41 protein-coding genes and 3 pseudogenes are annotated in these 45,754 nt (G+C 59.6%); 9 read left to right on the plus strand and 35 right to left on the minus strand.

Features of this window, described 5'->3' with window-relative positions; translation table 11 throughout:
• A pseudogene (locus tag IP81_RS21685) lies at window positions 1-192 on the plus strand (IS481 family transposase); the annotation flags it as partial.
• A gap of 251 nt (window positions 193-443) precedes the next feature.
• Here IP81_RS21685 and IP81_RS20485 read toward each other — a convergent pair.
• The 28 genes and pseudogenes from IP81_RS20485 to IP81_RS14650 all read right to left on the minus strand — a co-directional run.
• Window positions 444-626, minus strand: a pseudogene (locus IP81_RS20485) (IS630 family transposase); the annotation flags it as partial.
• Between the two features lie 20 nt (window positions 627-646).
• Complete coding sequence (locus tag IP81_RS14520) at window positions 647-1,048, minus strand: RidA family protein (RefSeq protein WP_054108736.1); 402 nt, start codon at window positions 1,046-1,048, stop codon at window positions 647-649.
• On the minus strand, window positions 1,048-2,181 hold the full coding sequence (locus IP81_RS14525; protein ID WP_054108737.1) for a DSD1 family PLP-dependent enzyme: 1,134 nt from the start codon (window positions 2,179-2,181) through the stop codon (window positions 1,048-1,050). Before IP81_RS14525 ends, IP81_RS14520 begins: the two co-directional genes overlap by 1 nt.
• Window positions 2,182-2,217: 36 nt before the next feature.
• On the minus strand, window positions 2,218-3,645 hold the full coding sequence (locus tag IP81_RS14530) for an aldehyde dehydrogenase family protein (RefSeq protein ID WP_082356187.1): 1,428 nt from the start codon (window positions 3,643-3,645) through the stop codon (window positions 2,218-2,220).
• Window positions 3,646-3,795: 150 nt separating this feature from the next.
• Entirely contained in the window at window positions 3,796-5,118 is a 1,323-nt protein-coding gene (locus IP81_RS14535; protein ID WP_054108738.1) for an FAD-binding oxidoreductase, read from the minus strand.
• A gap of 165 nt (window positions 5,119-5,283) precedes the next feature.
• Window positions 5,284-5,619 (minus strand): hypothetical protein, encoded by a 336-nt coding sequence (locus IP81_RS14540; protein WP_054108739.1) that lies wholly within the window; start codon window positions 5,617-5,619, stop codon window positions 5,284-5,286.
• Window positions 5,620-5,886: 267 nt separating this feature from the next.
• Window positions 5,887-7,035: a M20 aminoacylase family protein gene (locus tag IP81_RS14545; RefSeq protein WP_054108740.1), complete on the minus strand. Its 1,149-nt coding sequence runs from the start codon at window positions 7,033-7,035 to the stop codon at window positions 5,887-5,889.
• A gap of 15 nt (window positions 7,036-7,050) precedes the next feature.
• Window positions 7,051-7,548 carry an Lrp/AsnC family transcriptional regulator gene (locus IP81_RS14550; protein WP_054108741.1) on the minus strand — a complete coding sequence of 166 codons (498 nt, stop codon included), beginning with the start codon at window positions 7,546-7,548 and terminating at the stop codon, window positions 7,051-7,053.
• Window positions 7,549-7,565: 17 nt separating this feature from the next.
• Window positions 7,566-8,954 (minus strand): aspartate aminotransferase family protein, encoded by a 1,389-nt coding sequence (locus tag IP81_RS14555; RefSeq protein WP_197274648.1) that lies wholly within the window; start codon window positions 8,952-8,954, stop codon window positions 7,566-7,568.
• A gap of 185 nt (window positions 8,955-9,139) precedes the next feature.
• Window positions 9,140-10,345: a DUF1624 domain-containing protein gene (locus tag IP81_RS14560; protein ID WP_082356188.1), complete on the minus strand. Its 1,206-nt coding sequence runs from the start codon at window positions 10,343-10,345 to the stop codon at window positions 9,140-9,142.
• A 175-nt stretch (window positions 10,346-10,520) separates the two neighbouring features.
• Window positions 10,521-11,132 (minus strand): hypothetical protein, encoded by a 612-nt coding sequence (locus tag IP81_RS14565; RefSeq protein ID WP_054108743.1) that lies wholly within the window; start codon window positions 11,130-11,132, stop codon window positions 10,521-10,523.
• Between the two features lie 13 nt (window positions 11,133-11,145).
• A complete protein-coding gene (locus tag IP81_RS14570) occupies window positions 11,146-11,871 on the minus strand; it encodes a HupE/UreJ family protein (protein ID WP_054108744.1) in 726 nt (241 codons plus the stop codon).
• Window positions 11,872-11,878: 7 nt separating this feature from the next.
• Window positions 11,879-12,262, minus strand: a complete 384-nt coding sequence (locus tag IP81_RS14575; RefSeq protein ID WP_054108745.1) for a hypothetical protein — start codon at window positions 12,260-12,262, stop codon at window positions 11,879-11,881.
• A gap of 24 nt (window positions 12,263-12,286) precedes the next feature.
• Entirely contained in the window at window positions 12,287-13,039 is a 753-nt protein-coding gene (locus IP81_RS14580) for a DUF4198 domain-containing protein (RefSeq protein ID WP_054108746.1), read from the minus strand.
• A gap of 210 nt (window positions 13,040-13,249) precedes the next feature.
• A complete protein-coding gene (locus IP81_RS14585; RefSeq protein ID WP_054108747.1) occupies window positions 13,250-14,329 on the minus strand; it encodes a tartrate dehydrogenase in 1,080 nt (359 codons plus the stop codon).
• Window positions 14,330-14,372: 43 nt separating this feature from the next.
• On the minus strand, window positions 14,373-15,827 hold the full coding sequence (locus tag IP81_RS14590; RefSeq protein ID WP_054108748.1) for an NAD-dependent succinate-semialdehyde dehydrogenase: 1,455 nt from the start codon (window positions 15,825-15,827) through the stop codon (window positions 14,373-14,375).
• Window positions 15,828-15,830: 3 nt separating this feature from the next.
• Window positions 15,831-16,688, minus strand: a complete 858-nt coding sequence (locus tag IP81_RS14595; protein WP_054108749.1) for a GCN5 family acetyltransferase — start codon at window positions 16,686-16,688, stop codon at window positions 15,831-15,833.
• A 143-nt stretch (window positions 16,689-16,831) separates the two neighbouring features.
• Complete coding sequence (locus tag IP81_RS14600; RefSeq protein WP_054108750.1) at window positions 16,832-18,157, minus strand: FAD-binding oxidoreductase; 1,326 nt, start codon at window positions 18,155-18,157, stop codon at window positions 16,832-16,834.
• Window positions 18,158-18,266: 109 nt separating this feature from the next.
• Window positions 18,267-19,124 carry a GNAT family N-acetyltransferase gene (locus IP81_RS14605; protein ID WP_054108751.1) on the minus strand — a complete coding sequence of 286 codons (858 nt, stop codon included), beginning with the start codon at window positions 19,122-19,124 and terminating at the stop codon, window positions 18,267-18,269.
• A 220-nt stretch (window positions 19,125-19,344) separates the two neighbouring features.
• Complete coding sequence (locus tag IP81_RS14610) at window positions 19,345-20,055, minus strand: cupin domain-containing protein (protein ID WP_231626849.1); 711 nt, start codon at window positions 20,053-20,055, stop codon at window positions 19,345-19,347.
• A gap of 84 nt (window positions 20,056-20,139) precedes the next feature.
• Complete coding sequence (locus IP81_RS14615) at window positions 20,140-21,951, minus strand: ABC transporter ATP-binding protein (RefSeq protein ID WP_054108752.1); 1,812 nt, start codon at window positions 21,949-21,951, stop codon at window positions 20,140-20,142.
• Window positions 21,948-22,775, minus strand: coding sequence for an ABC transporter permease (locus tag IP81_RS14620; protein WP_054108753.1), 828 nt, complete (start codon window positions 22,773-22,775; stop codon window positions 21,948-21,950). Before IP81_RS14620 ends, IP81_RS14615 begins: the two co-directional genes overlap by 4 nt.
• Window positions 22,772-23,752 (minus strand): ABC transporter permease, encoded by a 981-nt coding sequence (locus tag IP81_RS14625; protein WP_054108754.1) that lies wholly within the window; start codon window positions 23,750-23,752, stop codon window positions 22,772-22,774. Before IP81_RS14625 ends, IP81_RS14620 begins: the two co-directional genes overlap by 4 nt.
• Window positions 23,749-25,293 carry an ABC transporter substrate-binding protein gene (locus tag IP81_RS14630; protein ID WP_369800752.1) on the minus strand — a complete coding sequence of 515 codons (1,545 nt, stop codon included), beginning with the start codon at window positions 25,291-25,293 and terminating at the stop codon, window positions 23,749-23,751. The genes IP81_RS14625 and IP81_RS14630 overlap by 4 nt, the downstream gene beginning before the upstream one ends.
• Window positions 25,294-25,472: 179 nt before the next feature.
• Entirely contained in the window at window positions 25,473-26,312 is an 840-nt protein-coding gene (locus tag IP81_RS14635; RefSeq protein ID WP_231626851.1) for a haloacid dehalogenase type II, read from the minus strand.
• Complete coding sequence (locus IP81_RS14640) at window positions 26,309-27,238, minus strand: glyoxylate/hydroxypyruvate reductase A (RefSeq protein WP_157573250.1); 930 nt, start codon at window positions 27,236-27,238, stop codon at window positions 26,309-26,311. Before IP81_RS14640 ends, IP81_RS14635 begins: the two co-directional genes overlap by 4 nt.
• Window positions 27,238-28,263 carry a PepSY domain-containing protein gene (locus tag IP81_RS14645; RefSeq protein WP_082356189.1) on the minus strand — a complete coding sequence of 342 codons (1,026 nt, stop codon included), beginning with the start codon at window positions 28,261-28,263 and terminating at the stop codon, window positions 27,238-27,240. The genes IP81_RS14640 and IP81_RS14645 overlap by 1 nt, the downstream gene beginning before the upstream one ends.
• Before the next feature lie 60 nt (window positions 28,264-28,323).
• The gene (locus IP81_RS14650; protein ID WP_054108758.1) at window positions 28,324-30,498 is read right to left on the minus strand and encodes a TonB-dependent siderophore receptor; all 2,175 of its coding nucleotides are present in this window, start codon (window positions 30,496-30,498) and stop codon (window positions 28,324-28,326) included.
• A 523-nt stretch (window positions 30,499-31,021) separates the two neighbouring features.
• Between IP81_RS14650 and IP81_RS14655 the strand changes: the two genes are divergently transcribed.
• From IP81_RS14655 to IP81_RS14665, 3 genes are read left to right on the plus strand one after another with little or no spacing between them, the layout of a single operon-like run.
• The gene (locus tag IP81_RS14655) at window positions 31,022-31,690 is read left to right on the plus strand and encodes a haloacid dehalogenase type II (protein ID WP_054108759.1); all 669 of its coding nucleotides are present in this window, start codon (window positions 31,022-31,024) and stop codon (window positions 31,688-31,690) included.
• Window positions 31,691-31,706: 16 nt separating this feature from the next.
• Window positions 31,707-32,780, plus strand: a complete 1,074-nt coding sequence (locus IP81_RS14660) for a phosphotransferase (RefSeq protein ID WP_082356190.1) — start codon at window positions 31,707-31,709, stop codon at window positions 32,778-32,780.
• Between the two features lie 54 nt (window positions 32,781-32,834).
• The gene (locus IP81_RS14665; protein ID WP_054108760.1) at window positions 32,835-34,175 is read left to right on the plus strand and encodes an aspartate aminotransferase family protein; all 1,341 of its coding nucleotides are present in this window, start codon (window positions 32,835-32,837) and stop codon (window positions 34,173-34,175) included.
• A gap of 542 nt (window positions 34,176-34,717) precedes the next feature.
• Here the strand turns inward: IP81_RS14665 and IP81_RS21320 are convergent.
• The 7 genes and pseudogenes from IP81_RS21320 to IP81_RS14700 all read right to left on the minus strand — a co-directional run.
• Window positions 34,718-35,002, minus strand: a pseudogene (locus tag IP81_RS21320) (hypothetical protein); the annotation flags it as partial.
• Window positions 35,003-35,059: 57 nt separating this feature from the next.
• On the minus strand, window positions 35,060-35,581 hold the full coding sequence (locus IP81_RS14675; RefSeq protein ID WP_197274649.1) for a nuclear transport factor 2 family protein: 522 nt from the start codon (window positions 35,579-35,581) through the stop codon (window positions 35,060-35,062).
• 46 nt (window positions 35,582-35,627) lie between these two features.
• Window positions 35,628-36,551: a CopD family protein gene (locus tag IP81_RS14680; RefSeq protein ID WP_054108763.1), complete on the minus strand. Its 924-nt coding sequence runs from the start codon at window positions 36,549-36,551 to the stop codon at window positions 35,628-35,630.
• 7 nt (window positions 36,552-36,558) lie between these two features.
• Window positions 36,559-36,948 carry a copper resistance protein CopC gene (locus IP81_RS14685; protein WP_054108764.1) on the minus strand — a complete coding sequence of 130 codons (390 nt, stop codon included), beginning with the start codon at window positions 36,946-36,948 and terminating at the stop codon, window positions 36,559-36,561.
• A gap of 17 nt (window positions 36,949-36,965) precedes the next feature.
• Window positions 36,966-37,793 (minus strand): copper resistance protein B, encoded by an 828-nt coding sequence (locus tag IP81_RS14690; RefSeq protein WP_054108775.1) that lies wholly within the window; start codon window positions 37,791-37,793, stop codon window positions 36,966-36,968.
• A 290-nt stretch (window positions 37,794-38,083) separates the two neighbouring features.
• Entirely contained in the window at window positions 38,084-39,961 is a 1,878-nt protein-coding gene (locus tag IP81_RS14695; RefSeq protein ID WP_054108765.1) for a copper resistance system multicopper oxidase, read from the minus strand.
• Window positions 39,962-40,826: 865 nt separating this feature from the next.
• Window positions 40,827-42,092, minus strand: coding sequence for a NupC/NupG family nucleoside CNT transporter (locus tag IP81_RS14700; RefSeq protein WP_054108766.1), 1,266 nt, complete (start codon window positions 42,090-42,092; stop codon window positions 40,827-40,829).
• Window positions 42,093-42,178: 86 nt separating this feature from the next.
• On the opposite strand from IP81_RS14700, the gene IP81_RS14705 reads away from it, so the two are divergent.
• The 5 genes from IP81_RS14705 to IP81_RS14725 all read left to right on the plus strand — a co-directional run.
• Window positions 42,179-42,826 carry a queuosine precursor transporter gene (locus IP81_RS14705; protein ID WP_054108767.1) on the plus strand — a complete coding sequence of 216 codons (648 nt, stop codon included), beginning with the start codon at window positions 42,179-42,181 and terminating at the stop codon, window positions 42,824-42,826.
• Window positions 42,827-42,972: 146 nt separating this feature from the next.
• Entirely contained in the window at window positions 42,973-43,869 is an 897-nt protein-coding gene (gene argB / locus IP81_RS14710; RefSeq protein WP_054108776.1) for an acetylglutamate kinase, read from the plus strand.
• Window positions 43,870-43,987: 118 nt separating this feature from the next.
• Entirely contained in the window at window positions 43,988-44,287 is a 300-nt protein-coding gene (locus tag IP81_RS14715; RefSeq protein WP_054108768.1) for a YggT family protein, read from the plus strand.
• 30 nt (window positions 44,288-44,317) lie between these two features.
• Window positions 44,318-45,211 carry a bifunctional methylenetetrahydrofolate dehydrogenase/methenyltetrahydrofolate cyclohydrolase FolD gene (gene folD, locus IP81_RS14720; RefSeq protein ID WP_054108769.1) on the plus strand — a complete coding sequence of 298 codons (894 nt, stop codon included), beginning with the start codon at window positions 44,318-44,320 and terminating at the stop codon, window positions 45,209-45,211.
• Window positions 45,212-45,522: 311 nt separating this feature from the next.
• Window positions 45,523-45,754, plus strand: a 232-nt coding sequence (locus tag IP81_RS14725) for a transposase (protein ID WP_197274650.1), incomplete at its 3' end; no start/stop codon positions are given.

The following is a 45,754-nucleotide window of genomic DNA, read 5'->3' on the forward strand; positions in this document are numbered from 1 at the left end:
GAGACCCACCACCAACTGCGCGAGTACCTCGCCAACTTTATCGCAGCCTACAACTTCGCCAAGCGGCTCAAGACCCTCAAAGCCCTCACGCCCTAAGAATACATCTGCAGATGCTGGACAAAAGAACCCCACCGGTTCACATCAAACACGCACCATCAATCTCCGCGACCAGACATGCAAGCGACCTGGTAGCATGCGAGGGTCAGTTCGAGACCATCCGTCAAAGCCTGTGCGACACGATCTCCAGGAAAACGTCCTCAGCCATCCGCAAACACTACGTGCTACTCGAAAGTCGGCATAATGGCGGTGGTTTTGAACATGCCTACGCCTGACACATCCACGGTGGAACGAGACCAAGCTGCATGATGAACTGCGTGACTGGTCACGGGCATACGTGACCTATCACGCGACTGAGGGGCAAGCACGGAAAAGTCGGTTTCCGATCATGCTGGATCGTGGCCGCGCGAGCTGAAGTAGTTGGCACATTCGTCGTGCCTGAAGATGTCGACGTGCATTCCGATGAAGTTCCACAGGCCAGCGACGGTTCGTTCACCTGCCTTGCGGAGAATGGCCTTGATCACGACGTCGCCGGGCCGAAGCTCCGGTATGAGCACGATGCGCTTATAATCAATTACGAACGCAACCATCAATCATTCGCAAGGACGGCAATCGCGTCAATTTCGATCAAATAGCCATAATGCAATTCCGGGACCGGGACTACGGTGCGTGCGGGCCGAACATCGGGCAGCATTTCGGCATAGACTGCGTTGAAGCGTGGCCAGTTCTCTACACCGACGATGTATGCGGTCACCCGGGCCAGTCGCTCGGGCGTAGCACCGGCAGCGGTCAGGATCGCCAGCATGTTGCCGATCGCTTGCCGGGCCTGCGCTTCAAATCCGTCATCAGGCAACGGCGCGCCGTCTGGCCGGATCGGCAACTGACCCGAGATGAACACTTGGCCGCCGGCGGTCATCGCTTGGGAATAATGCCCGGCCGGGCGCGGTGCGTCGTCGGTCAGAACGGGTGTCAGGGTAACATTGTTGGTCATTACCAGCCTCCAAACCGTGGCCAGGCGGCCTCAACCTCTGTGCTCAGGCTCCGCACGACATGATAAGCCGAATGCTGCGCCCCAGTGGAGCAGGCATGGTTCGGCAATATCCGCACTCGGTCGCCAATCGCGAGATCGGGCAGTGTGCCATTGCTACCAGGGCGAACGGTTATGATGCCGTGTTCCTGATTGGCATCACCAAGGATCAGGTCGGGATAGGGCGTGCCGTGGATGTCGCAAACCACCCCATAGCCTTGGCTCACCGCCTGCTTCGATGTGCCGCGATCCTGCGACATCGCCATCCAGCCCGCGTCAATCAGGATCCAGCCTTTTTCGTGCTGATGGCCGATTACCGTCGCCAGAACCGAAAGCGCGATATCGTCGATCTGGCAGATACCGACGCCTGCCATGACAAGGTCGAAAAACACGAACACACCTGCGCGCACTTCGGTGACGCCGGTAAGATCGGTCGCATTATGCGCGGTGGGAGTGGAGCCGATGCTGACGACCGGACACGGCAAACCTGCCCCCCGCAGAATGGTCGCCGCATCGACGACGCTGCGGCGTTCTTCCTCAGCGCATTGCTGCAGGGCTTCGGTCCCACGCGCGGTGTAGCTTCCGCCCGCATGGGTCAGCACACCGCGCAGTTCCCCGCCTTGCTGAAGCGCTTGCCCAATGGCGACAAGCTGCGCCGCATCGGTGGGCAGCACGCCGGCGCGGTGGCCGTCGCAGTCGATCTCGATCATGGCCGGAATAGCAGTGCCAGCTTCGCGTGAGGCAGCGGCGACTGCTTCGGCTTGTTCAACGGTATCGAGCAGGACCACAAGATCAACGCCTTGACTGCGCAGCGCGAGAACGTGCGGCAGTTTTGCCGGAGCAATGCCCACCGCATAAATCAGATCACGCACACCCGACACTGCAAACCGTTCGGCTTCCTTGAGCGTCGAAACGGTTGCTGGCCCTTGCGGTGAATCCATCACCCTGCGCGCGACTTCAACCGACTTGCCTGTCTTCAGGTGCGGACGCAGACCGACGCCCAGGTCAGCAAGCCGCCCTCGCAGCCGCGCAACGTTGCGCTCCATGCGATCGGCATCGAGCACAAGACACGGCGTATCAAGTTCGTCCAAAGTCATTAAGTGTCCCTTATCAAATCAGCTTGCCTCCAAGCCTCAGTAGCCAACGATGGCCTTGGTCTCGAGAAATTCTTCCAATCCATGGACGCCATATTCGCGCCCATTGCCGGATTGCTTGTAGCCGCCAAACGCGGCGTGTCCGCTCCATGCAGGATAATTGATATGGACCTGCCCCGAACGAATCCGCCCGGCCACACGGCGTGCGCGTTCCCGATCGGCTGACTGAAGGTGCGCGCCAAGGCCGTAAATCGTGCTGTTTGCGATGGCGATCGCGTCTTCCTCATCCCGGTAAGGCATGATCGCCAACACCGGGCCGAATATCTCTTCCTGCGCGATCCGCATGTCCGGCGTCACGCTGGAGAAGATCGTCGGCTGAGCAAATAATCCGTGATTGATACCCGGTGGCGGGCCTAACCCGCCGCAGATCAGCCGGGCGCCTTCGTCAATTCCTACGGCGATCATCTGCTGGACGCGCGCATATTGCGCGGCGTTGGCTATCGGTCCCATGACGGTCGCTTCAGAACGCGGATCGCCAAGCGTGATCGTCGCCGCCGCGGCAATCGCGAGGGCTTCCACTTCTGCCAGGCGATCAGCGGGCACGAGCATCCGGGTTGGCGCGCTGCATGATTGGCCCACGTTACGCATTCCTGCCAATATGCCCTTGGCCACGCCGCCTACAAAATCGGCGTCATCAAGAAACAGATTAGGCGACTTACCTCCAAGTTCTTGCACAACGCGCTTTACAGTAACGGCGGCCGCCTGCGCCACGAGAACACCGGCGCGGGTCGAGCCGGTGATCGAGATCATGTCGATGTCGCGATGGGCCGCAATGGCCGCACCGACCACCTCACCTGTACCGCCCACCATGTTGTAAACACCGGCAGGCACGCCAGCATCATGCATCACTTGCGCAAACAGCAGCGCGCTATAGGGCGAAAGCTCGCTGGGCTTCAGCACGATTGTGCATCCCGCTGCCAAGGCTGGGGCCACTTTCGCAGTGAGCTGATAAAGCGGCCAATTCCAAGGTGTTATCAGACCGCAAACGCCAATCGGTTCTTTCATGGTGGCGACGTCGCCATCGCGCTTGAAGAAAGCGTACTTCTGCAGCACTTCCATCTGCACACGGACATGGGCAATGGCGAACGGCACTTGCGATGCGCGCGCAAAACTGATGGCCACACCCATTTCGGTGACCATCGCCTGCGCGAAGAGTTCGGCACGCTCTTCCAGCAGTGCCGCAATCCGGCCGAGCAGGGCAACGCGCTCTTCGACAGAACTGGCTGAAAAGCTGGAAAATGCGCGCCTTGCTGCGGCCACAGCCATATCCACATCGGCAGCGGAACCTGCCGAAACATATCCGGTCACGTCCTCGGAGAAAGGATCGTAGACCGCAATCTGGGGCGCATTGCTGCGATCTTGCCACTGGCCATCGATATAAAATCGAGCGTTGTTATTCTCTGCCATTGCCAGCCTCTCAGCATTCCGACCATCAATTAAGCGCAAAGGACAAGGCAGATGCATCTGAATTTTACCTCGCAGGCGTTGATGCTGCCGTAGCCCCGGATCAGAAATCAGATTGTGCCATCACACCGCTCTTTCGACGCAAACCCGACATCAGATTGCAGCGATCTGCAGTTTGGAGCCATCGACCAGCCGCGACAGGCGAAACGGCGTCGGATCAACACATGGTGCATCGTTGCGGAGCAGTTGGGCCGCCAGATACCCGATGCCGGGCCCCATGCCGAACCCATGGCCCGAGCAGCCCGCAGCCAAAACCAGGCCTTCGACCTGATCCACTTTCGAGATGACCGGAACCGCATCGGGCGAGCAATCAACCAGCGAGCCCCACATGCTGGCAACCTCGACATTCGCCAATTGCGGAAACGCCGCCCGAACGTTTTCCAGTATCTTGCTGACCAGCCACTGCTGCGGTGCCGGATCAAGTATACGGTTCTGTTCGAAGATCCGGTCGTTGTTGGTCAACAGCGCGGGCAACGATTCCGGTCCGGACGCAAATGAGCGGCCAACCGCGAACCTGACGTTCTTGAGGCGGCGCGCGAACTGCGGCAGGAATTCCCGGGCATAGCGCAGTCCTTGCGGGGTAATGTCGATCGTGGCCTTGCCGCTGATCGCAAGCGTGTAGCTGCCGTCAAGGCGGCGGGTCATCGCAAAATCGGGCGAATAAAGACAGGAACCCAGATCGAAGGTGGGCTTAGTGCGGATGGCTGTCTGGCGCACTCCGGCTTGCGGGAAACTGATGCCGTGTGGGCGAAGGAAGCGCGAGGCCCAGGCGCCAGCGCCGCAGAGCACGGCATCTGCCTTTATCAGACCCTGTTCGGTATGCACGCCGACTATCCGGCCATTGGAAATGTCCAAGCTGCGCGCGGCGCATTCCTGATGGATCGTGGCACCAAGCGCCTGCGCGCCGGCCGCAAGAGCAGGTGCTGCAAGCGAAGGCTCGGCCTTGCCATCGCCAACCGAATGCACGCCGCCGATCCATGTCCGCCCTGCTTGGGGAATGTACTGAGCGATCTCAGCGCCGGTCAGCATCCGGGTCGGAACACCGGCTTCCCTGCCGACCGGGCTCCACGCTTCCCATTGGGCGAGAGCCTCCGGTTTGTCAGTCGCGTAGAACTGGCCGCAACGGCGAAAGCCGAGATCCCGCCCGATATCGGAGGCCAGGCTGTCCCATAAGTTCATCGCAACAGACGAGAGCGGCAATTCACGCAGATCGCGGTTCTGCTGGCGGCACCATCCCCAATTCCGGCTGGACTGCTCGCAACCGATATAGCCCTTTTCGACCAGGGCCACCGAAACGCCCTGCTTCGCCAGAAAATATGCTGCCGATGACCCTACTATGCCGCCGCCCACGATGACGACGTCGACAGCGCTTGGCAGACGTTCATTGCTTGCGATCCGCTCAACCTCAGGTGACATGAGAAACCTTGCTCCAAACAGCCACAGCCAAATCTGACCAGAACATGATGACACCAATCATTCGAAAGAATGTGTCGAAGCTAGCGCAGTTTTGGTTGATTCTGGCGTTACCAGCCAAACTGGGGAACCGTTGACGCCAATCTAATGGCAAATTGTGAGCCTGCCTCAGCTTGGTTCGAGAGCGATTATCCAGTCGATGAGCGAGCAGAGATCCTGCGCGATGGCTGCCGATATGGGACAGATCAGAGCATAGTCCGTTCCATCGGCATCAAAGCCGCACGATGCTTCAAGACGCGTTTCGTTTAACGCGATGGCTTTCGGCGAAAGCGCAACGCCCGGCCTTCCCAACGCTGGCTCGACCATCAGGAAGTGATGATCGATAAGCGCGAGGGTACGCGGACGAGGCGCATCCCGGCGCTGGTCGAGCCAGGCCGCCCACGCATGCGGGCGTATGCGCGAGCCAAGCGCGACATAATCACCAACTGCGAAGCGGGGCCGCATCGACGTAAGCCAGCGGATCGCCAGCGAAGGCGCACGACAGGACAATCGGTGCGCGACTGGATGCCCCCTGATCTCGCGCAGCGCATTTTCGATTTCCTGCAGGGCACGGCTGCTGGCACCCGCCAGCTTTGCCCGTGAGGAGTGATGCGGATGCCCCGCCCCGCTGGCACGATCAGCGCGAATCCCAAGGCGCTGGCAAGCTTTGCCACGCGCCGGCTAACCGGCACCCTAGCGTTTCAGGCCCTGATCCAGACGGTGTGCGCAGCGCTAACCCAGCCAGTGCCTCGCCAGCGCGACGTGCAGGCGGATGCCGGTTTCTATCACGCTGTCGTTGAAATCATACCGGGGGTTATGCAGCGGCGAGGGATGGTCCGGCGTCCCCTGCCCCAACCAGATGTAGGCGCCGGGGCGCTTTTGGAGCATGAACGAGAAGTCTTCCGATGTCGGTGCAGGTTCGGGCGCAAGTTCGGCGGTTGCGACTGTAGCGGCGACTTCCAGTGCGTCGGCGGCGGCCTGCGGATCGTTGATCGTGGCAGGATAATAGCGATCGTAGACAAGTGCCCCCTGCACTTCGAACGACGCTTCGATACCCTTGATCATCGCGCGGATGCGATCTTCTATACGGTCCTGCACGGCAGGATCGAACGTACGGACCGTACCGCCGACCATGACCTCTGCCGGGATCACATTGTGCGCGTGGCCGCCGTGAATCTCGGTCACCGACACAACTGCTGCGGCATAAGGCGGCACGTCACGGGCAACGATGGTGTTGAGTTGCTGCACCAGTGATGCGGCGGCAAGGATTGCGTCGGGGCTGTCCTGCGGGATAGCTGCGTGGCCGCCCTTGCCGGTGAGCGTGATGCGGAACTTGTCTGCCGCCCCCATGATCGCACCCGGGCGCGTGCTGATCGTACCCGCTGGAAGGCCCAGCCAGTTGTGCAAGGCATAGACCCGGTCGCAAGGGAAACGGTCGAACAACCCTTCCTCGATCATCACGCGCGCACCACCTTGCCCTTCTTCGGCGGGCTGGAAGATGAAGTTCACGGTCCCTGCAAAGTCCGGGTCGGCGGCCAGCACACGCGCGGCGCCCAGCAACATGGCGACATGGCCATCGTGGCCGCAGCCGTGGAATGTGCCGGGAGTCCTGCTGGCCCATGGTAGGTTGGTTGCTTCGTGGATCGGCAGCGCGTCCATGTCGGCACGCAGACCCACGCTGCCGACGCCTTCGCGCTTGCCCTTGAGAACGCCAACGAGGCCGGTGGTGCCGATGCCTTCATGCACGTCGATGCCAAGCTTGCGCAGTTCATCGGCGATACGCGCGGCGGTGCGGTGTTCACGGAAACCGAGTTCAGGGTGGGCGTGAATATCACGGCGCAGGGCAAAAAGCTCTGGCAGGATGTCGGCAATCTCGGTCATGTCTATTGCGAGGCCTTAACCCTTGGTTTGCCCGAATAGGTTCTGAATCGGGAAGTGATGCTTGATGAATGGCGATTTTATCACGACGTAGCTGAAGTACTTTTCAATGCCGTAATCACTTTCGAGCATGCTTTCGATGATCGACTGGTAATGTGAAACGCCGCGTGCAACGAACTTTAGGAGGTAGTCATAGCCGCCCGAGACGACGTGGCATTCGACGATTTCATCAATCTTGACGATGCGGCTTTCGAAGCGACTGAAATCGCCCTGCCGGTGTTCACTCAACGTCACTTCGGTGAAGACCGTGAGTATCTCACCCAGCTTGTTAAAGTTGATGTGCGCGCCGTAGCCGCTGATATACCCTGCCTTTTCAAGCCGCTTGACCCGCGTGAGGCACGGGCTCGGTGACAGGCCGACCGCGTCCGCAAGCTCTACGTTGGTAATCCGCCCCTCCTGCTGGAGTTTGGCGAGAATCTTCAGGTCAATCCTGTCGAGCTTGGGTCCGGGCAGCATGACTTCGACCTCCCCGTTCAGACAACCAGCTCACGAATGTCGGGCTGTTCGAGCAACTTGTCGAGCGAACTTTCGACGCGTTCGAAGATCATATCCATCTCATCAAGCGTACAACACAGTGCAGGCGCAAAGCCGAGCACTGCATTGGCAAAGCAGCGCACGATCACGCCGTTAGCGTAGGTCAGCTTGGCCAGGCGCCCGCCAATGTCGAGCGATGACTCGAAGATTGCCTTGCTCGCTTTGTCCGGCGTGAGTTCAATTGCGCCGAGCATCCCGCGATAGCGCACGTCGCCAACCAGCGGATGCTCCCGGATACGCTCCATGTGCTGCGCGAAGCGTTCGCCGGTCTTGACGCCGTTCTCCAGCAAACCGCCTTCGCGGTAAAGACGCAGGACTTCGAGTGCGACGGCGGCAGCGACGGGGTGGCCCGAATACGTCTGACCATGCCCGATGGGCAGCGCGGCAGGCGCGGCATCGGCGATGGTCTGATAGACGTGATCAGCCATGAACATTGCGCCCATCGGGATATACCCGGCGGTCAGTCCCTTTGCTGTCGTCATGAAATCAGGCGAAACGTCTTCGTCGAGGCAGGCAAACAATGGCCCGGTGCGACCAAAGCCGGTGATGACTTCGTCCACCAGCATCAGGATGCCGAGCCGAGTGCAGGCCTCGCGCAACGCCTTCAGCCAGCCGCGAGGAGGAACGATCACCCCGCCCGACCCTTGGATAGGCTCGCAACAAAAGGCAGCTACGTTGTCCGCGCCCAGTTCCGCAACCTTGGCTTCAAGTGCGGCGACTGTCGAGGCGATCACCGCCGCGTCGTCGTGACCCTGAGGATGGCGGTATTGGTAAGGGGACGCAATGTGATGCTGCCAAGGACGCGGCAGATCGAAATTGCGGTGGAAGTTGCCCAGCGCAGTCAGGCCCGCCCCAAGGCTGCTGGAGCCGTGGTAGCCCCATTCAAGCGCGATGAAGTGCTTCTTGTCGGGCTTTCCGCGCGCGTTCCAGTAATGGACGATGTAGCGGATGGCGCTGTCGACCGCGTCCGACCCACCCTGCGTGAAGAACACGTGGTCGAGGCCGTCGGGCGCAGCGGCGGTCAGTTCGCCGGCAAGGCGAATGGCCGGCTCGCTGGCGAAATGAAAATAGCCCGTCGCGTAAGGCAGTTTGCGCATTTGCTCGGCAGCGACTTCCGCGATGGAATCCTGCCCGTACCCCACGTTGACACACCACAGCCCGGCGAAGGCATCGAGCAAGCGGTTGCCATCTGCGTCGGTCAGCCACATGCCCTTGCCCGATTCGAGAACGAGGGCACCGTGCTGTTCATGCCCGCGGAACGAGGTGACCGAATGGATCAGGTGATCACGGTCGATATCGATCAGGGAACGGTTGGTTGGGCTGGTCATCTTGTATCCGTCCATTGGGTAACAATGGAGCGAGCGTAAGCCCGCTGCAAGAGCGGGTTTGCCCGAATCCAACGAGAAATGGGCCAATCGGGCCTTTTCGTTACAGAGGGCGCGGCATAAAATGCCGCGCCCTCCATTACTGCTATAGTCTGAGGAAGTCGCCCGCAGCAAAAACGGGCGAGCCTTCAGAAGTACCTCAACCAGGTCAGGTCCTTGCGGCGACGCTTGAGACGCGCGTACCAGACTGTAGGCAGGTAAAGCGGTACGATCATTGCTACGAACCAGAGCAGAATCCAGTTGTAGTTGTCGAACATGTAGGCATTGCCGTTGTTAGGGCCCCAGATCGCCAGCGCGCTGTGATAGAGGATGCGCAAGACAGTCAGGTGCAACAGATAGAAGAACATCGGCGCACCACCGAAGATTGCCAGCGCAGCGACAAGGCGCGAGGCGTTGATCCGCTCAAACAGCACGAGCAACAACGCTCCTCCGCCCAGGGTTGGCAACAGGAACAGCAGGGACGGCGGATACTTGGTCAGCGAGATGAAGCTGATGACGGTACGGACCGGATCGCCCTCGACCACGAACCACGGCTTGTCACCATAGACGTTCAGCAGGCGCAACGCGATGAATGCACCGATCATGCCGAAGCCGAGCAGAAGCAAATTCCGCTGCCGAACCTCTGGCAACACTTCTCCGCGGAACCATGCGCCAACGCCGAACCCGAGGGAAATCACTCCGATCCACGGCAGGATCGGATAAGTCGTCTTGGCGACGAGGCCGAACGGCAAAGCGAAGACATCGCGCTGGTGCAGCATGGCCCACAACGGAAACAGCGCATTTTCAGCAGTCAGGCGGATCGGATCAAGCAGATTGTGGAAACAGACAAGCACGAGGCCCAGCGTGATAAGCGCAGCGCGTGGCAGACGCATGAGCGCTGCCAAGATGATCATGCAGATACCGATGGCCCAAATGACCTGCAGCCATAACGTGGGCTGCGGCACGATCCCCCAATAGAGCGGAGAGAGATAGACGAGTTCGATCGCCATCAACAAGAAACCACGTTTCAGCAGGTAGGAAGTGGTCTCCTCGACTGTGTGGTTTACGCTGAACAGGTAAACGCCAAGACCGGTGAGCGCGACGAAGATCGGCGCGCAAAAGCTTACGGCAAAGCGCGCAAAACCGATTGCCGGAAGGATCGTGACGGCATTGATCGGGTCGGTCACTGGGTAATTGACGAACCACGTCTCACGCAGATGATCAAGCAGCATCAGCACCATCACAAAGCCGCGAAGAGCATCGATGTTCGCCAGTCTGACGCTTGCGACAGCTCCCGTCCTGGGAGGTGCGAGGCCGCCGATCGCTCCGGGTGGCGCTGTTATGCTGCTAGCCATGATACTGCCTGTTACCTCTTTGAGTTACAAGTCACGATGTTGAACGCAATTCAAGGCCAACGCATCTCAAGATCAAGGCCAAACTGATAGATTGTATCAAAGATCATCGCGCTGATGGCCGAATGTGCCGCCCGGCCTTATCTCCGGATTTTGCAGCCCAACAGCACGACGTTGTTCACCCCTGTGGCAGGAACAGGTCCTTGTAAAAGCCGGTCGTTCGAACCGTGACGGTCACGGGCGTCTCGCCCTTGTTGCGGAAATACCAGCCATGGGTGCCATCAAAGGGCGCGGTGAAGTTGCCTTTACCGCCTGTCATCACCTTCTCCTCCCAATAACTGGTGAATTCGCCCTCGGCAGCGTTGAGCTTCTCGCCGTGCATGTCGGCCTTGACCGGCCCGCCCTGGCTGGACCAATCGAAGACATAACTGTCACCGGCTTTCATGTGGGCCTTCACTTCCTGACCGCTGTGCGGGGCAAGCGTCAGCGTCATCTCGTCATTGCGCAAATCGCCGTTGCGCACGATCGTTGTTTTGTTGGGCATAGCCATGCTGGCTAATGCTGCGTTCTGCGAAGTAGCGGGCAGGGCAACTTCCGCCTTGCGCACGCCCATGCCGTCGATACCAGTCAACCTGCCAACCCCAGTGGGGTCGATGCCATATTCTGCCGGCAGGACGCACAGGACGACGATGGCCGCAGCCGCAAGGAGCGCGCCGCCGGTCGCTTTGCCAAGCGTTCCGGGCGAAACTTGAATCCAGCCTGCCGGATTGGCAACGTTGGTCTGGGTCATGGTGCTTACCTTGTCAGGCTTGAGTAAAATAGCCGGCGAGCTGATAGCTAACGAGGACGAAGCCTGCGCACATCAGCGCAGCGTTGGCGGTGATGGCGCTGCGCCGGAAACTGCTGGTCGAGCGCCACAGGTTCATCGCGATGAGGATCGCGCCAAGGGCTGTAAACTGACCCAATTCCACGCCGATATTGAAGCTGATCAGGTTGGGCAACAGCCCGTCCTGCGACAGCGTCAGATCCTGCAGCTTGGTAGCAAGGCCGAAACCATGGAAAAATCCGAAGATCAGCACCGCCGCCTTGGGGTTGGGAGCGCGACCGAACAGCGTGCGAAATCCGTCGAGATTGTCGAACGCCTTGTAAACCACCGAAAGTCCGATGATCGCATCGACGATGTACGGATTTGCGCGGACATCGAGCAGGACGCCCAGCAGCAAAGTGGTGCTGTGGCCGATGGCAAACAGCGTCACGTAAGTGCCGACGTCTTTCAACCGGTAAAGAAAGAAGATGACCCCGACCAGGAACAGCAAGTGATCATATCCCGTGACCATGTGTTTGGCGCCAAGATACATGTAGGGGCCGATTGCCATCCCCGATGCGCCTTCGATAAAGGCGCGGTCGTCCTCACCTACCCCATGGGCATGAATAACCGACTTGAGTGCAATCAGGATGAACAGTGCGAGAGCCCACCTAGCCCATCGCAGCACTCCTTTCGGAAGCAGGGGGGCTGAGGCGTGGGCCATCAGTGGATCACTTCATCATGAAGGAAGTAAGGGTCTTCGCGCCGGTGCCCTTGTTGGACAAGGCAACCACCACCTTCGCGCCGGCTGGAACTTTCAGACCGGGTGCTGTCATCTTGTTGCCAGCCATCGCGACCAGAGGAGTTTCCTTCTTTGCGCCGCCGGCAGTCACGATCAGCTTGCCGGTGAAGCCGATAGCTGCAAGCGGCTCGTCTTCCTCGGTGATGTAGATATCGACGTTCTTGCGCGCGCGAACAAGTTCGATCACAGTCTCGCCCGTCATAGTTACGAGACCGCCATGCAGTGGCTTCATCGATCCATGTGCGCTGGCGGCAAGCGGCAGCGCTACGATTGACATGCCAACAATTGCGGCAGTGATGCGTTTCATATTCATTTCAGCTTCTCCGGTCCGGGTCACTTATTCCGGCAAGTGAGGCAACACGAACGTGAGCGAAGAACGGTATTCCATCTGCTTGTACTTCGCGGGATTGTCGGACTTGCCGACGTAGATGCCAACAAGGACGTTCAAGCCCTGATTGCGGACCGGCAAAGTGACATAACCATCGGTGTCGGTCTTAAGCGGCTTCTGGTCCGGGTCGTTGACGTAATCCTGCAGGATATCGACACCAGCCATCGGCTTGCCTTCATAAAAGGCACGAATCTTGATCGGCGCGCCCATCGCCACCGGCAAGGCATCGCCGACCGGCAGAAGCTGCAACTTGTGGCTTGGGATCAGCGGAATGGGCTTGCTTGGCATCTGATTGATGTGGACCGCATACTTGAAGTTATGCTCGCTGACAGTGGCATCCTTGATCTCGTCCGCACCCTTGTTGTGCCAGGTGCCCGCAGCGTCCTTGGACCATATTCCGTAGTCCATGGTCGCTGCGACAACCGCCAGAGGCTCGTCGCTGTCGACCACGGGGATTGCGCCAGCCACGCGCAACGTCGCCGTTACCGGAAGGCTATCTGCATCTAAGCCCGTGACCGACGTGATAAGCGGCACCCGCTTTACCGCATCCAGATCGTCCGCACCTACGCCGTAAACAAGCGCCAGTTGCTTGGCACGCTGGGCGAACCAGATTGCGTGGGCTTCAGCGGTCGACGCGGCAAATGCAGTCGCGACGGTCACCGCCGCGATTGATGCGGAAATATAAGGGAAAATCCTGCGCATGGCTGCGGCCTCCGGATTGATCGGCCGGAGCGTTCCGGCATCACAAGACTATGACTCGTGAGCGGCATTTTCGCTCGAATGACCGGCTTTACCGATATGATCATCCGGATAGCACTGAATTCACGGCAGAACCGGTTACGATGCCAGTCTGCGCGGAACCCGCTGGGATCGCGAGAGCCACCCGCCCTTGCCTCGATCCTCCGCTATCGATCAGCCCAATGCCTCGGTGATGGCCTTGCCGCAGGCCTCGGTGCTAGCGGCGCCCTTTAGGTCGCGGGTGCGAGCACTCGGGGTCGCAAGTACCTGCTCGACCGCGCGCATGATCGCCGCCGCCGCTTCTTTTTCGCCAAGATGTTCGAGCATCATCGCTGCCGACCAGATCTGGCCGACAGGATTGGCGATGTTTTGTCCGGCAATATCGGGTGCAGACCCATGGACCGGTTCGAACAGTGAAGGATGCGTGCCCTCGGGGTTGATGTTAGCCGATGGGGCAACGCCGATCGTACCTGTGCAAGCCGGGCCAAGATCCGACAGAATATCGCCGAACAGGTTGGAACCCACAACGACATCGAAGCGATCCGGATTGAGCACAAATTGCGCGGTCAGGATGTCGATGTGGTACTTGTCATGACGGACATCGGGGTATTGCGCGCCCATGGCTTCCACGCGCTGGTCCCAATATGGCATGGTGATGGCTATGCCATTTGACTTGGTCGCGCTAGTGAGGTGCCTGCGTGGGCGCTTTTGGGCCAGATCGAAGGCATAGCGCAGCACGCGATCCACACCGATGCGGGTCATCACCGTTTCCTGAATGACGATTTCGCGCTCGGTGCCGGGGAACATGATCCCGCCCACAGCAGAATATTCGCCCTCGGTGTTTTCGCGCACCACCCAGAAGTCGATATCACCAGGCTCGCGCCCCGCCAGCGGGCATGGCACCCCGGGCATCAGTCGGACCGGGCGCAGGTTAACGTACTGGTCATACTCGCGGCGGAACTGTAGGAGCGAGCCCCACAACGAGATGTGATCGGGCACGATATCGGGCCAGCCCACCGCGCCGAAGAAGATCGCATCGGGGTGGCCAATCTCTTCTTTCCAGTTGTCCGGCATCATCTTGCCATGCCGCGCATAGTAATCGCAGTTGGCAAAATCATGCCACTTCTGCTCGATCTCGAAGCCGTACAGTGCGGCAGCTTTTTCCAGCACGCGCATACCTTCGGGCATGACTTCCTTGCCGATGCCATCACCGGGGATAACCGCGACGGTATGCTTGCGGGTATTGCTGCTCATATGGTCCCCCCAGAGGAAGCTTGGAAAGTTCAAAACGTCAGATTCATAGCTTAAGGCCACCGATGTGGAACGTCTTGGTTTCAAGGTATTCCTCAATGCCGAGCGTGCCGCCTTCTCGCCCCAGGCCAGACTGCTTGATCCCGCCGAACGGAGCCACATCCATCGCGATGCTGCCGGTGTTGAGCGCGACCATGCCGGCTTCGAGTGCTTCGGCCACGCGGAAGGCGCGATCGAGGCCGGAGGTGTAAAAATAGCTGGCAAGCCCGTAATCGGTGTCATTGGCCAGCGTGATCGCCTCGTCCTCGGTTTCAAACCGGAAAAGCGGGGCAATGGGTCCGAAGGTCTCTTCCACGGCAAGCCGCATATCCGCATTGGCCTCGCCGATGACGAGCGGACGCGCAAAATTGCCACCCTCGCGGCCAGTGCCGGAGAACAGCACCTTGCCGCCCTTGGACAGCGCGTCCTCGACATGCGCCGATACCTTGTCGATCGCGGCGCGATTGATGAGAGGCCCGGTGGTCGTCCCCGAATCCATGCCATCCCCGACATTCAATGCCGAGACTGCTGCGCCGAGACGGGAGGCAAATTCGTCATAGATTGGCGCGTGAACAAGAATGCGATTGGCACACACACAGGTCTGTCCGGCGTTGCGGAACTTGCTGGCCATCGTCGCCTTGACCGCAAGGTCGAGGTCCGCGTCGTCGAACACGATCAGCGGCGCATTGCCGCCCAATTCGAGCGACAACCGCTTGATCGTGTCCGCGCTCTGCCGCATCAGCAGCGCGCCGACGCGGGTCGAGCCGGTGAACGAGAGCTTGCGTATCAACGGGCTGCTGGTGATGGCTGCACCGATCTCGGTCGGCATGCCAGTCAGCAGATTGATCGTGCCTTTGGGAAACCCTGCGCGAACGGCCAGTTCGATCAACGCAAGCGCGGTGAACGGCGTCAGGTCAGAAGGCTTGATAACAACCGGGCAACCCGCAGCAAGCGCAGGCGCGCACTTGCGAGTGATCATCGCTGCGGGAAAATTCCATGGCGTGATCGCTGCGGCTACGCCGACCGGCTCGGTCATCACGATGATCCGCCGGTCACGTTCGGGCGAGGGAATGTTTCGGCCGCCGACACGGCGCGCTTCTTCGGCAAACCACTTGATGAAGCTAGCTGCATAGCGGATCTCACCTTGCGCTTCGGGAAAGGGCTTACCTTGTTCGGCGGTCATGATCCGGGCGAGATCGTCTACATTGGCGTGCACCAGCGCATGCCATGTGTCCAACAGCGCGGCCCGCTCGCCCGCTGTCCGGCGGCGCCAATCGGGCCATGATTTGTGCGCAGCAGCAATTGCCGCTTCGGTTTCGGCAGTGCCGCATTCTGGCACGGTGCCGATGATTTCACCGGTAGCAGGATTGGTAACGTCGAGGCCAGGAAGCCCGCTTACGATCCATTCGCCGTCAACGAAGGCAGCTTGCCGCAACAGGGTAGGGTCATTGAGCGTGATCATGTTTCAACCTAAAGCTTGTGCGGCAAGACCAAAGAGGGCGACATGATCGCCGGGAATGGGTGCTTGGCCACGCACCATCCGTGTGACGCGGTCCACTTCCGGCAGGCCGACCTCATTCAACCAAGGGCCAAGCCCGGTGGCTTCGGGCACGTCGATGCGGCAGAAACTGCCTGCCTGCGTGCCGAGCCAGTGCGCGATCAGGGCCTTTGCGCCCGTGGCATCCGGTGCCACGACCGGACCAATCACCCAACCACGCCCGAACCGCCGCATGACAGCAAAGCCGGTTTGCTGGTGCTCATGACACAAAACAACCGTGCTGCCCTCAGCGGTCAGGGCTTCAAGCAGGACCTTGCGATCCATGCCGGTAGCCGAAGAATAGAGCGCATCGAGCGCTTGGGCATCCGCAGCGCCCATCGGCCGCACGCGCTCGCCCTGCCGTAGTTCGACAAGCGGTTGAACCGGGGCGAGTGCATGATGCTGGCACACCGTGCCAATTTCAACGAAACCGAACTCGGCATAGAGTGATCGGCTTTCATCAGGGGCATTGAGCATGATGGTTACCCCATCCAGCCGCTCGATCGTCGCACCGGCTAACCGGCGGCGAATGCCCAGATCCTTGTGCGCAACCGCCACTATGCCGATACCAAGCGTCGCGAACGCCTCACCGAAGCGCCAGAACATCATCGTACCGGCAATCTTGCCATCAAACTCGGCCACCAGCCCGCTCCCGATCGACAGGAACATGTGCAGATCCGCCTCGCGGTGGGGCCATAGCTGTTCAAAGCAAAGGTCCGCGACAGCGTGGATGTCGTCAGCCGTCATGTCTCGCAGCACGATCTGCGTTGCGTCCTGAAGGTGCATCCGTTGTTCCCGCGCTCGAGGCGTTGTTTAGCGGGCAACGCCCGCCCTAATCATTTCCGTATTACGCGGCAATCTTCAAAACAAGGTGCCGGTTTTTCAAACCTTTTAGAACAATATCGCGAAAACTCGCTATGACTTGAGGCTCAGAATTCCGAAACGTCGATCTCAGCACCACTGTCAAAGCGCGAAAGACGATAGGGACGCGGATCGACGATCGGCTCATGTCCCGACGCGATATCGGCAACAAGATGAGCAGCGCCGGGGCCGATGCCGAAACCATGACCGCTGAAGCCTGCCGCAAGGATCAGGCCCGGAACGGCAGGTATCTCGCCAATCACGGGCACCCCATCTGGCGTACTGTCTACAAAGCCGGCCCAACTGCCAACCACCGGCGCCGTCGCAATATCAGGGATCAACCTCGAGACGAGTTTCACGGTAAGACGTATGGTCTTGGTGTCGGCGACGGGATCGAGGATACGGCGCGCCTCCATCGGCGTTGGCCGGTCAAGCCGCCAGTTCGACAACGACTCATGCCCGGCACGCAAGCCCTGTAGCCCGCCGGGCGACACTTTGCTCCAGCGCTGCTTGAACATCGGGATGAACTGCTTTTGAAAGCGCAAGAACTGTAGGGTAGGGTCGATCTTGGCCCGACCGCTGTACGCCAAGGTATGGCACCCGTCTCCACGCCGCGTGATCGCTAGGGAATCGCCGTAAAACGCGTCTGGCAGGCTCAGCCTCCCGGTGCCGACAGCCAGAATCGATTGGCGAACTGTGGCCTGCGGAAACCGCACCCCCAACTGGCGCATGAACGATGAGGCCCAAGCACCGCCTGCGTGGATCACGAGCTTTGTGCGGATCGTTCCGCGCTCTGTTACCACCCCGCTCACCGCGCCGCCGGTCGTCTCAATCCCGCGGGCTGCGCAAGACTGGTGGACGGTGCTGCCCAGCGCCATCAAAGCGCGCGCCACGGCTGGCACCGCAAGTCCCGGATCGGCAATGCCGTCCATCTGGGAATGGACCCCGCCCTTCCACACCTTGCCGGTAAACTTCCCGTGATCGGTGGCTTCCTGGCTATTGAGCATACGCGTTTTCACGCCGATCGATCGGGCATATTCGCCCCAGCGCGCCCAGGTATCGATTTCGGACTGATCATTGCTGACGTAGAACAGGCCACAACGGCGGAAGCCAGTTTCTTCGCCACTTTCAAGCCCGAATTGCTCCCACAGGTCCAGCGCCTTGGTCGCCAGCGGCAACTCGCGCTCGTCGCGGTTTTGCTGACGGCACCAACCCCAATTTCGGCTCGATTGCTCGCCGCCGACCACGCCCTTTTCAAGCAGAGCTACCTTCAGCCCACGCTGGGCCAGATAATAGGCAGTGAAGCTTCCAATGATCCCGCCACCAATGATGACAGCATCGGCTTCCACCGGCAGGTCAGGCGTGGAATTGATGAATCTCAGAGGCGCGGGCATGGTGAATGTCTCCGGTGGAAGCTGACGTCATGCGGAGCCAAGGGTGCCTTGATCCCAGACCGGGCAGCAAAGCCCCGCGTCCGACGAGTTCGAGTAAGTGGCCCTTCCATCAGCCGAGCGACTGGTTGGACAAGGCGAACAGGACAGCGCCCGGCAGCGGCTCCGGAGGCTTGCCCAGCGACATCGAGATCACCTGGTCCGTCTGAGGGAGACCAATTTCGGCGAGCCACGGCGAGAGCCCGCTTTCGCCAGTAACGTCGATCCGGACAAAACCGCCCTCATAGGCGGACGCAAGCGTAGCAATGATCGCACGCGCGTCTGCCTGATCACGCGCAATGACTGGACCGATCACCACTCCACGCCCCCACCGGCGCACGCAGCCATAGCCGGTAACGTCTCCGTCACGCTCGACCACGACCGTGTCGGCCACGCCGAACAGGGCGTTCAACAAATTCTTTCGGTCCATGCCCGAAGCGCGCTGGTCAAGGTTGTGCAAGGCGTGCGCATCGTCCGGGCAAACTGGGCGCACACGCACTGTCCGATCGATGGCTGGAACTTTGGCGAGCACGGCCTGATGTTGCGACATCACGCCGTAGGGCTCAAAACCAAGGCGGGTATAAAGCGGCCTTCCTTCCTGCGTCGAGTTGAGGATCATGCGCCGTCCGGCGGCAGCGGCCAGCATCGCCGCCATAAGCCGGCCGCCGATGCCCTGCCTTTGCGCATCGGTTGAAACGATGATCATTCCTGCCGAGGCAAAGTCTTTGCCATAGGGCCACCACAGCGCCGTTCCGACGAGCTTGTCGCCTGCTTCCACCCCAAAGCCGTGCCCCAGATCGAGCGCAAACTTCCAGTCTTCGGCGCGATAGGGCCAGTTGATGACTTGCGATAGTGCGAGCGCCTGTTCGAGATGAGCAGATGTCAGCGAGATCACGCCCTCGCTGGCAGCTTGCGCCTGTGAAACGGACATTGCCCCTTTACTCCTCACATCCATTACCAAGCTATCGTCGAATGTAGCAAGCCGAGGGCTTGTGACGCGCTAGTTCGCCAGCCATGGCCCCATCATAGAAGTTTATGCGGAGTTCGGATGGCAATTTCTTCCGAATGCCCGCCAGACACATGGCAGTCGTGCGGCACTTGTCTCTCGATGCGATAGATTCTGCCGGACCAGTATGGCCGCAAAATATCCGTCAGGTAAGGGGCCGCTGCGTAGCGAAAACCTTCTTGACGTATTCCTCGCTGAGCCACTCGCAGCCATCGCCACGAATGAACATGCACACGTCTCCGGTCGAGAAGGTGACGCTGTCCTTCTGGTCGCTGAAGGTAACCTTGCCGGCCATCAGCAGCATCAGTTCGACTTGCCGGTAGGGGATCTGGCGCCGGTGATAGGGCGTGGAATCCCACGTTCCACAGCAGAATTCCTTATTGGCTGAAACGTAATCGGAAAAGCCACGGCACGTCGGCACTTCGCCAAGCAGGTTTTCCAGCGCTGGCGGATTCGAAGGATTGAGCTGCGCGTTCTTGTCAATCATCAGCGGCACCGTGGTGTTGCCCGGCCGATGTGTCGGGGCTGCATAGACAACTGCCAGCATATCATCCGAAGCGCGCCAGATGAAGGTCGTGCCAAACGGGATCGAGGCGCTGTCATCAGGGCCGAGTACAAGCACGCCATGATCGCTTTCGATCTCGAGCTTGCCTGCAAGGACCAGAACGAACTCGTCGGTCGGCAGGGATGCAACCCGCCCCTCTCCACGCAGGGCGAACGAGGCCACTTCTGCCGCTTCGTCAGCGAATGCCGGACACGCCCGACCGGCAAACCAATCGCCAGCCGCTGCCGTATCGGCCGCATAAGCACGCATATCGACGACGGCCGAAACCTTCTGCTGCAGAGCCACGCTCACAGTGCCAACTGCGTTTCGGTAGTGGGGAGTGCATTATGTAGTGTCATTGAAAGCCCTTCGTCGTGGAATCGTCGCCAATTGGATCTAGCTACCAGTAAGTTCGGACTCGGTCCTGTGACAAAGCACCGTATTGCCCGCCGTCATCGCGCGATGTGGTGGCGGTGTGACATCGCACCTGCCTGCAACCGCGACCGGGCAGCGCGGCACAAAGCGGCACAAAGCGGCACTTTCGTGCATATGCGCGAACCGGGCGCTGGCCTGCGGTCCCACGCTGGAGAGCCAGTCCGTCCTGAGTTCAGGCACAGAAGAAATAAGCAGGTCGGTATAAGGGTGAAATGGCGGTGCGGCATAACTGTCCCGCAGCCCACTTTCCACCCGCGTACCTTTGTAAAGCACCACGATCTCATCGCAGAGCGCCTTCACTGTCGCGATGTCGTGGCTGATAAACAGGTAAGCCACGCCAAGATCGCGGCGCAGTTCGGCCAAAAGTTCAAGAATGGCCTCACGCACTACGGTGTCGAGCGCCGAGGTTACTTCATCGCAGAGGATCACATCCGGATTGGCGGCAAGCGCCCTTGCCAGATTCACGCGCTGTTTCTGTCCGCCCGACAGCTCGTCGCATCTGCGATCTGCAATCCCTGCAGGAAGGCGGATCAGGTCGAGCAATTCTGCGATCCGCTGCCTGGCCTGGTGGCTGCTCGACCCGTGATAGAAGCGCAATACCCGACCCAGAATTTCGCCGACGCTGTGTGCCGGGTTGAGCGCAATATCCGCATTCTGGAACACGATCTGGATGCGGCGCAGTTGCTCGCGCGTGCGTCGGTTCAGCGAGGCCGCGAGTGGCTCTCCGTCCAGCGACACGGTCCCTGCAGTTGGCGCAAGCAGGCCCGCCACCACGCGCGCAACGGTCGACTTGCCCGATCCCGATTCGCCGATCACCCCGACAGCCGCACCCCTGCCGATATGCAGGCTCACGTCGGTCAGGACAGGATGCGCCGCACAGCCATTACGATCTATTGCGCCATAGCCTGCATGAATGCCCTCGATCGAAAGCAACGGCGCGGCGCCCACAGCAGTCGGCGCAACAGTCGGAACGGCAGCCTTGATCACAGGCTGCGCTGCCGCCAGCAATGTCTGGGTGTAATCGTCCGACGGTGTTTCGAGCACGGCCTTCACGGAATTCTGTTCACGAACCTTGCCGCGATTGAGGACAAGGATCTGGTCCGCCATCTGCGCAACGACAGCCAGATCGTGCGACACATAGACGCCCGTTGCGCCCTGCTCGCGCACAACCTTGCGAAATGCCTGCAGCACCTCAACTTGCGTGGTCACGTCTAGTGCGGTGGTCGGCTCATCGAAGATTACAAGGTCGGGTCGGGTGATCAATGCCATCGCCGCCATCAGGCGCTGCAACTGTCCGCCCGAAAGTTCGTGCGGGTAACGGCTACCGATCGTTTCAGGGTTGGGCAACGCCAACGCTTCGAACAACGCCATGGAGTGTTTGCGCGCTTCTGCCGCCGATGCGGTACCATGGATCAGCGCTGGTTCGATCACCTGTTCGATGACTCTGCGCGATGGATTGAACGCCGCCGCTGCGCTTTGCGCCACATAAGTGATGCGGTTGCCGCGCTGGGCCGCAAGGGTTGCTTGCCCCGCCCCGCCAAACGAGGCCTTGCCCACCGTGATTGCGCCGCTGATCTTCGCGCCACTGCGGGCATAGCCCAACAGCGACAGCGCGATCGTGGTCTTGCCCGATCCGGATTCACCGATCAGCGCCATGACTTCGCCACGCTGGATCGTGAACGAAACGTCGTCAACGATACGCAAGGGTGAGCCATCGGGCGCGCGGACGGTGACGCTAAGATTGCGGACAGCAACATGCGGTGCCGGGTTCATCGCGCCTTCCCCTGCGTTGCTGCATCGATCAGCAGGTTCACGCCCACCGTCAGACTGGCGATCGCTACAGCCGGTGCAATGATCGCCAACGCGCCTTCGGCAAGCCCGGACGTGTTCTCGCGGACCAATGAACCCAGATCGGCGTCCGGCGGCTGGAGACCAAGGCCAAGAAAGCTCAGGCCCGACAGCAGCAGCACGATGAACACGAAACGCAGACCGATATCAGCACACAACGGCCGTATCATGTTCGGCAAAACTTCAACTAACGCAAGATGCAGCCGCCCCTCACCCCGCGCGCGCGCCACTTCCACGTAATCGAGCCGCGCCAAGCCGACAGCTAGCGAACGCGCGATACGGAAGTTACCGGGCACGTAAGTGATCGCGATGATAACGGTGAGCAGTATCAGCGAAGAGCCGAACGCTGCGACAAGCACCAGTGCAAATATCTTGCTCGGGATCGAGATCAGCGTGTCCATCGCACGCGACAGCAGTTCGTCGACCCAATGCGGTCCGACTGCCGCCATCAACGCAAACCCGGTGCCAATGCTCGCAGCAATGGCGACAGCGACTGCCGAAAGTCCGACGGTGAAGCGCGCGCCCGAAAGCAGGCGACTGAGCACGTCGCGACCGAGGTAGTCGCTCCCCAGCCAAAACTCGCTGCTGGATTCTGAAAAGACTTCCTGATTGGAGAAGGACCCGGGTGGATACGGGGCAATGAATGGCCCAATGGCAGCGATAACGATCCAGAAAATCACGAGCACGAGGCCGATTTTTCCCGATAACGGCAGCCGTGCAACGGCGCGGAAGAGGCGGGTACTGCTCATCCCTGCCGCAGTCTCGGATTGGCCAGGATCGCTACGGTATCGGCGATCAGCACCAGAAACAGGTACGTCGCGCAAAACAGCATAGCGCAGGCCTGCAACAGAGGCATGTCGCGCGAGGTGACGGCATTGACCATAAGGCTGGCAAGCCCGGGATAGCTGAAGATCGTCTCCACGATGATCGCGCCTCCAAACAGGTAGGACAGGCTGAGCGCCATGGCATTCACAATCGGGCCGACCGCATTGGGCAGAACATGGCGGAAGATCAGCCTGGGCTGCGACACGCCCTTAAGAACAGCCATCTCGACATAGGGCCGATCAAGTTCGGCGATGATTGCGGCCCGGATCATCCGGCCGAGTTGTGCGATAACGCCAACGCCCAGCACCATGACCGGCATCGCGTATGCGCGCAGAAATTCGACGAGGGTAGGGTCTTGTGGGACGATCGTAATCGAAGGCAGCCAGAGCAGCTTTACCGAGAAAACCAGCACCGCAATCGTGGCGACGAGGAACTCTGGCAAGGCAACCATTGCCAAAGTCATGATGTTCAGCGCCCGGTCAGCTGCATGCCCCCGTGTCACAGCCGACCAAATCCCGACAAGAAACGCAATCGGGACTGCAAAAAGTGTGGTCAGTCCAGCGAGAACCAGAGTGTTCGGCAGCCGCTCCGATATTATGTCGGCTACGGGCATGTTCGCTACGAGAGATTTGCCGGGGTCACCAATTACAATGCCGCGCAGCCACCCGAAGTAGCGCACCAGCGCGGGGCGATCGAGGCCCATTTCGCTCCGCAGTGCTGCGATCTGTTCAGGCGTAGCGCCTTGACCCAGGAGTTCCTGTGCGGCGTCACCGGGCAAAAGGCCACTGATCGTAAAGATGACGGCTGATACGAGCCCGAGCGTGACAAATGCCAGCCCGATCCTTTTTGCAACGAGTTGCAACGGACCGCGCCAGCGTGAAGCGGGAGAGGCAGCACTCATGCGTCCCACCAGACGTGTTCGCCAAAGGTGTAGCCCATGAAGCCCCCGAGCGGGATTGGAAAAAGTCCGCGCAGACGGCGATCATACCCGTCGAGCAAGCTGATGAACACCGGTACGCCAACCCCGCCCTGGTTGTGAACCAGCCATTGCATGTCGCCGTAGATCGCTTTGCGGCGAGCAGGATCGGTGGCTTGGCGCGCTTCGATCAGCATTTTGTCGAATTGCGGATTGTTCCATCCTGATTCATTCGACGTGGCCTTGGATTCAAAGAACAGGCTGAACATCATGTCCGCAGTGGGCCGCGGGTTGACGTTGCCGAAAGTCAGCGGATGCTTCATCCAGTGGGTCGACCAGTAGCCGTCGCTTGGCACGCGATTGACCGCAAATTTGAGCCCGATCTGCGCCGCATGCTCCTGCAGGACCGACCCCATATCGACGGAACCGTTTGCCGCCGGAGAGACATAGACCGGCAATCGCGTGCCCAGCAACCCGGCGCGCCTGAGAAGGAACTTGGCGCGATCGGGATCGAAATGGCGCTGGGGAATGTCGGGATTGAAATGAGGGTCGAGCGGAGAGATCGGCTGATCGTTGCCGATAGTAGCAAAGCCGCGAAACAGAGCGCGCTTGATCAGTTCGCGGTCCATCAGATACTTCATCGCCAACACGAAATCCGGGTTTCCGGTCACTGGATGGTCGCGGCGCATAACGAAGTCGGTGAACAGGCCCGACTTGGTTTCCATAATCGCGTGCCCGGACGAAGCACGAACCCGCTTTACAGACCCTGGACTGACCGCGTTGACCATCTGGACGTCGCCCGAAAGCAGCGCGTTGACGCGGGACAGTTCGTCGGGGATGGCGATGACCTCGATCTCGTCGAGGTAGGGCTTACCCGGCTTCCAGTAATTTGGATTGCGCCGAACGACGGTGCGAATACCCGGCGAGAACGAGCGCAGGATATATGGCCCCGTACCATTCGCGACGCTGAAATCACGGCGTCCATTTTCAACGATCAGGAATTGCGGAGATGCAAGAATGACCGGAAGATCGGGGTTTGGCCCGGTCAGCTTCAGCTCAAGTTCCAATTTGCCGGTGGCACGCGCGGTCTTGAACTGTTCGGCAATCGCCTTGACTTTCGATCCCACGGCAGGATCGAGATGGCGCATCAGCGAATAGACCACATCGTCAGCGCCCAGAGTCTTGCCGTTGTGGAAGTGGACGCCGGAACGCAACTTGATTGTCCAGAGGATATTGTCCCGGGTTTCCATCGACACCGCAAGGCCCGGCTGGCCTCGCACTTTGGAATCGTACTGGGTCAATCCGCTGTAAAGCAGATAGTGCCGCAGATAATCGGTCGACAGATTACCCTTTGCCGGGTCAAGCGTATCGGCGGTGGACGAAGCCACGCTTGCCACGCGGATGCGTCCACCAATGCGGGGCTGGCCGATCAGCCTGTTAGCAGGCGCCAGCGCCAGGCCCGATGCCAACCCGCCCAGCAAACCACGGCGTGACAGGGCGGAGGAAACTACGTCGACCATTGCCATATCCCCTTTCCTTGCGTGCTATTCCCTGCGGTATTTGACCGGCATTGAACGAATTGTAACATCACTTTCCGCGCTACTGTGCCGATTGCTGGTGCAGGGCGGCACGGCACGGCATCGCCTTACCGCTACTCGGCATTTTCTGCGGCGGCCAGGAACAAACCGATCCCGCCGCACCACGATCAGAGCCCGACCACTGACGGCAGCGCGCCGATGTGCGGAATTTCCACGTCGCGGTAGTTCCCGTTCGATGGTTCATGCCCGCGACCGACGAAAACCCGGCAGCCAAAGCCAAGGTCTGTCGCAGTGTTCTGATCGTAACGGAAACTTGATGACACGTGCATGCCCACCTCCGGCCCCATGCCGAGCTGATCGAACATGTATTCAAATGCTTGCATGCGTGGCTTATATGCTTGCGCGCTTTCGGCAGTGTATACGCGGTGGAAGGTCGCCCCCAATAAGCCAACATTCGACATAATCTGGCTATTCATCGCGTTCGAAAGGATCACCAGAGGGATTTTGTCGCAGATTTTCGACAGGCCGCCGGGCACATCCTCATGCGGACCCCATGTCGGCACGGCTTGATAAACCGCGTTTGCTTCGTCCTCACGGAACTCTACGCCCCATTTTTTCGAGCAACGCTCAAGCGAATTGGCGATGACATCCCGGTAAGGCTGCCACGGTCCCATCACTTCATCGAAGCGGTATGCGGTCCAATCCTTGCAGAAATTCGGCAAGTTTTCGGCGTTAAGACGGTCGGCATAGAATTCCGTCGCCATCTCGGTCATGCGAAAACGGGTCAGCGTGCCGTAGCAATCGAAGCTGATGAACTTGGGGGTGAAGACGGCGGTGCTCATGAGGCGCATTGATCCCTGTCTGTCACTTCCGGCGGGCCGGATAGCTTCTGGCAACAGGCTTAAGATGACCGCTTTTACAGCAAAACTTGCAACCGTTCGCCTACGTCCAACCCTGTCCAAAGCACTTTTTTTGCGCGCATACCGGCACGAAATGCCGCGCCTCAATAGCCCTTGATCCGGTCAACTTCACCCAACAGCGGTTCGCCTGTCAGCACGCGCAGAACGTTGTCCGCCAGGACCTCGCCCGCTGAGCCGTGGCGAGTCTCAGCCGCGACATGGGGCGTCAGGAAGATCGCGGGGTGACTGTAGAATTGATGGCCTTCTGGTAGCGGCTCGGGATCAGTCACATCAAGCATGGCGGCACGCAATTGCCCCGAATCAAGCGCGCAAATCAAGTCGCCTGCAATCAGATGACCGCCGCGCCCAGCGTTCACGATAGCACTCCCGGGCGGCATCTTGTCAAATGTCTTGCGACAAAGGATGCCGCGCGTCTCCAGCGTCAGCGGAAGCAAACATACGAAAATGTCGGCCTGCGTCAGGAATTCGTCAAAGCCTGCCAATCCTGCAAAGCAGGTGATACCATCGATATGATGTTCGCTCCGGCTCCAGCCCGATAGGGCAAAGCCCAGCGGCTTCAAAATTTCGAGCGCCGCCTTGCCCAGCTCGCCAAGCCCCATGATGCCCACGCGCGTTTCAAATGCCAGACGTGTATGCCGATACGTCCAGCATCCAGCACGCTGCTCCGCGATGAAAAACGGCAGGTCACGGTGCAGCGCCAGACAAGCCATGGCCACATATTCTGCCATGCCGGTAATGATACCCTGCTCGACCATCCGCACCACGCGTACTTGCGGAGGGAGCGCCGCCAGCGGCAACTGGTCGATTCCCGCGCCAACGCTGAACAGCACCTCCAGATTGGGGAACTGTGCGACAAAGTCCGCAGGCGCATTCCACGCGGCAAGATACCGCACTTGCGCCGGATCGACCGGATCATGCCCCCAGCGCAAGAATGGCAGTTGTGGCACGCGAGCCTCGAATATCCCTTTCCATACGAGGCCTCGCGCCTCCAACCCGTGATACAGCATGGTCATTATCGCAGTGTCCTTTGACGCCACCACATCAACGGGCCGGACACGCCCAGCCCGATCAGCACGAGCGCTTCGACAAGCAGCACAAGTTGGCCGAGCAGGCCGAACTCATCGCCCGAGTGATAAGGCAAGACAGTCATCCATAAGGCCGAATTGTCCTGTGCCGATTTCGCTGTAATGAGTCGCGACGCTGTCAGATCGACCTTCACTACGTGCACGGCCAGCGAATTGCGCTCTGGTGCAAGCAGGTTCACGTCCATGCGCGCATCGGCAGAAAAGCGAAGGTCCCGGACTTTAGCGCCGGGAAACTGAGCTTGTGCCAACACCAGACCTGCAGCGACGTTTGCCGCGATCGGACGAACCGGCTCCACCTCAGAAACCGGTTTCGGCAGTGCTGATACGAGCGCGGGGAGAAGATCGGCACCTGCCAACAAAACGCCCGTCAGCGCGCTGCAAGCAAGCAGCAGCGCAGTTACGACGCCGAAACTGCGGTGCCAGTGCCGCAGCCTGATCCGCGATGGCATGCGAGAATTGACGACGAGCGATTTGCCCCAGCGCCCCTTGCCCGGCCACCAGAAAGCAAGGCCCGTTCCCGCCATCAGCAACAGCACGAGGCCGTTCAGCGCGACGATGACAAGACCTGTCGTCCCAGCCATGAGCCGGTAATGGAGTTGTAGCGCTGCCTCGATCGGAAAGCTCGCCAAGCCGCCCTCACGCACGATCCGTGCGGATACGGGATCAATCATGGCGAAGCTGCGCATGCGATCGGCATCGACGAACTGAGCAAGTGCCATCCGTCCGTGCTGGGCAGGCGGTTGCAGGCGCTCTACGCGCTTGCCGGTTGCTGCGGCCGCCGCGTAAAGTCGGTCTATTCCAAGCGCCGGCCCGTTCGAGGTAGTGACCTCCAGCAGACGGCCAAGCGGCTCACGAAACAGCAGAACGCTGCCGGTCAGCGTCTGGAGCACCAGAAGCGGTGCAAATAGCAGCGCCATCCATCTGTGCCATTTCAGAAAGCTTTGGCGTCGCATTGTGCCTCGTCAGATAAGTTGGGCTGCCGGAGCGGTGACCCCGACAGCCCAATTCCGTTATCAGAACGAGAACGTTGCCCGCACGTTGAAAGCGCGCGGCGGGCCAGGTGCGACCCACAGCCGCGCGTACGACGCGGTATAGAACTGCTTGTCGAACAGATTGGTCACGTCAGCAGTGACCTTGATGTTATCAGCCGGCTCATAGCTCGCCATCAGGCGAGTAATGACATAGCCGGGCAGTTCGAACGTCGAGCCGGTTTCGCCAAGACGCTTGCCTACGTAGTTGATACCTCCGCCCAGCGTGAAACGCCGGTCGCCTATCATGAATCCCTTGCTGGCAATCAGGTTGGCTGCATGTTCGGGGATGTTGATCAAGCGATCACCGGGATTGATGGTCAGGCCAAAGTCTCTGTCCCCTGCCCGCGTTGTCCAGTTTGCATCCAGATAGGCATAAGTGGCGATGACCATGATGTCGCCGGGCAGATTGGCGTTGAAATCCAGTTCGATCCCGCGTGACCGTGCAGCACCACCGGCAATAGAGAACCCTGCATTGGCCGGATTCGGATCGGCGGTCAGGATGTTGTTCTTGGTCATCGTAAATGCTGCGATCGAACCGCTGATCGGACCACCGGGCTCGCCCAACCGCAGGCCCACCTCGTAGGATTTGCTCAATTCTGCCGGGAAAGGATTGCTGGCAGCATCCACGCCGCTGTTCGGCCGGTAGCCTTCGCCGTAACCACCAAAGATCGAAAGATCGTCGTTGATTTCATAAAGAATCCCACCGGTTGGGCTGAACTGCTTCTGGTTGACAAGGATGGTACGGTTGTTGGCACGGTTCAACACGGTCTGCTTGAAGTTGTCATAGCGGCCACCAAGGCGCAGTTTCAGCCGGTCGGTCAGGTCGATCTGATCCTGAAAGTAAATGCCCCACGCCTTTTGCGTTTCAAAGGTGTTGGTCAGCGGTGTTGCCCCCAGCGCCAATGTCTGGCCGTAGACCGGGTTGAAGATATTGACAGCATAATTTGCTGCCGTGATCGGCGTGCCTGCCGTATAGTTTACCGGGCGGCCGCGAAGCTGCAGAAGATCAATCCGGAATCGGTCCCAATCGGCCCCCACCAGCACATGGTGGGCAATTCCACCGGTGTTGAACTTACCCGAAATTTCGCCACGGACCACAAGGTTGTCGGTGCTGTAGTCACGCGAACGGCGCTGACGAGCAAGGAAGTTGCCCGTTGAGGTCAGAGTCTGGCGGCGGTTGGAGCCGATTGGATCCAACTCTGGCTCACTTGAAATGCCTTTGAATTCCGTTTCGCGATAGCTGACACCAGCAAGGAAAAACCAGCTGCCGCCAAGCTTCTGCTGAAGCTGTACTTGATGGCCAAGCACGTTGACGTTCATGCGCCCATCGCCGGGTTCGCCAAAGAAGGTTGACCGGTCAACAACGCCAAGCCGCCCGTTTACCGCAATTGTGCCGCGATCAAACGGAACGCGATTATCCATGAACTCGAGTTCATAGGAAATACTGGTGTCCGTGGACGGCGTGAACACGATAGAGGGGTTAGCCGTGTAAAGTGTCTGGCTCACGGTGTCGCGGAAACTGTCTCCATCCTGCGCTGCTCCGTTCAAACGGATCGCCACGGTATCGCTTAATGAAAGGTTATAGTCGGCTTCTACGCGGAACGTGTTCCAGCTGCCGCCTTGCACCGCAAAGCTGCCGAAAGTCTCACCGACCTTGGCCTTCTTCGTGATGATGCTGATCGTGCCACCCGGTTCACCCCGGCCAAACACGGCGCCATTGGGGCCTTTGAGGATTTCGATCTTTTCGATGTTGGACGCATCGCGCGGGCCGCCATAACCGCGACCGGCATTGAAACCGTTGACCAGCACGCCGCCGGCAAAGTTCTCGTCCCCGGCAAAGCCGCGAATGGCAAAACCATCGAACAAGCCGCCAAAGTTGTTCTGCCGCGATACACCACTGGAAAGATCAAGCGCAGTATCGAGCCGAGTAATGTTAAGGTTTTGCAAGGTCTTGGCGTCGATGACTTGCACGCTCTGCGGAATTGCCGAAAGCGGCACATCGCCACGATACTGCTGCCGCTGGCCGATAACGACGAGCGATTCTGCAGGCTCAGCCTGATCTTCGGCAGGCGCTGACTGCGCCCGTGCCGACATCGGCATCGCTCCCATCGCTACGCCAACTGCCAGTGCGACCTTAACTGCGGAAATAGATTTCATCGGAACTTCACCCCTCATTAGTGATGCGCACTCTCTCACCCCGCTTGCCACACGTGTGTTTGGCTGGCTGACTGAGCGTTTCCATTTTTCCTGCGAATTATTGTTATTCGCCGAGAGTATGCTCTTGCAAACGAATCTTGCGTCGAAGCGGCGAGCGTGGACGGATGATTATTGTGAAATTGTCGTGACAGCGTCCTTTTTGTGCCGTTCGACGTAAAAGCCCCCTCTCAGAACCGGCGACGATCTACCCAGCACCTCGCTCCGCCGATCAGCAGCGAACACCCGGCCATATCTGCTTTCCCAACACACACGCACATGATTCTAAGGAATTTGGGCTTTGCGCATTTCTAAGGAGCTCCAGCAGAATGTAAGCGTCGCACCGCTTCTTCCTGTATAGAGCAGTGCATGATTACGCAGCCCCTACCAGAATTCAGTACATCCTGCTGAAAGCCCGCCGCATTCCGCAAACCCTCTTCAAGCCCCGCACTATACAGACGGATATCAAAATTGGAGAGCTGTGCGTATGAGCAACTTTCGTCCAAAGTACGTGACATTTGATTGTCATGGCACGCTAATCAATTTCAAGATGGCCGATGCGGCAAAGGATCTCTTTGCGCATCTTATGACCGATCTACAGATGGCTGAATTCATCAAGCACTTTCAGGCCTATCGCCTTGACGAAGTGCTGCAAGACTGGAAGCCCTACGCCGAAGTGGTGCACAACGCGCTCGAGCGCACGTGCAAGCGCAACAATGTCGCTTTCAGGCCTGAGCAGGCCGAAGACATCTACAACCGTGTGCCGACATGGGGTCCGCACTCAGACGTGCCCGAAGGACTCGCCAAGCTGGCAAAGCACATTCCCCTGGTCATTCTTACCAATTCGATGGTTGCGCAGATCCCTGCCAACGTCGCAAAGCTTGGCGCGCCGTTCCACGCCGTGCTGACGGCAGAAGAAGCCGGCGCATACAAGCCGCACCTCAAGGCGTTCGAATACATGCTCGATACATTGGGTTGCGGCCCGGACGACATCACGCACGTCTCGTCATCGTTCCGGCACGATCTCATGTCGGCCTACGACATCGGCATCAAGAGCAAGGTCTGGGTAAACCGGGGCCATGAGCCCGCCAACCCGTTTTATGAATACACCGAAATTCCCGATATAACCCGGCTGCCCGGTGTGTTTGGACTCTGACGACAGGATCTTCGAGATGCAGGCGTACGCAAGTCTTCCATCGGAGATGGAGGCGGATGGACGGGCGTATTACCAGACCTCTGCCGATCGTCTGGCGATTTTGCCGGACGCATCCGAACCCGCGCTGTCGGCGTTGCTGCTACAGCAACATTATGGCCAGCCCGGCACACTGACCGCCCTGTCGTCCGAAGTCGAACAGACGTTCGATGCGCAGCTGGACGACGGTCGGCGTTTCATCCTCAAAACATCGTCGAGACCAGAGGCGCTGGAAAGCTTCCGCTTCCAGTCTGCCGTGCTGGACGGACTGACAGGCGTCGATGCCGTCCTGACACCCGACGCGATCCCTACCGTATCAGGCGGGTTGATGTTCGAACAGGATGGCGTCGTTGGCTACCTCCAGACTCGCATGAAGGGCGTCCCGCTCCATCAGGTACCGTGCACCCCTGCGCTGATGCGGGACATCGGCGCGGCGCTTGCGCGTATCAGCCTTGCCATGATGCGCATCGCCCCCCCGGCAGCGCGGCGCCCGATGCTATGGAACGTGGCGTGCTGGCCCTGGCTGGTCGAACTGGAACGCTATCTTTCCCAAGGCGACACAGCGCGGTTCGCACACGCCGCCATGGACGATTACGTGCGCCGCATCGCACCGCAGGCTGCAGACCTCAGCTGGCAGATCACCCACAACGATCCCAGCCCATTCAATATGATCGACACAGGAGCCGGCATCGGGTTCATCGATTTCGGCGACGGCGGCTGGAACCCCCGCATCCAAGACCTTGCCATCGCGGCAGGGCATTTCGTGCTGGATCCGGACTCGCCGCTGGGTGGCGCCGAATATGTCATTGCCGGCTATGCCTCGGTTGCACCACTGTCCGATCTTGAAGCATCGCTTTTGCTTGGGCTCATCCGCGCGCGCCAGAGCGCGCTCGTTCTGATCAACAACTGGCGCGCTCACCTCTTTCCCGACGCCGCACCGTACATCATGAAGAACGTGGCCCGCGCCGAACAGGGACTGGCAATTCTGGCAATGCTCGACCATCCGGCAGGCGAAGCGGCGGTTCGAGCGGCAGCTGGCCTCTATCCCTCCTGAGCACCTGAATATCTTCCGCCTTAGACAACAACTGCAGCAGACAGGCAGCACTTCATGCCCATAGATCTCATGCCCAATCGCTTCCGTCCAGGTGAGGTTGAACTTCCCAAGCGCGAAGCCGATCTGATTGCGCGACGCGACGCGGTTCTTGGGGCCTCCTACCGGCTGCAGTATCGCAAGCCCGTCCACTTCGTTCGCGGGCAAGGCATGTGGCTTTATGATCCCGATGACCGGCCTTATCTGGATTTCTACAACAACGTACCGTCGCTCGGCCACTGTCATCCCGAAGTCAACGCGGCCATGATGGAGCAGGCCGCCCGGATCAGCGCCAACACGCGCTATCTTGAGCCCCGGCTGGTCGAATATGCCGAAAAGCTGATTGGTACGTTTCCCGCCGAACTCGACCGCGTGGTTTTCACATGCACCGGCAGTGAATCCAACGACCTTGCCTTGCGCATCGCCCGTCTGGTGAGTGGCGGCGAAGGTGTGATTGTCACCTCCTATGCCTATCACGGAACAAGTGCAGCAGCCGCCGCAGTCTCGCCCAATCTGGGCGCTGCGGTGAACCTCAGCCCGAATGTGCGCATCGTCGAACTTCCTGGACCTGCCGGCATTCCTGACGATCAGGCAGCAGACTTCTTCGAGGCGCAGGTCCGCCTTGCCATCATCGACCTGCAAAGTCGCGGCATCGGCGTTGCCGCGCTGCTATTCGACAGCATATTCTCAAGCGACGGCGTGTGGATTGATCCTCCGGGCTTCATTGCCGGAGCGGTGGAAGCCGTACGCGAAGCTGGCGGCCTGATCATCTCGGACGAGGTCCAGCCCGGTTTCGGCCGCACCGGTGCGCATATGTGGGGTTTCGAATGTCACGGCATTGTTCCTGATCTGGTTACTCTGGGCAAGCCAATGGGCAATGGCTTTCCGATCGGAGCCGTCATTGGCCGCCAGCGTCCGATGGAGCAGTTCGGCCAGACTGCGCGCTATTCCAACACCTTTGCCGGAAACACGGTCGGCATTGCCACCGCCGACGCCGTGCTGACGATCCTGCAGCGTGACCGCATACTCGACAGCGTAGTGACAGTCAGCGACCACCTCAAGCGCGGGCTTGAGCGCGTTGCCGCGCAAGTTCCCGGTATCCGGGGCATCCGCAACGCCGGATTGTTCTTCGGTGTCGACATCGGCCTGGAACACAGTCTGCCAACTGAACGTCGGGCGATGGCGCTCGATCTAGTGAACGCAATGCGCGACGATGGCGTGCTGATCAGCACGACGGCTGCCAACGAAGACGCGCTCAAAATTCGGCCGCCGCTGGTCTGCCAAGACGAACATGTCGACAAGTTCCTGACAGTATTCCGGACCGCTCTGGGTAAGATAGCATCCGGATACAGCAGTTAGCAGGATTGAGCCTTGGCAGCGCTGCCAACACAGCGTCACTGACCGGTCGAGGTGCCGCAATCACCTTCTCATCGGGCATGGCACAGCTTTTCGCCTCGGCCAGCAAATGGAACTCGTAAGGTTTGCCCTCCGCATTGGGGAACAGTGACCAGTCCTTCATCCTCACGTGATAAATCGGCTGCATTGCTCGAACGGCTGACAAGCAGCCTTGCGCTCACCATAATGCGCGCACTTAAGCCGAGACTCAATCACGTCGAGAGAACGGTTTTTCGCCCTGCGGCAACTGAGCGAGATCGCCAAAGGGTCTAGCACTACGATAAGCCCGCAACCCAGGCAGGTTACGCGCAGGCCTTATACCCGCCGTTACTGCTGCCGATGTGAACAATTGACGTTGATCGAGTGCTACCGGGAGTAGAACGCCGCATCATAGGGCGAAGCGGACATTCCCAATCGACGTGTCAAACGGCAGGTCCTGTCAGAAGCCGACATCCAGAGTTTGTCCGCCTAGCATCGCAGCGCGGCAAAAAGTGGGCCGGGAATTGAACGGCAAGTGCAGGCGGCGAAACATAACGCCCGACGATATCGTGAAGCTTCGCGGCGAAGGCCGGATCGTTCGACAACTTGAAGTTGCGCCAGCAATGCGGAATATGACCATGCGCCTCGTCCACGTTGGCTTTGCGCGGCACCTTACCCGTCGAAGACATGATGGCAGAGGCCCCAAGACCGTCGCTGCTGAGCAAAACGATACGAGCACACCAAACATGCTTTTGCGGGCTCAAAGGCGCCGCCACAATGCCGCGCGCGATTTCGAGACTTCCCGGCAGCAACGCGGACCATCAGTTTACCTGCGATCGGTGCGGAACTCCTCCCTTGCTTCGCGATCTCTACCGGTTGATTTCCGCGGATGACCAGTGGATGTGGACAATCCGCCATTGTCCCTCAACGCGCCTCAGCAACATCGTCTCGACCGAGCGGCTGTTGATCGCGCGGTTGCGGTAAGTACCGGTAACGATTTCAACGCTCATCACCCAAGCGGCATCCCCGTCCTCACCGTGTGATCGGCTGATAAGTGAACGGGGCACTGCGGCACTGAAGGCCGCATCGGCCTCAAGATGATGTTCAGCATACTCGGCGCGGCTGCTTTCGACGCCCCCTGACTCAAAGATCATCACATCCTCGGTGAGAAGCGCGAGCGCGGCTTGTGTGTCGCCACTGGCGAGCGCCGCGTGGAACGCGATTACGGTGCCGACCGGTGTCGTTGTGTCAATGTGCGCGGGATGTCCGGATTGCTCGGATTGCGCTGTTGTTTGAGTCATGTCGCGCGAGCTGGGATGCGCCGCCGTGAGAAACATCCCCATGGCAGCGAAGCCGATCAGTCGAGCCGCGCGCGCACTTGCTTGGCTCAAACACTTATCCATCAGGATCGTATATCTCCCCCAAAACTCGCTATCGCTAGACAATCATGGGCGACATCATGCCCAGCACCGCGACCAGAACTATGACGCTGATTGCCAACGCAAACTCACCAGCCAAACTGCGGCGCACCGTCAAAAGCGTTATTGCGGTGTCAGCTATTGCATCATTCTCGGCCAATGCATGGCGTCGACTGACTTGGGCATTATGTGCGCCAAAGGCCAGCATACAGCCAACCAAAATCACTTTTGCAGCAAGCAGGAAGCCATAAGAGGTCGGCAGAACCGGAATACTGTTTTCCAGGCCAAAGATCAGCTGCGCATTGATCAAGCCGGTAAATCCGACGACGGCGACAAGACCCACGCCCAGCGGAGCGAAACGGTGCATAGCAGCGAGCAGAAGCGGAGGCGGGACGTTGCCCGACAGGCGATGAACAGAGACGGTCAGATGCAAGAACCATCCGATCGCGCCGAGCCACAGACCCGCTGCTATCAGATGGGCGCCATTATTGACCCGGTGGAGAATGCCGAGCGCACCCTCGGTTGCTGCAGCATGACCGCTCCATCCGAGCGTAATTAGCGCTCCGGCGAAACAAGCAGTAGCGATCGGGAAACCTATGGCGGTCGGGTGTCGAACGAGCAGCGCACACAATCCGATGACAAGTAAAGCTGCTCGCACGAGGAAAGCTTTGCCAATATCGGTGCCAACGATCATTGCTTCAGCCATCGGCCAATCAAGCGCCGTCAATGGCACACCCATCATTGCCGCGATTGAGGTCAGCATCAACGTGAGTGAAAACACGGGTGCCGCAAACGCTGCCATGACCAGCATGTGACCGTCCCGACCGTGGAGCAACCAGCTCTGGCCACGCAACCCGACCAGGCGAAATGCCGTCGAGCCGAACAACCCGAGCAGCAACGCATAATGCGTAAACCGCAGGACCTGTTCGGTTAGCACATCCATTTCCGTATCAGCCTATGATGAAGCTGACTTTACCAGTCATACGATGGCCATCAGCCCCCGCGGCCTGCCAGCGCACCTCATAGGTTCCTTTAGCCAGCGGCTTTTTCAGGTTGAGCGACATGGTCTTGTTGCCGTTAGACCAGGCAGTGGTGAAGTTTCGGATGGCCATTTCGCCGTGATTTGCCATGCCCGGCATCGCGGTCATGACGATGCTTGCCGCCGCGGTCGGCGGCAGCAGTGCTTCATTGAACGTAAGCGTGACCACGCGCGCGCTGCCAACAGTCGTTCCCTGCGCCGGTGTCGAAGCGACGACCTTTGTGTGGGCAAGCGCGGCGGCCGGGAGAACGATGGGCGCTGACACCATAGCGAGGGCCGCAAAAACGGATGAAAATTTCATGTGAATGTCCTTTCAATTCAAAACCAGAAACGGATGCCTGCAACAAGGCTGGTGACGGAAGGGTCTTGACCGCCCGCGCGAGCGAAATCGGCACCATTGCCAATCCGCCATGACTGTTCAATGCCGATATAAGGCGCAAATTCGCGGATGATCTCATAGCGTAGCCGGACGCCAACCTCGATCTGGTCGATACCTGCACCGATACCGAGAAGCGGCACGTCTTGCGCAGCGAGGTTTACTTCTGCGCGCGGCTGAAGGATCAGGCGCTGGGTTATGCGTTGGTCCACTTCGCCTTCGATCCGTGCGGTGACATCGCCCCGGTGCGAGACGAACAGCGCGGCATCAACCTCGAACATGTAAGGGGCAAGGCCCTGCACGCCGACCACTGCATGGGTGGTATCCGGCCCGCCTATGTCCTGGCGCACCCCGACCTGGAAATCCCAAAATGGTGCAAACGCCTTGGCGTAGAGTGCCTGTACCTCTGCATCGTCGGGCGCCGAGCCGAATTCACCTTCGCCCTCACTCTTGAACCAAAGTCGCTCGGTGGGACCCCCGTAATAGCCCTGAATATCCCATAGATAAGCGTCTGGCCCCTCACGTATTTGTGCCTCAATCCGGTCCCCCTGAAACCAGAACACCGGAAAGTCGCCATGGGTGCGCTGGAGATCCTGGCGTGAGGTGCGCATCGCTTCAGCTCCCCAGATCGCATCCGCAGCACGCGGTGGGCCGCTTCCGGCCTCGGGCGGAGGCGGCGTTTCCATATCCGGCCCGGGAGACGTTGGTGCAGCTTCGCCCAGCCCTTCGTGATTCATTCCGCTATGATCCATGTCATCCTTCGGTGCCATGGTTTTCGCCGGCTCCGCAGGCATGTCATGACCCGCATGCGGATCAACGGGCGTGGGTGTCGGCATATCCGCCATTTCATGCCCGGCATGCGGGTCAGCCGGCGCTGTCGCTGGTGGCGACGTGGGCATCCTGTGACCGGCGTGCGGATCCGAGGCACTTGATGCTGGCGCAGCTGGCAGCTTTGGGTCCGGGGTCGGCATTGTCATCGCGTGCCCCTGATTTTGGGCATGCACCGGCACTGCGATCAGGGCCGTACCGATCAGCACAGCCGATAGAACTGGGCGCATGCTCACGCTCCAATCTCCGGTCCAACCACAGTGACAGTCTGCATCATGCCGCCGTGCATGTGATACATAAGATGGCAGTGAAATGCCCAGTCGCCCGCTTCATTCGCAGTCAAATCGAACTGTGCGCTCGCGCCGGGCTGGACAATCACGACATTCTTGCGAGGCTGATATGCAGCGCTCTCGCCGTTGACCAGCTCGAAGAACATGCCGTGGAGGTGGATAGGGTGCGCCATCATAGTGTTGTTGACCAGCTTCACGCGCACGCGCTCGTTCCACGCAAAGCGGATCGGCACGTCGCTGACAGCGGAATACATGCGTCCGTCGAAAGACCACATGTAGCGTTCCATATTGCCGGTGAGATGCAGCTCCAGCAGCCGTGAAGGCTCGCGCGTGTCGCGGTTGCGCTCGTGCGCGGTAAGCATCCGGTAATTGAGCACGCGGTGCGGCACATCGCGCAAGCCGAGGCCGGGATCGCCCATTTTATCGACCGGTGCCATCGACACCATATCAATTCCGGGACCGACCGCGACATCAGGTGGCAGGAGCGCAGTGTCGCGCATCTTCATGCCGTCCATGCTCATCTCGCCCGCTGCCATGCCCGCCACTGCGCTTCCCGAGGCCTCGGCAGGTGCAGGCGGAGCACCATGGCCCATCTGCGCGTGATCCTTAGCGCCCATTTCTGCTCCTGCCGCGTCCCCGACAAAAGCGCCGGAATGGTCCATCGCGCTGTGGTCCATGCCGCCGGATCCGTGATCCATCCCCATATCGCCCATCGTAAGCAGCGGCGGATCGCGCAGCGCAGGAACGCTTGCCCGTTCGCCGGGACTGGTGGTCAGCATCGCCAGCGCCATTCCCGAGCGGTCCATCGATTCGCCGACGATCGCATAGGCCGCGGCATCGCCCGGCTCGACGATAACATCATAGATCTCGGCCGTGCCGATCTGGAACTCGTCAACTTCAACAGGCCGCACATTCTGTCCGTCCGCCGCGATGATTGTCATCGGCAGCCCGGGAATGCGAACGTTGAAGAAGCTCTGCGCCGAGCCATTAATGATGCGCAGCCGGACGCGTTCACCCGGCTTGAACAGATATTCCAAGCCCTCTGTCGGTCCGCGCCCGTTGGCAAGAAACGTGTATGTCTTCCCGCCAATATCCATGATATCAGTCGGCATCATCCGCATCTGTGCCCACATCCGGCGTTCTTCTGCAGTCATTGGGTAGTCATCGGTCCAAGTGTTTTGCTGGCGGTTGAAATAGCCTTCGCCGGTGCGCAGCCGCTGCATGATGAAATGCGGGTCGAGCACCGTGAAGTCGCTAAGCAGCAAAATGTAATCGCGGTCATATTCGACCGGTTCGGCACCCGCCGGATCGATGATCAGGGGGCCATAATGCCCAGATTGCTCCTGCAATCCCGAATGACTGTGATACCAATAGGTGCCTGCCTGTCGGACGGGGAATTCATAAGTGAAAGTCTGGCCTGGACGAATCCCGGGAAAACTTATGCCCGGGACCCCGTCCATCTGGAACGGCAACAAAAGGCCGTGCCAGTGGATCGACGTGTCCTCACCGAGGTTGTTGGTCACATTGAAGCGGACATTCTGCCCCTCGCGCAGGCGAATAAGAGGGCCAGGAACACTTCCATTTACCGCGATGCCGGGACCGCGGCGGCCTTCAATAATGCGATGACCGCTCCCCACGGCAAGGTCGATCACGTCGCCGCTCACTTCGCCAAAGCCAGCAGGAATACGCGGCCCGCCTTTCCCGTGGGTTCCGCCGCGGTGCACGCTATGTCCTTGTGCCCAAGCCGGCGTAGCGGCGAAAGCAGATGCCGCGCCAAGTGCGGCGATAAGGTGACGTCGAGTGAAATGAGGACTGTTCATACACCTCTATACGCGCGGGCTCGAATTATCCCTCATGGTGCCCGTTAGTTTTTGACGCGCTTGGCAGAGCCGTGTCTCGACCGCCTTAACGCTGATGCCCGGCTGTCGCGCTGGCGACCCGCATGGCGCGAATGATCTGGGCGCTTCTTCTCAAAGGCGGCATTTACCAAGCACCGGCGAACATGGCGAAGGCATAGAAAAACAAGAGATTCCAGCGTCTCGCCGCGGGTAGGTACTGGCAAGGTGCCAATGCGTGATGAACCCAAGGAGCCAAACCTCGATACCGATCAGACCGTCTGACTCACTGCACCTTCGAGCGCGCAAAAGCGATTAGGCGATTGGCATTGCGGATTTCATCGTGGCCAGCAGTTTAGGACCGCGTCAACAGGCTGGACATATGACTGCATTGTCCAACGGTCATTTACGCAGAATGTACGTTGTTAACCGGGCCGTTCCACATATGAGTCAGAGCCAATTCTCGGTGATGATTTCTGGACATCCCGGGTCAGTTCTCTGTGCTACTCAACAACAACAGCAAATCGAGCCATCCTTTTGCGTTCTCAAGATCGGGAATGGCGGCCGGTTCTGAGTAAGACGAACTTTGCGACCCATGATATGGCCGCAAGTGCGGCATCTCAAACGAATTGCAGGCGCAGGGTCCCACCCGCCGAGGCAAGGGCTATCTCGGACCCTTTCCCTATAAGACTTGAGCTTGCTGCTGCAGCAGTCTCCTCAATCAATGCTGCAGGACGTCAGCCCTGACAATCCCTGTAGTCATTGAACGCCGGGACGACAGCAAATATCGCGCCTATGCGCCCGCGTCAGCTACTTTCGCAGAGGTCCGCTCCACGGGAATGATGAAGCTTCAGGTTCCTGCCAAAGCCAAAAACATCCCCGCGAGTGCCGCGCTCATAAGATTGCTGAGCGCGCCTGCGACCAGCGCGCGCATGCCCAGTTTGGCGATCACCGGGCGCTGGTTGGGGGCAAGGCCGCCCGTAACCGCCATCTGGATCGCGATCGAGCTGAAGTTGGCAAAGCCGCACAGCGCGAAGGTGACTATGGCGACGGTGTGTGCCGACAGTGCGGTGTCTTTGCCCAGTTCAATGAACGCAACGAATTCGTTGAGCACAATCTTGGAGCCGAACAGCCCGCCTGCCTGCATTGCTTCGCCCCAGCCGTCAGCACCCAGCAGCAGGAAAACGGGCGCAAAGACATAGCCCAGAACCATCTGGAACGAGAGTTCCGGCAGACCTAACCAGCCGCCCACCCAGCCCAGAATGCCATTGGCCAGCGCCACCAGCGCGACAAACGCCAGCACCATCGCACCCACCGCGACAGCCAGTTTCACGCCGGTTTGCGCCCCTTGGCTGGCGGCCATGATGATGTTGGCGGGGCGCTCCTCCTCGTCCGAGGCAAGGCCGGGTTTCACATGCGGATTGGGCAATGCCTCATTGCCGACTGCCGCAGGTGTTGGCGGTTCATCAGGCATCATCAGCTTGGCCATCAGGATGCCGCCCGGAGCCGACATGAAAGCAGCAGCCACCAGATAATCGATGCGGATGCCCATGCTGGCATAAGCGGCGAGAATCGTGCCCGCCACGCCCGCCATGCCCACGGTCATCACGCAGAACAATTGCGAGGGATTGAGCGCGGCAAGATAGGGCCGGATCACCAGCGGCGATTCGCTTTGCCCCACAAAGATATTGCTGGCAGCGCAGAGCGATTCGACTTTGCTGATGCCGGTCAGCTTTTCCAGCCCGCCGCCGATCCAGCGGATCACCAGTTGCATTACGCCCAGATAATAGAGGATCGAAATCAGCGCAGCGAAGAACACGATCACCGGCAGAGCGGATATCGCAAAGCTCGTTCCGCCGATGGCCGGATCGGCCAAAGGCCCGAACAGGAACGAAACGCCTGCCCGCGCAAAACCGAGCAAGCCTTCCACTCCGCTGGCCGCACCTTGCAACAGGCGGTTGCCAAACGGCACATAGAGCACCAGCGCAGCAAAGCCTGCTTGCAACGCGAATGCTGCGGCCACAACGCGCAAGCGAATGGCGCGGCGGTTGGTCGACATGGCAAACGCGAGTGCAAGGATGAGCAGCATCCCGAGCAGACTGTAAACGACACGCATCGGGTGTGAGGCTCCGCAACACAATTGGTTTCAGCCGAACCTAATAGCGAATTGGCGCAAGCTGAAAAGCGCGCTATCGGCGTTTGATGCACGATAACGCCGCCACAGCGCCCGCAATCCCCCGTTCTTTGTTCCTCCTTGCCTTATTCTACGGCGGAATGGTCACTTTGGGCGGAGTGTTGGGTGCCAAACAAGTCGCCCTCGGCCCGTTGGCGGTAGAGGCCGGAATTTTCCCGTTCCTGACACTTGTAGGCATTTCCAGTGGCGTTGCCGAACTGCACGGCAAAGATGTTGCAGACAGGCTGGTGCGTTATGGCTTCCTGCCGCTTGCTTTCGCCATTTTCCTGACACTTTTCGTGCTGACACTGCCGACTGATCCGGGAATGTACGAACCCGCCAAGGCAGCATTCCCGATCGTGTTGGGACAGTCATGGCGCATGATGCTGGCAGGAATATTGGCTTATGGGGTTTCTGTCACGCTGAATGTCTGGATCTTCAACCGGTTGCGTGGCGCCGTTGGGCGGTTTCTATCGGTGCGCGGCTTTGTGGCGGCGGCACTTTCGCAGATCGTCGATACACTGATCTTCATTTCGATATCGTTTTATGGCGTGCGCCCCATCATGGCCTTGATGGCTGGGCAAATGCTTGCAAAAGTCGTGCTCTCGGCGGTGCTGATACCCATGATAATCGCGCTTGTGCTGTGGATCGGGCGCAGGCTGGATTCCGCAGACTGATCGCCCCCATCCCCGTTCGTGTCGAGCGAAGTAGAGACACAGCGCCCAAGTGTCTTGACTTCGCTCGACATGAACGGATTTTGGAGACTGGTGGGTGCGCACAGCCAATATTGGATTTCGCGCACTTTGCGCGTAAAGGCGCGGCCATGACTCAGAACCACGATCCTGTGATGCTCGCCAAGGCAGAAACGCTCACCGAAGCGTTGCCCTATATCCAGCGTTATGCGGGCAAGACTTTTGTCGTCAAATACGGCGGCCATGCGATGGGTGATCCCGAAGCCGCGCGCGATTTTGCCGAAGACGTCGTGCTGTTGCAGGCGGTGGGGATCAATCCTGTGGTCGTCCATGGCGGCGGCCCGCAAATCGGTGCAATGCTCAAGCAATTGGGCGTGGTATCAAGCTTCGTCGATGGCTTGCGCGTGACCGACAAAGCCACCGCAGAAGTTGCCGAGATGGTTCTTTCGGGCAAGATCAACAAGGAACTGGTTGGCTGGATCGCAGCGGCAGGCGGCAAGGCCGTGGGCATTTCGGGCAAAGATGCAGGGCTTGTTACGGCCACCAAAGTGGAACGCACAACCAAAGACCCCGGCAGCAATATCGAAACCGCAATTGATCTGGGCTTTGTGGGCGAACCTTCAGAGATTGATCCGGCAATCATCTACACGGTCAGCGCAGCAGGCTTTATCCCGGTGATCGCGCCGATTGGCGTGGGCAAGGATGGCCACACCTATAACATCAACGCCGATACGATGGCCGGCGCAATTGCCGCAGCGCTGGGCGCCTCGCGCTTGTTCCTGCTGACCGATGTTCCCGGCGTGCTGGACAAGGACAAGAACCTGATGACCGATCTGCGCCCGGCCGATATCGCGCGGCTGGCGGCAGATGGAACGATCAGCGGCGGGATGATCCCCAAGCTGGAAACATGCGTTCACGCGGTTGAAGCCGGATGTGAAGCCGCAGTTGTGCTGGATGGCCGCGTACCCCACGCGATGCTGCTCGAAATCTTTACCGCCCGTGGCGCGGGCACTTTAATTCGCGCCTGAACCGATCCGCACCTAAGTATTCGGTCGTAACACTGCTCGTTGCACCCGTAGGGGCTCTTGTGGCTGAGGGTGTGGGTCGGCTAGAAGCCGGAGCCGCCTGCTTGAAGGATTAAGCGCCATGTTTTTGTACACGCTGATTTCAATGATCAATTACCTCGTGAACATTCTGGTGACCGTGGTGATCGTGCAGTTTGTGCTCGGCCTGTTGATCTCGTTCAACGTCGTGAACATGCACAATCAGGCGGTTTCGGCGATCTGGAAGGCATTGAACGCCATTCTGGAGCCGATGCTGCGCCCGATCCGCAGGCTGCTGCCCGATACCGGTGGCATCGATTTCTCGCCAATGGTGCTGATTATCGGCCTGAACCTGCTGATGATTCTGCTCGGCGGCGTTGCCGCTTCCACCGCTGGCGCTTGAGCCCCCTTTTTTTCGAAACAGGACATTCTGATGACCGCTGCGGTAATCGACGGGAAGGCATTTGCCGAAGGACTGCGCGCCCGCGTGGGCACTTTGGCGGTGGCGTTTGAAGCCAAAGCCGGGCGTAAAGCGGGCCTTGCGGTGGTTCTGGTGGGCGAAGACCCCGCAAGCCAGGTCTATGTCCGCTCCAAAGGCAAAAGCACGCTCGAAGCTGGCATGAACAGCTTTGAACACAAGCTTCCTGCCGATACCTCCGAGGCCGATTTGCTCGCTGTGGTCGAACAGCTCAACGCCGATCCTGCGGTCGACGGAATCCTCGTCCAGCTTCCCCTGCCCGCCCACATGGACGAGCAGAAAGTGATCGCCACGATTGCGCCTGACAAGGACGTTGATGGCTTTCACGTTATCAACGCAGGCCGTCTTGCCGTCGGCCAGACAGGCTTTGTGCCGTGCACGCCGCTCGGCTGCCTGATGCTGCTCAAAGACCGGCTGGGCGATCTTTCGGGGCTGGACGCAGTTGTGATCGGCCGTTCCAACATCGTGGGCAAGCCGATGGCGCAATTGCTGATTGCGCAAAGCTGCACCGTTACCGTTGCGCATAGCCGCACCAAGGATTTGGCCGATGTGGTTCGCCGCGCAGATATAGTCGTGGCTGCCGTGGGCCGTCCCGCGATGGTCAAGGGCGATTGGATCAAGCCGGGCGCGGTCGTGATCGATGTGGGCATCAACCGCGTTGCTGGTGCGGTGGAGGGCAAAACCAAGCTGGTGGGCGATGTGGATTATGCCTCTGCCGTCGCGGTTGCCTCGGCGATTACACCCGTTCCTGGCGGCGTGGGGCCGATGACCATTGCGGTGCTGCTGCGCAACGCGCTGGTCGCGGCCTACCGCAACGCCGGGCTGGAGCTTGCCGCCGACGCTGTTTGAGGGTTGGGCGCAAAGCCCTCCCCGCTGCGACTAACTCCGCCTGCGGCTCGTCAAGTTTCGCTCCCCTTGTATCTGGACGTGGTCGGTTGATTGCGTTGTACTCGGCTGATCGCCCGTTTGGGTGGCCACCCAACCCGGGCGCTGCGCTGCTGCCGCCCGTCACCCCTCAGGTAACAACCGTACGGGAGCTTGGGACCAGCACCGCTTGTCACGCTCGACCAAATAGCCGGCTGGTGTCTCAACCGTACGGACAAGGCAGGTTACCGTGATTGAAACGATTTGCGGAGTGGATGTTAGCAAGGCCTGGCTTGATGGCTAGATCGAGGTTGGCGGATTGCCGGTTCGCCAATGATGAGGCGGGAATTGCGGCTTTGGCAGACTGGGCGGGTTGCCATGGTGCAGGGCTGGTGGTGATGGAAGCCAGCGGCGGAGTCGAGCAGGATGCCTTCCCTGCGCTGTGGCAGGCAGGCATGCCCTGCGCCCTGAACAACCCCAAAGCCGTGCGGCGCTTTGCCGAGGCGATGGGGCGGTTGGAGAAGACCG

The organism is Novosphingobium sp. AAP83 (assembly GCF_001295795.1).
In the GTDB taxonomy this organism is placed as follows: domain Bacteria; phylum Pseudomonadota; class Alphaproteobacteria; order Sphingomonadales; family Sphingomonadaceae; genus Novosphingobium.

What these genes read in the sequence shown, in the direction of transcription:
- IP81_RS14565 (WP_054108743.1), bottom strand. Translation starts at nt 11,132, where the DNA reads ATGACCCAGACCAACGTTGCCAATCCGGCAGGCTGGATTCAAGTTTCG.
- IP81_RS14690 (WP_054108775.1), bottom strand. Translation starts at nt 37,793, where the DNA reads ATGGCACCGAAGGATGACATGGATCATAGCGGAATGAATCACGAAGGG.
- IP81_RS14715 (WP_054108768.1), top strand. Translation starts at nt 43,988, where the DNA reads ATGTTTTTGTACACGCTGATTTCAATGATCAATTACCTCGTGAACATT.
- IP81_RS14630 (WP_369800752.1), bottom strand. Translation starts at nt 25,293, where the DNA reads ATGGCAATGGTCGACGTAGTTTCCTCCGCCCTGTCACGCCGTGGTTTG.
- IP81_RS14625 (WP_054108754.1), bottom strand. Translation starts at nt 23,752, where the DNA reads ATGAGTGCTGCCTCTCCCGCTTCACGCTGGCGCGGTCCGTTGCAACTC.
- IP81_RS14685 (WP_054108764.1), bottom strand. Translation starts at nt 36,948, where the DNA reads ATGAAATTTTCATCCGTTTTTGCGGCCCTCGCTATGGTGTCAGCGCCC.
- IP81_RS14705 (WP_054108767.1), top strand. Translation starts at nt 42,179, where the DNA reads ATGCACGATAACGCCGCCACAGCGCCCGCAATCCCCCGTTCTTTGTTC.
- argB (WP_054108776.1), top strand. Translation starts at nt 42,973, where the DNA reads ATGACTCAGAACCACGATCCTGTGATGCTCGCCAAGGCAGAAACGCTC.
- IP81_RS14550 (WP_054108741.1), bottom strand. Translation starts at nt 7,548, where the DNA reads ATGCTGCCCGGACCCAAGCTCGACAGGATTGACCTGAAGATTCTCGCC.
- IP81_RS14700 (WP_054108766.1), bottom strand. Translation starts at nt 42,092, where the DNA reads ATGCGTGTCGTTTACAGTCTGCTCGGGATGCTGCTCATCCTTGCACTC.
- IP81_RS14645 (WP_082356189.1), bottom strand. Translation starts at nt 28,263, where the DNA reads ATGCGACGCCAAAGCTTTCTGAAATGGCACAGATGGATGGCGCTGCTA.
- IP81_RS14540 (WP_054108739.1), bottom strand. Translation starts at nt 5,619, where the DNA reads ATGCGGCCCCGCTTCGCAGTTGGTGATTATGTCGCGCTTGGCTCGCGC.
- IP81_RS14665 (WP_054108760.1), top strand. Translation starts at nt 32,835, where the DNA reads ATGCCCATAGATCTCATGCCCAATCGCTTCCGTCCAGGTGAGGTTGAA.
- folD (WP_054108769.1), top strand. Translation starts at nt 44,318, where the DNA reads ATGACCGCTGCGGTAATCGACGGGAAGGCATTTGCCGAAGGACTGCGC.
- IP81_RS14650 (WP_054108758.1), bottom strand. Translation starts at nt 30,498, where the DNA reads ATGAAATCTATTTCCGCAGTTAAGGTCGCACTGGCAGTTGGCGTAGCG.
- IP81_RS14580 (WP_054108746.1), bottom strand. Translation starts at nt 13,039, where the DNA reads ATGCGCAGGATTTTCCCTTATATTTCCGCATCAATCGCGGCGGTGACC.
- IP81_RS14615 (WP_054108752.1), bottom strand. Translation starts at nt 21,951, where the DNA reads ATGAACCCGGCACCGCATGTTGCTGTCCGCAATCTTAGCGTCACCGTC.
- IP81_RS14525 (WP_054108737.1), bottom strand. Translation starts at nt 2,181, where the DNA reads ATGACTTTGGACGAACTTGATACGCCGTGTCTTGTGCTCGATGCCGAT.
- IP81_RS14585 (WP_054108747.1), bottom strand. Translation starts at nt 14,329, where the DNA reads ATGAGCAGCAATACCCGCAAGCATACCGTCGCGGTTATCCCCGGTGAT.
- IP81_RS14555 (WP_197274648.1), bottom strand. Translation starts at nt 8,954, where the DNA reads ATGACCAGCCCAACCAACCGTTCCCTGATCGATATCGACCGTGATCAC.
- IP81_RS14520 (WP_054108736.1), bottom strand. Translation starts at nt 1,048, where the DNA reads ATGACCAACAATGTTACCCTGACACCCGTTCTGACCGACGACGCACCG.
- IP81_RS14620 (WP_054108753.1), bottom strand. Translation starts at nt 22,775, where the DNA reads ATGAGCAGTACCCGCCTCTTCCGCGCCGTTGCACGGCTGCCGTTATCG.
- IP81_RS14560 (WP_082356188.1), bottom strand. Translation starts at nt 10,345, where the DNA reads ATGGCTAGCAGCATAACAGCGCCACCCGGAGCGATCGGCGGCCTCGCA.
- IP81_RS14660 (WP_082356190.1), top strand. Translation starts at nt 31,707, where the DNA reads ATGCAGGCGTACGCAAGTCTTCCATCGGAGATGGAGGCGGATGGACGG.
- IP81_RS14595 (WP_054108749.1), bottom strand. Translation starts at nt 16,688, where the DNA reads ATGCACCTTCAGGACGCAACGCAGATCGTGCTGCGAGACATGACGGCT.
- IP81_RS14680 (WP_054108763.1), bottom strand. Translation starts at nt 36,551, where the DNA reads ATGGATGTGCTAACCGAACAGGTCCTGCGGTTTACGCATTATGCGTTG.
- IP81_RS14575 (WP_054108745.1), bottom strand. Translation starts at nt 12,262, where the DNA reads ATGAATATGAAACGCATCACTGCCGCAATTGTTGGCATGTCAATCGTA.
- IP81_RS14655 (WP_054108759.1), top strand. Translation starts at nt 31,022, where the DNA reads ATGAGCAACTTTCGTCCAAAGTACGTGACATTTGATTGTCATGGCACG.
- IP81_RS14605 (WP_054108751.1), bottom strand. Translation starts at nt 19,124, where the DNA reads ATGTCCGTTTCACAGGCGCAAGCTGCCAGCGAGGGCGTGATCTCGCTG.
- IP81_RS14545 (WP_054108740.1), bottom strand. Translation starts at nt 7,035, where the DNA reads ATGACCGAGATTGCCGACATCCTGCCAGAGCTTTTTGCCCTGCGCCGT.
- IP81_RS14530 (WP_082356187.1), bottom strand. Translation starts at nt 3,645, where the DNA reads ATGGCAGAGAATAACAACGCTCGATTTTATATCGATGGCCAGTGGCAA.
- IP81_RS14640 (WP_157573250.1), bottom strand. Translation starts at nt 27,238, where the DNA reads ATGACCATGCTGTATCACGGGTTGGAGGCGCGAGGCCTCGTATGGAAA.
- IP81_RS14600 (WP_054108750.1), bottom strand. Translation starts at nt 18,157, where the DNA reads ATGCCCGCGCCTCTGAGATTCATCAATTCCACGCCTGACCTGCCGGTG.
- IP81_RS14535 (WP_054108738.1), bottom strand. Translation starts at nt 5,118, where the DNA reads ATGTCACCTGAGGTTGAGCGGATCGCAAGCAATGAACGTCTGCCAAGC.
- IP81_RS14695 (WP_054108765.1), bottom strand. Translation starts at nt 39,961, where the DNA reads ATGAACAGTCCTCATTTCACTCGACGTCACCTTATCGCCGCACTTGGC.
- IP81_RS14590 (WP_054108748.1), bottom strand. Translation starts at nt 15,827, where the DNA reads ATGATCACGCTCAATGACCCTACCCTGTTGCGGCAAGCTGCCTTCGTT.
- IP81_RS14570 (WP_054108744.1), bottom strand. Translation starts at nt 11,871, where the DNA reads ATGGCCCACGCCTCAGCCCCCCTGCTTCCGAAAGGAGTGCTGCGATGG.